At 71.8% G+C, this 57055-nt stretch carries 47 protein-coding genes (2 of these 47 running past the window's edge); 10 read left to right on the top strand and 37 right to left on the bottom strand.

The genetic code is table 11. The features are described 5' to 3' along the window. Nucleotides 1–629: the 3' portion of an enoyl-ACP reductase FabI gene (fabI, locus tag Tsedi_RS07140; protein WP_143895080.1), read on the top strand. The gene continues 178 nt to the left of window position 1, outside the view; 629 of the gene's 807 nt are visible here — the last part of the coding sequence; its start codon lies off the left edge, out of view; its stop codon occupies nucleotides 627–629. Nucleotides 630–734: 105 nt separating this feature from the next. Here fabI and Tsedi_RS07135 read toward each other — a convergent pair whose 3' ends face one another. The 4 genes from Tsedi_RS07135 to aceE form a co-directional block, all read right to left on the bottom strand. Further along, nucleotides 735–1361, bottom strand: a complete 627-nt coding sequence (locus Tsedi_RS07135; RefSeq protein ID WP_143895078.1) for a c-type cytochrome — start codon at nucleotides 1359–1361, stop codon at nucleotides 735–737. Nucleotides 1362–1523: 162 nt separating this feature from the next. Continuing rightward, complete coding sequence (lpdA, locus tag Tsedi_RS07130; protein ID WP_143895076.1) at nucleotides 1524–3362, bottom strand: dihydrolipoyl dehydrogenase; 1839 nt, start codon at nucleotides 3360–3362, stop codon at nucleotides 1524–1526. Between the two features lie 13 nt (nucleotides 3363–3375). Continuing rightward, nucleotides 3376–4770 carry a dihydrolipoyllysine-residue acetyltransferase gene (gene aceF / locus Tsedi_RS07125; protein ID WP_143895074.1) on the bottom strand — a complete coding sequence of 465 codons (1395 nt, stop codon included), beginning with the start codon at nucleotides 4768–4770 and terminating at the stop codon, nucleotides 3376–3378. Nucleotides 4771–4791: 21 nt separating this feature from the next. Continuing rightward, nucleotides 4792–7509, bottom strand: coding sequence for a pyruvate dehydrogenase (acetyl-transferring), homodimeric type (gene aceE / locus Tsedi_RS07120; protein ID WP_143895072.1), 2718 nt, complete (start codon nucleotides 7507–7509; stop codon nucleotides 4792–4794). Between the two features lie 173 nt (nucleotides 7510–7682). Here aceE and Tsedi_RS07115 point away from each other — a divergent pair, with 173 nt between their 5' ends. From Tsedi_RS07115 to folD, 3 genes are read left to right on the top strand one after another with little or no spacing between them, the layout of a single operon-like run. Next, complete coding sequence (locus Tsedi_RS07115) at nucleotides 7683–10226, top strand: PAS domain-containing sensor histidine kinase (RefSeq protein ID WP_143895070.1); 2544 nt, start codon at nucleotides 7683–7685, stop codon at nucleotides 10224–10226. A gap of 2 nt (nucleotides 10227–10228) precedes the next feature. After that, complete coding sequence (locus tag Tsedi_RS07110) at nucleotides 10229–10858, top strand: response regulator transcription factor (protein WP_143895068.1); 630 nt, start codon at nucleotides 10229–10231, stop codon at nucleotides 10856–10858. Between the two features lie 8 nt (nucleotides 10859–10866). After that, entirely contained in the window at nucleotides 10867–11721 is an 855-nt protein-coding gene (gene folD / locus Tsedi_RS07105) for a bifunctional methylenetetrahydrofolate dehydrogenase/methenyltetrahydrofolate cyclohydrolase FolD (protein ID WP_143895066.1), read from the top strand. A 29-nt stretch (nucleotides 11722–11750) separates the two neighbouring features. Here folD and Tsedi_RS07100 read toward each other — a convergent pair whose 3' ends face one another. The 5 genes from Tsedi_RS07100 to carA form a co-directional block, all read right to left on the bottom strand. Then, nucleotides 11751–12224 (bottom strand): DUF4149 domain-containing protein, encoded by a 474-nt coding sequence (locus tag Tsedi_RS07100; protein WP_143895064.1) that lies wholly within the window; start codon nucleotides 12222–12224, stop codon nucleotides 11751–11753. A gap of 11 nt (nucleotides 12225–12235) precedes the next feature. Continuing rightward, nucleotides 12236–12712, bottom strand: coding sequence for a transcription elongation factor GreA (gene greA / locus Tsedi_RS07095; RefSeq protein WP_143895061.1), 477 nt, complete (start codon nucleotides 12710–12712; stop codon nucleotides 12236–12238). A 144-nt stretch (nucleotides 12713–12856) separates the two neighbouring features. Continuing rightward, nucleotides 12857–16123, bottom strand: coding sequence for a carbamoyl-phosphate synthase large subunit (carB, locus tag Tsedi_RS07090; RefSeq protein WP_143895059.1), 3267 nt, complete (start codon nucleotides 16121–16123; stop codon nucleotides 12857–12859). Between the two features lie 28 nt (nucleotides 16124–16151). Next, the gene (gene leuE, locus Tsedi_RS07085; protein ID WP_143895057.1) at nucleotides 16152–16820 is read right to left on the bottom strand and encodes a leucine efflux protein LeuE; all 669 of its coding nucleotides are present in this window, start codon (nucleotides 16818–16820) and stop codon (nucleotides 16152–16154) included. 54 nt (nucleotides 16821–16874) lie between these two features. Beyond that, nucleotides 16875–18044 (bottom strand): glutamine-hydrolyzing carbamoyl-phosphate synthase small subunit, encoded by a 1170-nt coding sequence (gene carA, locus Tsedi_RS07080; RefSeq protein ID WP_246099208.1) that lies wholly within the window; start codon nucleotides 18042–18044, stop codon nucleotides 16875–16877. A 225-nt stretch (nucleotides 18045–18269) separates the two neighbouring features. Here carA and Tsedi_RS07075 point away from each other — a divergent pair, with 225 nt between their 5' ends. Continuing rightward, nucleotides 18270–19898: an ATP-binding protein gene (locus Tsedi_RS07075; protein WP_143895055.1), complete on the top strand. Its 1629-nt coding sequence runs from the start codon at nucleotides 18270–18272 to the stop codon at nucleotides 19896–19898. Nucleotides 19899–19910: 12 nt separating this feature from the next. On the opposite strand, the gene Tsedi_RS07070 is transcribed toward Tsedi_RS07075, so the two are convergent. The 16 genes from Tsedi_RS07070 to rpsB form a co-directional block, all read right to left on the bottom strand. Continuing rightward, nucleotides 19911–20711, bottom strand: a complete 801-nt coding sequence (locus Tsedi_RS07070; protein WP_143895053.1) for a TrmH family RNA methyltransferase — start codon at nucleotides 20709–20711, stop codon at nucleotides 19911–19913. Next, nucleotides 20708–21352: a ribonuclease HII gene (gene rnhB / locus Tsedi_RS07065; RefSeq protein WP_143895051.1), complete on the bottom strand. Its 645-nt coding sequence runs from the start codon at nucleotides 21350–21352 to the stop codon at nucleotides 20708–20710. Before rnhB ends, Tsedi_RS07070 begins: the two co-directional genes overlap by 4 nt. 53 nt (nucleotides 21353–21405) lie before the next feature. Next, nucleotides 21406–22602, bottom strand: coding sequence for a lipid-A-disaccharide synthase (gene lpxB, locus Tsedi_RS07060; protein WP_185970601.1), 1197 nt, complete (start codon nucleotides 22600–22602; stop codon nucleotides 21406–21408). Nucleotides 22603–22617: 15 nt separating this feature from the next. Then, a complete protein-coding gene (gene lpxA / locus Tsedi_RS07055; protein WP_143895049.1) occupies nucleotides 22618–23430 on the bottom strand; it encodes an acyl-ACP--UDP-N-acetylglucosamine O-acyltransferase in 813 nt (270 codons plus the stop codon). A 17-nt stretch (nucleotides 23431–23447) separates the two neighbouring features. Then, a complete protein-coding gene (gene fabZ / locus Tsedi_RS07050; protein ID WP_143895047.1) occupies nucleotides 23448–23891 on the bottom strand; it encodes a 3-hydroxyacyl-ACP dehydratase FabZ in 444 nt (147 codons plus the stop codon). Continuing rightward, complete coding sequence (lpxD, locus tag Tsedi_RS07045) at nucleotides 23888–24976, bottom strand: UDP-3-O-(3-hydroxymyristoyl)glucosamine N-acyltransferase (RefSeq protein ID WP_281280121.1); 1089 nt, start codon at nucleotides 24974–24976, stop codon at nucleotides 23888–23890. The genes fabZ and lpxD overlap by 4 nt, the downstream gene beginning before the upstream one ends. 52 nt (nucleotides 24977–25028) lie before the next feature. Then, nucleotides 25029–25547, bottom strand: a complete 519-nt coding sequence (locus Tsedi_RS07040) for an OmpH/Skp family outer membrane protein (protein WP_246099207.1) — start codon at nucleotides 25545–25547, stop codon at nucleotides 25029–25031. Beyond that, nucleotides 25547–27859, bottom strand: a complete 2313-nt coding sequence (bamA, locus tag Tsedi_RS07035) for an outer membrane protein assembly factor BamA (RefSeq protein ID WP_143895042.1) — start codon at nucleotides 27857–27859, stop codon at nucleotides 25547–25549. The genes Tsedi_RS07040 and bamA overlap by 1 nt, the downstream gene beginning before the upstream one ends. Before the next feature lie 28 nt (nucleotides 27860–27887). Further along, complete coding sequence (gene rseP / locus Tsedi_RS07030) at nucleotides 27888–29252, bottom strand: RIP metalloprotease RseP (RefSeq protein ID WP_143895040.1); 1365 nt, start codon at nucleotides 29250–29252, stop codon at nucleotides 27888–27890. 37 nt (nucleotides 29253–29289) lie between these two features. After that, nucleotides 29290–30480 carry a 1-deoxy-D-xylulose-5-phosphate reductoisomerase gene (locus Tsedi_RS07025; RefSeq protein WP_143895038.1) on the bottom strand — a complete coding sequence of 397 codons (1191 nt, stop codon included), beginning with the start codon at nucleotides 30478–30480 and terminating at the stop codon, nucleotides 29290–29292. Beyond that, nucleotides 30477–31331 carry a phosphatidate cytidylyltransferase gene (locus Tsedi_RS07020; RefSeq protein WP_143895036.1) on the bottom strand — a complete coding sequence of 285 codons (855 nt, stop codon included), beginning with the start codon at nucleotides 31329–31331 and terminating at the stop codon, nucleotides 30477–30479. Before Tsedi_RS07020 ends, Tsedi_RS07025 begins: the two co-directional genes overlap by 4 nt. 30 nt (nucleotides 31332–31361) lie before the next feature. Beyond that, nucleotides 31362–32093 (bottom strand): polyprenyl diphosphate synthase, encoded by a 732-nt coding sequence (uppS, locus tag Tsedi_RS07015; RefSeq protein WP_143895034.1) that lies wholly within the window; start codon nucleotides 32091–32093, stop codon nucleotides 31362–31364. Between the two features lie 22 nt (nucleotides 32094–32115). After that, entirely contained in the window at nucleotides 32116–32679 is a 564-nt protein-coding gene (gene frr / locus Tsedi_RS07010) for a ribosome recycling factor (protein ID WP_143895031.1), read from the bottom strand. A 29-nt stretch (nucleotides 32680–32708) separates the two neighbouring features. Continuing rightward, nucleotides 32709–33419, bottom strand: coding sequence for a UMP kinase (gene pyrH / locus Tsedi_RS07005; RefSeq protein WP_143895029.1), 711 nt, complete (start codon nucleotides 33417–33419; stop codon nucleotides 32709–32711). Nucleotides 33420–33532: 113 nt separating this feature from the next. After that, entirely contained in the window at nucleotides 33533–34429 is an 897-nt protein-coding gene (gene tsf, locus Tsedi_RS07000) for a translation elongation factor Ts (RefSeq protein ID WP_143895027.1), read from the bottom strand. A 160-nt stretch (nucleotides 34430–34589) separates the two neighbouring features. Next, complete coding sequence (gene rpsB / locus Tsedi_RS06995; RefSeq protein WP_143895025.1) at nucleotides 34590–35330, bottom strand: 30S ribosomal protein S2; 741 nt, start codon at nucleotides 35328–35330, stop codon at nucleotides 34590–34592. A gap of 206 nt (nucleotides 35331–35536) precedes the next feature. Between rpsB and Tsedi_RS06990 the strand changes: the two genes are divergently transcribed. Both Tsedi_RS06990 and Tsedi_RS06985 read left to right on the top strand, forming a co-directional pair. Beyond that, a complete protein-coding gene (locus tag Tsedi_RS06990; protein ID WP_143895023.1) occupies nucleotides 35537–37147 on the top strand; it encodes an NAD(P)H-hydrate epimerase in 1611 nt (536 codons plus the stop codon). Between the two features lie 61 nt (nucleotides 37148–37208). Beyond that, nucleotides 37209–38864, top strand: coding sequence for an acyl-CoA synthetase (locus Tsedi_RS06985; protein ID WP_143895021.1), 1656 nt, complete (start codon nucleotides 37209–37211; stop codon nucleotides 38862–38864). Here the strand turns inward: Tsedi_RS06985 and Tsedi_RS06980 are convergent. Together Tsedi_RS06980 and Tsedi_RS06975 are read right to left on the bottom strand one after the other, a co-directional pair. After that, nucleotides 38752–39405 carry a thermonuclease family protein gene (locus tag Tsedi_RS06980; RefSeq protein WP_143895019.1) on the bottom strand — a complete coding sequence of 218 codons (654 nt, stop codon included), beginning with the start codon at nucleotides 39403–39405 and terminating at the stop codon, nucleotides 38752–38754. The two genes, Tsedi_RS06985 and Tsedi_RS06980, sit on opposite strands and share 113 nt — an antisense overlap. 13 nt (nucleotides 39406–39418) lie before the next feature. Continuing rightward, nucleotides 39419–40264: an IclR family transcriptional regulator domain-containing protein gene (locus tag Tsedi_RS06975; protein WP_143895017.1), complete on the bottom strand. Its 846-nt coding sequence runs from the start codon at nucleotides 40262–40264 to the stop codon at nucleotides 39419–39421. 202 nt (nucleotides 40265–40466) lie between these two features. Between Tsedi_RS06975 and pobA the strand changes: the two genes are divergently transcribed. Continuing rightward, nucleotides 40467–41663, top strand: a complete 1197-nt coding sequence (gene pobA, locus Tsedi_RS06970; protein ID WP_143895015.1) for a 4-hydroxybenzoate 3-monooxygenase — start codon at nucleotides 40467–40469, stop codon at nucleotides 41661–41663. Here pobA and Tsedi_RS06965 read toward each other — a convergent pair. The 3 genes from Tsedi_RS06965 to Tsedi_RS06955 all read right to left on the bottom strand — a co-directional run bounded on the left by Tsedi_RS06965 (nucleotide 41618) and on the right by Tsedi_RS06955 (nucleotide 45673). Then, nucleotides 41618–43921, bottom strand: coding sequence for a YgiQ family radical SAM protein (locus Tsedi_RS06965; protein ID WP_143895012.1), 2304 nt, complete (start codon nucleotides 43919–43921; stop codon nucleotides 41618–41620). The two genes, pobA and Tsedi_RS06965, sit on opposite strands and share 46 nt — an antisense overlap. 152 nt (nucleotides 43922–44073) lie before the next feature. Further along, the gene (locus Tsedi_RS06960) at nucleotides 44074–44571 is read right to left on the bottom strand and encodes a MaoC family dehydratase (RefSeq protein WP_143895010.1); all 498 of its coding nucleotides are present in this window, start codon (nucleotides 44569–44571) and stop codon (nucleotides 44074–44076) included. Between the two features lie 136 nt (nucleotides 44572–44707). Next, complete coding sequence (locus tag Tsedi_RS06955; RefSeq protein ID WP_143895008.1) at nucleotides 44708–45673, bottom strand: alpha/beta hydrolase; 966 nt, start codon at nucleotides 45671–45673, stop codon at nucleotides 44708–44710. Between the two features lie 107 nt (nucleotides 45674–45780). On the opposite strand from Tsedi_RS06955, the gene Tsedi_RS06950 reads away from it, so the two are divergent. Then, a complete protein-coding gene (locus Tsedi_RS06950) occupies nucleotides 45781–46929 on the top strand; it encodes an iron-containing alcohol dehydrogenase (protein WP_143895006.1) in 1149 nt (382 codons plus the stop codon). A 76-nt stretch (nucleotides 46930–47005) separates the two neighbouring features. Here the strand turns inward: Tsedi_RS06950 and Tsedi_RS06945 are convergent, their stop codons facing one another. From Tsedi_RS06945 to Tsedi_RS06930, 4 genes are read right to left on the bottom strand one after another with little or no spacing between them, the layout of a single operon-like run. Then, nucleotides 47006–48094 carry a patatin-like phospholipase domain-containing protein gene (locus Tsedi_RS06945; protein ID WP_143895004.1) on the bottom strand — a complete coding sequence of 363 codons (1089 nt, stop codon included), beginning with the start codon at nucleotides 48092–48094 and terminating at the stop codon, nucleotides 47006–47008. Continuing rightward, nucleotides 48091–48900 carry an HDOD domain-containing protein gene (locus Tsedi_RS06940; RefSeq protein ID WP_143895002.1) on the bottom strand — a complete coding sequence of 270 codons (810 nt, stop codon included), beginning with the start codon at nucleotides 48898–48900 and terminating at the stop codon, nucleotides 48091–48093. Before Tsedi_RS06940 ends, Tsedi_RS06945 begins: the two co-directional genes overlap by 4 nt. A 13-nt stretch (nucleotides 48901–48913) precedes the next feature. Next, nucleotides 48914–49741 carry an HDOD domain-containing protein gene (locus Tsedi_RS06935; RefSeq protein WP_143895000.1) on the bottom strand — a complete coding sequence of 276 codons (828 nt, stop codon included), beginning with the start codon at nucleotides 49739–49741 and terminating at the stop codon, nucleotides 48914–48916. A gap of 25 nt (nucleotides 49742–49766) precedes the next feature. Then, nucleotides 49767–52109 carry a Tex family protein gene (locus Tsedi_RS06930; protein WP_246099206.1) on the bottom strand — a complete coding sequence of 781 codons (2343 nt, stop codon included), beginning with the start codon at nucleotides 52107–52109 and terminating at the stop codon, nucleotides 49767–49769. A 119-nt stretch (nucleotides 52110–52228) separates the two neighbouring features. Here Tsedi_RS06930 and Tsedi_RS06925 point away from each other — a divergent pair, with 119 nt between their 5' ends. Then, nucleotides 52229–54766, top strand: a complete 2538-nt coding sequence (locus Tsedi_RS06925; protein ID WP_143894995.1) for a chemotaxis protein CheW — start codon at nucleotides 52229–52231, stop codon at nucleotides 54764–54766. Here Tsedi_RS06925 and Tsedi_RS06920 read toward each other — a convergent pair. The 3 genes in view from Tsedi_RS06920 to Tsedi_RS06910 are tightly spaced (at most 39 nt apart) and all read right to left on the bottom strand, a layout consistent with a single transcriptional unit that may run on beyond the window. Then, on the bottom strand, nucleotides 54755–55663 hold the full coding sequence (locus tag Tsedi_RS06920; protein ID WP_143894993.1) for an SDR family oxidoreductase: 909 nt from the start codon (nucleotides 55661–55663) through the stop codon (nucleotides 54755–54757). The two genes, Tsedi_RS06925 and Tsedi_RS06920, sit on opposite strands and share 12 nt — an antisense overlap. Before the next feature lie 22 nt (nucleotides 55664–55685). Continuing rightward, nucleotides 55686–56705, bottom strand: coding sequence for an NADP-dependent oxidoreductase (locus Tsedi_RS06915; protein ID WP_143894991.1), 1020 nt, complete (start codon nucleotides 56703–56705; stop codon nucleotides 55686–55688). A gap of 39 nt (nucleotides 56706–56744) precedes the next feature. Then, a protein-coding gene (locus Tsedi_RS06910) for a PaaI family thioesterase (protein ID WP_143895122.1) crosses the window boundary here: on the bottom strand, nucleotides 56745–57055 show its 3' portion. It continues 130 nt past the right edge of the window; only the last 311 of its 441 coding nucleotides appear in the window; its start codon lies off the right edge, out of view; its stop codon occupies nucleotides 56745–56747.

Below are 57055 nucleotides of genomic sequence, written 5' to 3'. Positions count from 1 at the left end.
TGTTCGAGTGCGACGTCTCCGACGACGCCAACATCGAGCGGCTGTTCAAGGAACTGTCGGCGCACTGGCCGACCTTCGACGGCTTCGTGCACAGCATCGGCTACGCGCCGCGCGAGGCCATCGCCGGCGACTTCCTCGACGGCCTGTCGCGCGAGGCCTACCGCACCGCGCACGAGATCAGCGCCTACAGCTTTCCGGCCATGGCCAAGGCGGCGCTGCCGTATCTGAACGACGGCGCCGCGCTGCTGACGCTGACCTACCTCGGCAGCGAGCGCATGGTGCCGGCCTACAACACGATGGGGCTGGCCAAGGCCAGCCTGGAGGCCAGCGTGCGCTACCTGGCCGAATCGCTCGGCAGCCGCCGCCGCGGCTGGCGCGTCAATGCGATTTCCGCCGGGCCGATCAAGACGCTGGCCGCCAGCGGCATCAAGGGCTTCGGCAAGATTCTGAGCGTGGTGGAACACAACGCCCCGATCCGGCGCAACGTCACGATCGACGACGTCGGCCACACGGCGGCGTTCCTGCTCAGCGACCTGGCGGCCGGCATCAGCGCCGAGGTGATCTACGTCGACGGCGGCTTCAGCAAGGTGATGGGCGGCTTGGCCGCCAGCGACGGCGGCGAGGGTTGAGGTCCATCCCCGCCGCACCCCGCCCTGCCTGGCCACCGCCGTCCGGCCTGCGCTTGGCGGGCGCCGGCGGGCGCCCCGCTCCTGAGGCCGGCCCAAGGCCTCGATTCACTTCAGGTTGCCGAGGTAGGCGGCCACCGCCTCCAGCTCCAGGTCGTTCAGGCGGTGCGACATCACGCGCATGATCGCGCTGTCGCGGTTGCCGCTGCGCTCCTTGAAGGCCTGCACCTGGCGGATGATGTACTGTGGGTGCTGGCCCGCCAGGCGCGGCAGCTCGGTGGTGCCGGCCGCCCCCGCTCCGTGGCAGGTGGCGCACGGCGGCAGCCCGGTGTGGCGGTTGCCGCGCTCGTAGACGTAGCGTCCGACCGCCAGCAGCAGCTCGTCGCCGCTGGGGGTGTGGCCCGGCTTCTGGCGTGCGTAGTACTCGGCCACCGCCTCGATGTCGCTGGGGCTCAAGCCCTTGACCTTCTCGCTCATGGCGGTGTCCTTGCGCTCGCCGCGCGCGAACGCGTGCAGCTGGCGCGCCAGGTACTGGGCGTTTTGGCCGGCCAGGCGCGGAAAGTTCGGCGCCACGCTCTGCCCGCACGGCCCATGGCAGACCGCGCAGCGGTCGCGCGCGATGACCTCGCCGATCACCAGCGGATCGGTCGATTGGGCCTGCGCCCCCCAAGCCGCGATGCCCATGCCCAGCGCCACGATCGTGCGGCGCAGCGCCGTCTGCCAAGCCTTGCTCATGATGGGTTCCTCCGGGATGGATGCCAGGGTCGCCACCGACCCTCCCGCGCCATCCTAGGGAAACCCCGCAGGCCGACCTTGACGCGCGTCAACGTCGCTTCATCGGCATGCCACGATGCCCGGATGCGCGCCGGCCCACACCGGGGGCTGGCGCGCATCCCGTCAGCGCCGCGGCGGCGGCAGGTCGGTGCAGCTGCCGTGTGCGGCCTCCGCCGCCAGCCCGATCGTCTCGCCCAGCGTCGGGTGCGGGTGGATGGTGCGGCCGATGTCCACCGCGTCGGCCCCCATCTCGATGGCCAGCGCCACCTCGCCGATCATGTCGCCGGCATGCACGCCGACGATGCCACCGCCGACGAGGCGCCCGCTGGCCTCCTCGAACAGCAGCTTGGTGAAGCCCTCGTCGCGCCGGTTGGCGATCGCGCGGCCCGACGCCGACCACGGAAACAGGCCCTTGTGCACGGCGATCCCCTGCGCGCGGGCCTGATCCTCGGTCAGCCCCACCCAGGCGATCTCGGGGTCGGTGTAGGCCACGCTCGGGATCACGCGGGCGTCGAACGCGGTGCGCGCCAGCTTCTCGTCGCCGAGCAGCTCGCCGGCGCAGACCTCGGCGGCCACGTGGCCCTCGTGCACGGCCTTGTGCGCCAGCATCGGCTGGCCGACGATGTCGCCGATCGCGAACAGATGCGGCACCGCGGTGCGCATCTGCCGGTCCACGCGGATGAAGCCGCGCTCGTCGACCGGCAGCCCGGCCGCCTCGGCGCCGATCGCGCGGCCGTTCGGCACCCTCCCCACCGCCTGCAGCACGAGGTCGTACACCCCCTCGGCACGGGCCCCGTCGGCGCCCTCGAACGTCACGCGGATGCCGTCGGCGGCGGCCTCGGCGGCCACCGTGCGCGTGCGCAGCCGGATGGCGTCGAAGCGGTGCGCGTTGACCTTCTGCCAGACCTTGACGAGGTCGCGGTCGGCGCCGGGCATCAGGCCGTCGGCCATCTCGACCACCTCCAGCCGTGCGCCGAGCGTCGAATAGACCGTGGCCATCTCCAGCCCGATGATGCCGCCGCCGATCACCAGCATGCGCTGCGGCACGCGCGCCAGCTCCAGCGCGCCGGTGGAATCCACGACGCGCTCGTCCTGCGGCAGGAACGGCAGCCGCACCGGCTGCGAGCCGGCGGCCAGGATGGCGCGCCGGAACGCCACCACCTGCTGGCGCCCGGTGCGCTCCTTTCCAAGGCCGGTGGTCTCCTCCACCGCCAGGTGGTGCGGCCCGACGAGCCGCCCCACCCCGCGCAGCACGGTGACCTTGCGCATCTTGGCCATCGCCGCCAGACCGGCGGTGAGCCTGCCGATGACGGCCTGCTTGTGCGCGCGCAACTTCGCGAGGTCGACCTGTGGCGCACCGAACACCACGCCGATGTCGGCCAGATGGCGCGCCTCGTCGATCACCGCCGCCACGTTCAGCAGCGCCTTGCTCGGGATGCAGCCGACGTTGAGGCACACCCCCCCGAGCGTGCCGTAGCGCTCCACCAGCACGACCTTCAGGCCCAGATCGGCGGCACGGAACGCCGCCGAGTAACCGCCCGGCCCGCCGCCGAGCACCAGCAGGTCGCACTCGTGGTCGACCGCGCCGTGCCACGCGGCGGCCGGGGCCGCGGACACTCCTGCGCTGCCCCGCTCCACCGTCGCGGCCGGCGCCACCGGCCCCTCCGCCGTCGGGGTGGCTGCGGCGGACGCCGGGCCGGCCGGCGCAGCGGTTGCGGCATCCTCGGCCGCCTCCAGCAGTGCGATCACCGAGCCCTCCGACACCTTGTCGCCGAGCTTGACCTTGAGCTCCCGGATCACCCCCGCATGGCTCGACGGGATCTCCATCGACGCCTTGTCGCTCTCCACCGTGATCAGCGACTGGTCCACCGCCACCGCATCCCCCGGCTTGACCAGCACCTCGATCACCGCCACGTCCTTGAAGTCGCCGATGTCCGGCACCTTCACTTCGATCGTTGCCATGCGCACGGCCCCTTCACAGCAGGATGCGGCGGAAGTCCGCCAGCAGTTGGCCCAGATAGGCGTTGAAGCGCGCCGCCGCCGCGCCGTCGATGACGCGGTGATCCCAGGTCAGCGACAGCGGCAGCATCAGCCGCGGCACGAACGCCTTGCCGTCCCAAACCGGCTCCCAGCGCGCCTTGCACACGCCCAGGATCGCCACCTCGGGCGCGTTGATGATCGGCGTGAAGTAGCGCCCGCCGATGCCACCGAGGCTGGAGATGGTGAAGGTGGCTCCGCTCATGTCGGCGGGGCCGAGCTTGCCGTCGCGCGCCTTCCTGGCCAGTTCGGCGGTCTCGCGCGCGATCTGCAGCACGCCCTTGCGGTCGGCATCCTTCAGCACCGGCACCACCAACCCGTTGGGCGTGTCGGTGGCAAAGCCGATGTGCCAGTAGCGCTTCAGGATCAGCGCTTCGCCGCCGCCCTCCACGTCCAGCGAGCTGTTGAATTCCGGAAACTTCTGCAGCGCCGCCACGCACGCCTTGATCAGGAAGGCCAGCATCGTGACCTTGACGCCGTCGCGCTCGTGTTCCCTGTTGAGCTGCTGGCGGAACGCCTCCAGCTCGGTGACGTCGGCGTCGTCGTGGTTGGTCACCGCCGGGATCATCACCGCGTTGCGCATCAGGTTGGCGCCGCTGATGCGCTTGATGCGCGGCAGCTCCTGGCGCTCGATGGGGCCGAACCTGGCGAAGTCGACCTTCGGCCACGGCAGCAGGCCCAGCGCCGCGCCGTCGCCACCCGCCGCCGGCGCGGCCGGGATACGCGCTTTCTGCGCCTCGGTCTGCTGCTGGCCAAGCATCACCGCGCGGGTGAACGCCTGCACGTCCTCGATCGTGATGCGGCCCTTGGGCCCGCTGCCGCGCACCTCGGCCAGCGGCACGCCCAGCTCGCGCGCGAACTTGCGCACCGCCGGCGACGCATGCGGCAGCCCCACCGGCGGCCGCGTCGGCTCGTGCGGCTCGACCTGAGCCGCCACCGGCACCGGCGTGACGGACGTTGCCACGGGCGCGGTCGGTGTGGCCGCGGGCGCCACCGCCGCCGGGGCCGGCGCAGGGGCCACGACGGCTGGAGCGGCAGCCGGCGCGGTCGCCGGACCCTGCGCGGGGCTGGCGGGCGCGGCGGCGGCCGCGTCATCGGCCACCTCCAGCAGCGCGATCACCGAGCCCTCCGACACCTTGTCGCCGAGCTTGACCTTGACCTCCCGCACCACCCCCGCGTGGCTCGACGGGATCTCCATCGACGCCTTGTCGCTCTCCACCGTGATCAGCGACTGGTCCACCGCCACCGCATCCCCCGGCTTGACCAGCACCTCGATCACCGCCACGTCCTTGAAGTCGCCGATGTCCGGCACCTTGATTTCGACCACTGCCATGTCGTGTCTCCTCGGCCGGGCTCAGGCGAACATCGGGTTGACCTTGTCGGCGTCGATGCCGTACCGGGCGATCGCCTCGGCCACGCGGCTGGCCGGCACGGCGCCCTCCTCCGCCAGCCCCTTGAGCGCCGCCACCGTGATGTAGTGCCGGTCGACCTCGAAGTGGCGCCGCAGCCGCCAGCGGAAGTCACTGCGGCCGAAGCCGTCGGTGCCCAGCACCTTGTAGGTGCGGCCCTTCGGCAGGAACGGCCGGATCTGCTCGGCGTAGGCCTTGACGTAGTCGGTCGAGGCCACCACCGGGCCCGGATGCGCCGCCAGCTGCTGCGCCACGAACGGCTCGCGCGGCTCGGCGGTCGGGTGCAGCAGGTTCCAGCGCTCGCAGTCCTGTCCGTCGCGCGCCAGCTCGGTGAAGCTCGGGCAGCTCCAGACGTCGGCGGCCACCCCCCAGTCGCGTGCCAGCAGCGTCTGCGCCTCGATGGCCTCGCGCAGGATCGCGCCGCTGCCCAGCAGCTGCACGCGCAGCGGCAGATCGGGCCCCTCCAGCAGCCGGTACATGCCGCGGATGATCTGCTCCTCGGTGCCGGGCTTCAGCCCCGGGTGGGCGTAGTTTTCGTTCAGCAGCGTGACGTAGAAGAAGACGTTGTCCTGCTTCTCCACCATGCGCTTCAAGCCATGGTGCAGGATGACGGCCACCTCATGCGCAAACGTCGGGTCGTAGCTGACGCAGTTGGGGATGGTGGCCGCGATCATGTGGCTGTGGCCGTCCTGGTGCTGCAGCCCCTCGCCGTTGAGCGTGGTCCGCCCCGACGTGCCGCCGAGCAGGAAGCCGCGTGCCTGCATGTCGCCGGCGGCCCAGGCCAGGTCGCCGAAGCGCTGGAAGCCGAACATCGAGTAGTAGATGAAGAACGGGATCATGATGCGGTTGTTCGTCGAGTACGACGTCGCCGCGGCGATCCACGAGCTCATCCCGCCCGCCTCGTTGATGCCCTCCTGCAGGATCTGGCCGGCCTTGTCCTCCCGGTAGTACATCACCTGATCCTTGTCCACCGGGGTGTAGAGCTGGCCCTTGGGGTTGTAGATGCCGATCTGGCGGAACAGCCCCTCCATGCCGAAGGTGCGCGCCTCGTCCACCAGGATCGGCACCACGCGCGGCCCCAGCGCCTTGTCACGCAGCAGCTGAGTGAGGAACCGCACATACGCCTGCGTGGTGCTGATCTCGCGCCCAGCCGGAGTCGGCTCCAGCAGCGCCTGGAAGGTCTCCAGCGCCGGTACGGTGAACTGCTCGTCGCTCCTGGTGCGCCGCTTGGGCAGGTAGCCGCCCAGCGCCTTGCGCCGCTCGTGCAGGTATTTCATCTCCGGCGTGTCGTCCGCCGGCTTGTAGAACGGAATCTTTGGCAGCTCGCTGTCGGGAATCGGGATGTTGAAGCGGTCGCGGAAGTAGCGGATGTCCTCGTCGGTGAGCTTCTTGGTCTGGTGCGCGGTGTTCTTGCCTTCGCCGGCGCGGCCCATCCCGTAGCCCTTGACGGTCTTGACCAGGATCACCGTCGGCTGCCCCTTGTGGTGGTACGCGCGGTGAAACGCCGCGTACACCTTGTTGGCATCGTGGCCGCCGCGGCGCAGCGCCCAGATGTCCTCGTCGCTCATCTTGGCCACCAGCTCCAGCGCCTTCGGGTGGCGGCCGAAGAAGTGCTTGCGCACGTAGGCGCCGTCGTTGGCCTTGAACGCCTGGTAGTCGCCGTCGAGCGTCTCCATCATGATGCGGCGCAGCACGCCGTCCTTGTCGCGCGCCAGCAGCGGATCCCAGTTGCTGCCCCACAGCAGCTTGATGACGTTCCAGCCGGCGCCGCGGAAGTCACCCTCCAGCTCCTGGATGATCTTGCCGTTGCCGCGCACGGGGCCGTCGAGGCGCTGCAGGTTGCAGTTGACGACGAAGATCAGGTTGTCCAGCCCCTCGCGCGCGGCGAGTCCAATCGCGCCCATGCTCTCCGGCTCGTCCATCTCGCCGTCGCCGCAGAACACCCACACCTTGCGCCGGCTGGTGTCGGCAATCCCGCGCGCGTGCAGGTATTTCAGGAAGCGCGCCTGGTAGATGCCCATGATCGGGCCCAGCCCCATGCTGACGGTCGGAAACTGCCAGAACTCCGGCATCAGCTTGGGGTGGGGGTAGCTGGACAGCCCCTTGCCCTCCACCTCCTGGCGGAAGTTGAGCAGCTGCTCCTCGGTGATGCGCCCCTCCAGGAACGCGCGCGCGTAGATGCCCGGCGCACTGTGGCCCTGGATGTAGATCAGGTCGCCGCCGTGCGTGCCGCCCTGGTCGGTGTCATCCGCGTGCCAGAAGTGGTTGAACCCGCAGGCCAGCAGGTGCGCCAGCGACTGGAACGAGCTGATGTGCCCGCCCAGCTCGCTGCCATCGGGTGACTCCAGCCGGTTGGCCTTGACGACCATGGCCATCGCGTTCCAGCGCATGTAGGCGCGCAGCCGGCCCTCCAGTTCCAGGTTGCCGGGGCTGTGCTCCTCCTCGTCCGGTTCGATGGTGTTGACGTAGCCGGTGGTGGCGGAAAACGGCAGGTCGATGCTGTGCTCGCGCGCCTCCTCCAGCAGCTGCTCCAGCAGGAAGTGCGCGCGCTGCGGGCCTTCACGCTCGATGACCGCGTCCAGCGCCTCCAGCCACTCCCGCGTTTCCTGCGGGTCGGCGTCCGGGGCGATCAGCGGGGATTGCAGGGGCGGGGTGTCGGACATGGTGCAGTCTCCTCGGGTGGCAGGGAAAGCGTACGGCGCACGCGCCGGCTTGTCACGAAGTTTCGCACAAAAATGACCGTCTTCCAAACTGCGGTTTTGTTTTTCATAAAGTGAAATCTTGTCACATCCCCTCCGGAGTACTGTGCCTGCGGGTTTGCCCTAAACTAGCCGCGATGGGACGGCCCGCCCTTTCCGCTGCGCTCACCGTGCGGCCGCTGCAGGCTTGGCGGCGCTGGTGGAACGGCCTGCCCCCACAGCGGCAGGACCTGCTGGCCATGCTCGGGCCTCTGGTGTCGGTGCTGCTGTTCTTGAGCGCCATCCTGACGGCGCTGGTCTACTTCACGCGCGAGGACCAGGCGCGCGAGCGCGAGGCGGTCGCGCGCGACACCGAGTACGCCCAGCAGCGCCTGCGGCTGCGGCTGCTGGAACGCCAGGAGCAGGTCATGCGCCTGGCGCGCGACATCGCCAACCGCACGCTGGAGGAGACCGCCTTCGTCGCCCAGGCCGAGAGCCTGGTGCTGCAGCACCCGGAACTGCTCGGGGTGCACTGGATCGGCCCTTACCGCGAGGTGATCACCGGCTTCAACTCGCCGGTGGTGGAGCCGCGCGGTCAGCGCCGCAGCGGGCAGCGTCTGCCGCCCGGGCTGGCCGATGGCGCGTTCGAGCTGGCGCGTGACCTGCACCAGCCGGTCTACTCACGCCCGCTGCGCCGCGACGACGGCGGCTGGAGCGTGCTCATGTTCGTGCCGTTCGAGAACCAGCGCCGTTTCGGCGGCGCGGTGATGGCCGAGCTGGCGCTGGACAACCTGCTGCGCTATGGTGTGCCGCCGGAGGTGCTGGCGCGTTACGCCGTCACGCTGGAGGGCGAGGACGGCACGCTGCTGGCCGGCGAGGCGCTGGCGCCGGCGCCGCGCGGTCCACTGGGGCACCTGCCGTGGGCCGCGCGGCCGCAGAGCCATGCGCTGAGCCTTTCGCCCGTGGGCAACAGCGTGCTGGTGCGCGTGGAGGGGCTGCGCGCCGAACGTGACCGCACCGCCGAGGTGCTGTTCTGGCTGGTGGGGGCCATGAGCGTGGCCACCATCTGGATGCTGCTGGCCAACATGCGCCACAGCCGCCGCCGGTTGCAGGCGCAGCGCGCGCTGCTGGCCGAGACCAACTTCCGCCGCGCGATGGAAAACTCCATGCTGACCGGCATGCGCGTGCTGGACCTGGAGGGCCGCATCACCTACGTCAACCGCGCCTTCTGCGACATGACCGGCTGGAGCGAGGAGGAGCTGATCGGCGCCACCGCCCCCTTCCCCTACTGGCCCGAGTCCGAACATGAGCACCTGATGGCGCGCCTGCAGGACGAAATCTCCGGCCGCAACACCCCCGGCGGCTTCGAGGTGCCAGTCAAGCGCAAGAACGGCAGCATCTTCTACGCGCGCATGTACGTCTCGCCGTTGATCGACGCGCAGGGGCGACAGACCGGCTGGATGACGTCGATGACCGACATCACCGAGCCGCGGCGCATCCGCGAGGAACTGGCCGCTTCCTACGACCGCTTCGTCACGGTGCTGGACAGCCTGGACGAAGCCATCTCGGTGGCGCCGCTGCACAGCCACGAGTTGCTGTTCGCCAACCGCATGTACCGCAACTGGTTCGGCGAGGGCTCGGCCGGCCATGAACGGATGCTGGAGCTGTGCGCGGCGGTGCCGGTGCTGCCGGCGCAGGACGTGCAGGACCAGGTCGACAGCCTGATGGGCCTGCCGGCCGATGCGCTGGTGGAGGCCATCGCCGAGCACGCGCAGATCCACGTGCCGGAGCTGGGCAAATGGCTGGAGCTGCGCACCCGCTACCTGACGTGGGTGGACGGCCGGCTGGTGCAGATGTTGATCGCCACCGACATCACGGCGCGCCGCCAGGCCGAGGAACAGGCCAAGCTGCAGGCCGAGCGCGCCGCCACCGCCAGCCGCCTGATCACGATGGGGGAGATGGCCTCCAGCGTCGCGCACGAGCTCAATCAGCCGCTGACCGCCATCAGCAACTACGCCAGCGGCATGATCAGCCGCCTGCGGCAGGGACGCATCGAGACCGACGAGCTGCTCGGGGCGCTGGAGAAGACGGCGCGGCAGGCCCAGCGCGCCGGCTCCATCATCCAGCGCATCCGCGCCTTCGTGAAGAAGAGCGAACCGCACCCGACGCTGTCGGACGTCGGCCAGATGGTGGCCAACGCCACCGAACTGGCCGACATCGAGCTGCGGCGCCACCTCGTGCGGCTCAACGTCTACCTGGCCGAGCGGTTGCCGCCGCTGATGGTCGACCCGATCCTGATCGAGCAGGTGCTCATCAACCTGCTGAAGAACGCCGGCGAATCGATCCAGTGCGCCGGCCGCCCGCCCGGGCAGCGGCTGGTGGAACTCACCGTCACCCCGCGCCAGGTGGACGGCCGCGACGGCGTGGAGTTCGTCGTGCGCGACAACGGCTGCGGCATCCCGCCCGAACACCTCGAACGCATCTACGACGCCTTCTACAGCACCAAGACCGAAGGCATGGGCATCGGGCTGAAGCTGTGCCGCTCGATCGTCGAGTCGCACCACGGGCGGCTGACCGCCCGCAACCTCTACAATGGCGAGCAGGTGTCCGGCTGCGAATTCAGCGTCTGGCTGCCCGCCGCGGCCGCGCCAGCCAAGCCGGATGCCGGCAGCGACAAGACCTCCCTGCCCACCCTAGGATGACGATGAGCCTGATTCCCAAACGCGGAACCGTGTACGTGGTCGACGACGACGAAGCCGTGCGCGACTCGCTGCAATGGCTGCTGGAGGGCAAGGATTACCGCGTGCGATGCTTCGAGTCGGCCGAGGCCTTTCTGGCGCGCTACGATCCGCGCGAGGTCGCCTGCCTGATCGCCGACATCCGCATGGGCGGCATGAGCGGCATGGAACTGCAGGACCGGCTGCTGGAGCGCCACTCGCCGCTGCCGATCTGCTTCATCACCGGCCACGGCGACGTGCCGATGGCGGTGGAATCGATGAAGAAGGGCGCGGTGGACTTCATCCAGAAGCCGTTCGACGAGGCCAAGCTGGTGGCGCTGGTCGACCGCATGCTGGAACTGGCGCGCGAGGCGTTCGCCGTGCACCAGCAGGCCGCCACGCGCGAGGCGCTGCTGGCCAAGCTGACCACGCGCGAATCGCAGGTGCTGGAGCGCATCGTCGCCGGCCGGCTCAACAAGCAGATCGCCGACGACCTCGGCATCAGCATCAAGACGGTGGAGGCGCACCGCGCCAACATCATGGAAAAGCTCGGCGCCAACACCGTGGCCGACCTGCTCAAGATCGCGCTGGCGCCGATCCCCCCCTCCAAAGTCTGACCCTCCCCATGACCGCCCAACTGATCGACGGCGTGGCGCTGGCGCGCCACTGGCGCCAGCGCGTCGCCGAGCGTGCCGCCGCCTTGGCGGCGCGCGGCCACCGCCCGGGCCTTGCGGTGATCCTGGTCGGCGACGACCCCGCCAGCCAGGTCTACGTGCGCAACAAGGTCAAGGCCTGCGGCGAGGCCGGCATCCATTCGGTGCTGGAAGCCTACCCCGCCAGCCTCACCGAGGACGAGCTGCTGGCGCGCATCGCCGCGCTCAACGCCGACTCGGCCATCCACGGCATCCTGGTGCAGCTGCCGCTGCCTGCGCACCTGAACGCCCAGCGCGTCATCGAGGCCATCGCGCCGGAGAAGGACGTCGACGGCTTTCACGTCGCCAACGCCGGCGCGCTGCTGGTCGGCCAGCCGGCCTTCCGGCCCTGCACGCCGTACGGCTGCATGAAGATGCTGGAACACATCGGCCGCACCGATCTGCGCGGCCAGCACGCCGTCGTGGTGGGCCGCAGCAACATCGTCGGCAAGCCGATGGCGCTTCTGCTGCTGCAGGCCGGCGCCACCGTGACGATCTGCCACAGCGGCACCGCGGACCTGGCCCACCACACGCGCCAGGCGGACGTCCTGGTGGCGGCGGTCGGCAAGCCGCGCATGATCGGCGCCGACATGGTCAAGCCCGGCGCCGTCGTGCTCGACGTCGGCATCAACCGCCTGCCCGACGGCAAACTGTGCGGCGACGTGGACTTCGACGCCGTGCGCGAGGTGGCCGGCTGGATCACCCCGGTGCCCGGCGGCGTGGGGCCGATGACGATCGCGATGCTGCTGCTGAACACGGTCGAGGCGACAGAGCGCACGGCTGGCTGACCAACCGGCCCTCGCACCACGGTCTCGGCTCAGCGACCGTCCGCCTCGCCCGGGCGCGCTGTCCGCCCCGCCAGCCACCACAGGCTGCGCAGCGCGCACAGCCATTGCAGCGCCACCAGCAGCGTGCCCAGGCCGTGCCACAGCGGAAGGTTGGCGCCGGTCTGGCGGGCGGTGAGGATGCGCTGGGCCACCCCAAACTCCTGCACCAGACCCGCGAGCGCCCCGAGCAGCAGCCACGGCAGCAGCGCCCAGCTGGCGTCGCCTGCCTGGCCGCGGCCGCGCTGCGCGCGCCCCCACAGCAGCAGCGCCAAGGCGGCGGCCACGCTCACCCACGACTGCACCTGGAACAGCCGCGCGGCCATGCCGCCGGCCACCGCCGGGTTGTTGAAGTGCGCAAACAGCAGCGGCACGGCGACGAAGCTCCACGCCGTCACCGCGCCCCACCACAGCGCCGCCACCAGCAGCGGCCAGCGCTGCGCCCACGCTTGCCAGAGGGCCCGCACCGGCTGCCCCCTCACTCGTAGCGCACGGCCACGATCTCGTAGCGGCGCACGCCGTTGGGCGCCTGCACCTCGGCGACGTCGCCCTCTTCCTTGCCGATCAGCGCGCGCGCGATGGGACTCGAGACGTTGATCAGCCCGAGCTTCAGGTCGGCCTCGTCCTCGCCGACGATCTGGTAGGTGACGGTCTCGCCGGTGGCCTCGTCCTGCAGCTCGACGGTGGCGCCGAACACCACCTTGCCACCGGCGTCGAGCTGCGCCGGGTCGATGATCTGGGCCGCGGCGAGCTTGCCCTCGATCTCCTTGATGCGGCCTTCGATGAAGCCCTGGCGGTCCTTGGCGGCGTCGTACTCGGCGTTCTCGCTGAGGTCACCCTGCGCACGGGCCTCGGCGATGGCCTGGATGACGGCGGGGCGCTCGACGGTCTTCAGGCGGTGCAGCTCCTCCTTGAGCTTGTCGGCCCCGCGCTTGGTCAACGGAATGGTGGGCATCGGTGTCGTCCTCGTGGCACAAAAGCAAACCGCCGAGCGTTGCCGGTCGGCGGTCTGCGGTTCGATGGCGCGAATGATACCCCGGAAACGCCACGACGGCGGAATGCCGCGCCGCTGGCAGCCCCGCGGCGGTGCGGCGGCGCGTCAGGCCAGCTGCGCGTGCAGCTCGGCCAGCGCGTACACCGGCAGGTCGTCCATCACCTTCATCCCCTCCACCGCCGCCTCGGCGCCGAAGATCGTGGTGAACGTCGTCACGCGGTGCGCCAGCGACGCCACGCGGATGTAGCGCGAGTCGGCGATCGCGTTGCGGCGCTCCTCCACCGTGTTGATGACCATGGCGATCTCGCCGTTCTTGATCATGTCCACGATGTTCGGGCGGCCCTCGGTGACCTTGTTGACCACCGCGCACGGGATGCCTGCGGCCTGGATCGCCGCGGCGGTGCCGCGCGTGGCCACGAGCTCGAAGCCCATCGCCGCCAGATCGCGCGCGATCGGCACCACGCGCGCCTTGTCGCCGGGCTTGACCGACAGGAAGATCCTGCGCACCGCGTCCGTCGGATGCGGCAGGCGCACGCCGGCGCCGAGCTGGCTCTTGACGAACGCCTCGCCGAACGTGCGGCCCACGCCCATCACCTCGCCGGTGGACTTCATCTCCGGACCCAGGATGGTGTCCACGCCGGGGAACTTGACGAACGGGAACACCGCCTCCTTGACGCTGAAGTACGGCGGCGTGACCTCGCGCGTGACGCCCTGCTGCGCCAGCGTCCTGCCCGCCATGCAGCGCGCCGCCACCTTGGCGAGCGGGATGCCGGTGGCCTTGGAGACGAACGGCACGGTGCGGCTGGCGCGCGGGTTGACCTCCAGCACGTAGATGACGTCGCGCTTGGCGCCGTCCTCCTCCACTTCTTGAATGGCGAACTGCACGTTCATGAGACCCACGACCTGCAGCGCCTCGGCCAGCGCCGCGGTCTGGCGCTTGATCTCGGCCACCGTGGCCGCCGACAGGTAATACGGCGGCAGCGAGCAGGCCGAATCACCCGAGTGCACGCCCGCCTGCTCGATGTGCTCCATGACGCCGCCGATCAGCACCTGGCCGCTGGCGTCGCGGATGCAGTCGACGTCGCACTCGATGGCGTCGTTGAGAAAACGGTCCAGCAGCACCGGCGAGTCGTTGCTGACCTTGACCGCCTCGCGCATGTAGCGCTCCAGATCGCGCGGCTCGTGCACGATCTCCATCGCGCGCCCGCCCAGCACGTAGCTCGGCCGCACCACGAGCGGGTAGCCCAGCTCGGCGGCTTTCTCCATCGCCTCGGCCTCGGTGCGCGCGGTGGCGTTGGGCGGCTGCTTGAGTCCCAGCCGATGCAGCATCTGCTGGAAGCGCTCGCGGTCCTCGGCGGCGTCGATCATGTCGGGCGTCGTGCCGATGATCGGCACGCCGGCGCGCTCCAGCCCCAGCGCCAGCTTCAGCGGCGTCTGCCCGCCGTACTGGACGATGACGCCCTCGGGCTTCTCGACCGCGACGATCTCCAGCACGTCCTCCAGCGTCAGCGGCTCGAAGTAGAGCCGGTCGCTGGTGTCGTAGTCGGTGGAGACGGTCTCCGGGTTGCAGTTGACCATGATGGTCTCGAAGCCGTCCTCGCGCAGGGCCAGCGCCGCGTGCACGCAGCAGTAGTCGAACTCGATGCCCTGGCCGATGCGGTTGGGACCGCCGCCCAGCACGATGATCTTGCGCCGGTCGCTCGGCGCGGCCTCGCACTCCTGCTCGTAGGTGGAGTAGAGGTAGGCGGTATGGCTGGCGAACTCCGCCGCGCAGGTGTCGACGCGCTTGTAGACAGGGCGAATGCCCAAGGCATGACGGCGTGCGCGCACCGCCTCCTCGGAGGAGCCGAGCAGCTTGGCCAGCCGCCGGTCCGAAAAGCCCTTGCGCTTGAGCGTGCGCAGCGTGGCGGCGTCCAGCGCCTGCAGCGCCTGCGCGCCGTGCTGCGCCGTGTGGCGGTCCAGCGCCAGCTCGATCTGCACGATCTCCTGGATCTGCGCCAGGAACCACCGGTCGATCTTGGTGAGCTGGTGCACCTCCTCCAGCGACCAGCCGGCCGCGAAGGCGTCGCCCACATACCAGATGCGCTCCGGCCCGGGTTCGCCGAGCTCGCGCTCCAGCGTCTCGCGGTCCTGGGTCTTCTCGTTCATGCCGTCGACGCCGACCTCCAGCCCGCGCAGCGCCTTCTGGAAGCTTTCCTGGAACGTGCGGCCGATGGCCATCACCTCGCCGACCGACTTCATCTGCGTGGTCAGGCGGTCGTTGGCCTGCGGAAACTTCTCGAACGCGAAGCGCGGGATCTTGGTGACGACGTAGTCGATCGTCGGCTCGAACGACGCGGGTGTGGCCCCGCCGGTGATGTCGTTCCTCAGCTCATCCAGCGTGTAGCCCACCGCGAGCTTGGCCGCCACCTTGGCGATCGGGAATCCCGTGGCCTTGGACGCCAGGGCCGAGGAGCGGCTCACGCGCGGGTTCATCTCGATGACGATCATGCGCCCGTCGGCCGGGTTGATCGCGAACTGCACGTTGGAACCGCCGGTGTCCACGCCGATCTCGCGCAGCACGGCGATGGAGGCATCGCGCATGCGCTGGTATTCCTTGTCGGTCAGCGTCTGCGCCGGCGCCACGGTGATCGAGTCGCCGGTGTGCACGCCCATCGGGTCGAGGTTCTCGATCGAGCAGACGATGATGCAGTTGTCGGCCTTGTCGCGCACCACCTCCATCTCGAACTCTTTCCAGCCGACCAGCGACTCCTCGATGAGCAGCTCCGAGGTCGGCGAGGCCTCCAGGCCGCGCTTGCAGATGGTCTCAAACTCCTCCGGGTTGTAGGCGATGCCGCCGCCCGTGCCGCCGAGCGTGAAGCTGGGCCGGATCACGCACGGAAAGCCCACCGTGCGCTGCACCGCCCAGGCTTCCTCCATGCTGTGCGCGATGCCGGAGCGGGCCGACTCCAGCCCGATGCGCGTCATCGCCTCCTTGAACTTCTGGCGGTCCTCGGCCTTGTCGATCGCCTCGGGGCGCGCGCCGATCAGCTCGCAGCCGTAGCGTTCCAGCACGCCGTGGCGCCACAGATCCAGCGCGCAGTTCAGCGCCGTCTGGCCGCCCATGGTGGGCAGGATGGCGTCCGGGCGCTCCTTGGCGATGATCTTCTCGACCGTCTGCCAGGTGATCGGCTCGATGTAGACCGCATCCGCCGTGGCCGGGTCGGTCATGATCGTGGCCGGGTTGCTGTTGATCAGGATGACGCGGTAGCCCTCCTCGCGCAGCGCCTTGCACGCCTGCACGCCGGAGTAGTCGAATTCGCACGCCTGGCCGATGACGATCGGGCCGGCGCCGATGATGAGGATGCTGCGAAGGTCTTGACGCTTGGGCATGGTGTCGAGGATCGAGGGAGACGGCGTTTCAGGGCGCGGTGGCGCGTGCCAGCCGCAGGCCAAAGCCGATGAACAGGCCGCCGACCGCGGCGTTGAGTGCCGCGGCCAGGTGGCGCCGCGCGCGCAGGGCCTGCGCCAGCCGGTCACCGGCGAAGATCAGGGCGCTCAGGTACAGGGCGCTGAAGAACTGCACGATCACGCCCAGCGCCACGAAGCTCAACGCCGGCCAGGGATAGGCGGGATCGACGAACTGCACGAAGAACGAAATGAAGAAGAAGATCGCCTTGGGGTTGAGCAGACTGATCGACAGCGCGCGGTGAAACGGTCGGCTGCCCCCTGCCAGCGCGGGAGGCGATGGCGCCTCGGCGGAGGCGTCGAGCCGCTGCGCCGGCCCGCTGCGCCAGCCCCGCCACGCCGCGCGCAGCAGGTGCAGCCCGATCCAGGCCAGGTAGACCGCCCCGGCGTACTTGACGGCCATGAACAGCCAAGGGTGGGCCGCCAGCACCGAAGCCAGGCCCGCGGCCGACAGCGCCATCAGGATGGTGTCACCAACGAAGACGCCGCAGGCAGCCTGATAGCCACGCAGCACCCCCTCGCGCGAGGCCACCGACAACACGTACATCGAATTGGGCCCCGGCAGCAGCACGATGACGACCGTGCCGATGACGAAGGTGGTCAGGTCGGTGATGCCGAGCATGGTCGGGGGCTTGCGGCGGGGCGTCCTCGGGCGGAGCCGGCCGTGTCGGGCAGCTCAGCCGGCCTGCTCCATCAGGCCGACGAAGCGGTCGAACAGGTAGCCGATGTCGTGCGGACCGGGACTGGCCTCCGGGTGGCCCTGGAAGCCGAACGCGGGCCGATCGGTGCGCGCAATCCCCTGCAGCGTGCCATCGAACAGGCTCACGTGCGTGGCGCGCAGCGTCGCCGGCAGGCTCGCTTCGTCCACGGCGAAACCGTGGTTCTGGCTGGTGATGCTGACCCGTCCGGTGTCGAGATCCTTGACCGGGTGGTTGGCACCGTGGTGGCCGAATTTCATCTTGAAGGTGCGCGCGCCGCTGGCCAGTGCCATGATCTGGTGTCCGAGGCAGATGCCAAACGTCGGCACCCCGCGCTCGATGACGGTGGCCGCCGCCGAGATGGCGTAGTCGCAGGGCTCGGGATCGCCGGGACCGTTGGACAGGAACACGCCATCCGGCCGCATGGCCAGCACGTCCGCGGCCGGCGTGCGCGCCGGCACCACGGTGACGCGGCAGCCGCGCTCGGCCAGCATGCGCAGGATGTTGCGCTTGACGCCGAAGTCGTAGGCAACGACGTGGAAGCGCGGCTGCGCCAGGCGCCCGTAGCCGCGCGTGCCGTCCTCGCGCTGCAGCCGCCACTCGGTCTCGGTCCACTCGTACGGTTCGGCGGTGGTGACGGTCTGCGCCAGATCGAGCCCAGCCATGCTGGGGGCGGCGCGCGCCGCGGCCAAGGCTTCGGCGCGCAGGGCGTCCGTCGGCACCTCCCCCTGACGCAGCGCGACGATGGCACCGTTTTGCGCACCGTGCTCGCGCAGGCGACGCGTCAGCGCGCGCGTGTCCACCCCCGCGATGGCCACGATGCCTTGTCCGCGCAGGTAATCCGCCAGCGGCTGGCGGGCGCGGAAATTGCTCTGGAGCAAGGGCAGGTCCTTGATGATCAGGCCGGCGGCCTGGATGGCGCCGGATTCGACGTCCTCGTCGTTGACGCCGACGTTGCCGATGTGCGGGTAGGTCAGCGTGACGAGCTGCTGGCGGTAGCTCGGATCGGTGAGGATTTCCTGATAGCCGGTGATGGCGGTGTTGAAGACCACCTCGCCGGTGGTGCGACCGGGCGCACCGATCGACACCCCTTCAAGGACCGTGCCGTCTGCAAGCGCGAGGATGGCGGGTGCGGGGACGGAAAACACGGTGCGGGACTCCAGGAGGAGAGTGGGATCGCCCGCCTTGGCCCCGGCACCGGCCTGCGGCGCACTCGTGCGTGCCTTGGAGGGCGATTCGGACAAACTTTTGGATTGTAGCATCCGGGCCACCAAGGCTTTTGCATCGCAGCATCGCGAGCCGGCCCGCGCCGCCCCCCACGCCGCGCACGGCAGCAAGCCTGTCGGCCGTCCGCCTGCGTTACGATGCCGGGCATGAGCGTGGCCACCCGCCGCAAGCTGCCCATCGGCATCCAGACCTTCGCCAAGATCCGGCGCGAGGGGCATTACTACGTCGACAAGACGCCGCTGATCGCACGTCTGGCCGAGCAGGGCGGCGCCTACTTCCTCTCGCGCCCGCGCCGCTTCGGCAAGAGCCTGCTGCTGGACACCATCGCCTGCGCGTTCGAAGCCCGCCGCGAACTGTTCGACGCCCACGACGGCGCCGACGGCAGCGCCCCGCGCGAGAAACTGTTCCTCGCCGACCACTGGGACTGGACCAGGCCGCACCCGGTGATTCGCTTGAGCTTTGCCGAGGGACGGTTGGCCGAAGGCGCCAAGCTCGAAGCCCACATCCACCATCAGCTCGACACCAACGCCGCCCGGCTGGGGGTGACCCTTCCGCCGGCCCGTGAGGACCCGCACATCCGCTTCACCGAGTTGATCGGCCGCACCGCCGCAGCCCACGGCCGCCAGGCCGTGGTGCTGGTCGACGAATACGACAAGCCCATCCTCGACAACCTCGAGACCCCTGAGGTCGCCCGCGCCATGCGCGAGGGCCTGCGCAACCTCTACAGCGTCATCAAGGGCAGAGACGCCGACCTGCGCTTCGTGCTGCTGACCGGCGTGTCCAAGTTCAGCAAGGTCTCGATCTTCTCGGGCCTGAACAACCTGCGCGACATTACCCTTTCGCCCGAGTACGGCACGATCTGCGGCTACACGGATGAAGACATCGACACCGTCTTCGCGCCGGAACTGCAGGCCGCTGCCGAGGAAGGCCAGCCGCTGGACCGCGAGGAGATCCGCCGCTGGTACAACGGCTACCGCTGGGGGCCGGTGAGCGTCTACAACCCGTTCGACGTGCTGCTGCTGCTGGCCGAGCGGCAGTTCCGCGCGCACTGGTTCGAGACCGGCACGCCGACGTTTCTGGTGCACTGGCTGCGCGGCAAGGGGTTCTTCACCCCGCAGCTGGAGCGGCTCTACGCCAGCGAGCAGCTGCTCTCCGCCTTCGACGTGGAGCGCATCGAGCCCGAGGCGCTGCTGTGGCAGACCGGCTATCTCACCATCGACGGCCAGCAGCGCAAGGGCGCAGCCACCGTCTACACGCTGCGCGTGCCCAACCTGGAGGTGCGCAGCGCCCTCAACGAGGCGCTGCTGCTGGGGGGGTGGCTGCCGGGCGGCACGCCGCTGTCCCAGCTGACGATGCGGCTGTACGACCTGCTCACCGAAGGCGATGCCGAGGGCCTGCGCGCGCACTTCGAGCGCCTCTACGCCAGCATCCCGCACGACTGGGTGCGCGCCAACCCCATCGCCCGGTACGAGGGTTACTACGCCAGCGTGTTCTACAGCCATCTGGCGAGCCTGGGCCTGGACATCGTGCCGGAGGAAGTGTCCAACCCGGGCCAGTGCGACCTCGTCATCCGCCACGCCGGCCGCGCCTGGGTGATCGAGTTCAAGGTCATCGATGGCGACGCCCCCACCGGCGAAGCCATGCGGCAACTGAAGGCCCGCGACTACGCGGCCAAATACCGCGGCGCGCCGGGCATCACGGAAGTGATCGAGCTGGGCGTCGAGTTCAGCCGCGCCAAGCGCCAGATCGTGGGGTGGGAGGTGGGGCGCGGCTGAACCGGCTGCGCGTCAGTCCGTTGCGGACCGCGAGGCCGCGCTCGCGTGCAGGCAAATCGCTGCCGCGGCGGCGACGTTGAGCGATTCCTCGCCTCCCGGCTGGGCGATGCGCAGCGTGCGCGTGGCACGCGCCAGCAGCGCCGTCTGCACGCCCTGCCCTTCATGCCCGAACAGCCACGCGCACGGCCACGGGAGCCGGGCGCGGTGCAGCCACTCGCCCTGGTGCGAACTGGTGGCCAGCAGCGGCACGCGCAGGGCAGCCAGGTCGTCCGCTGCCAGCCCTTCCGACAGGTGCAGACCGAAGTGGGCCCCCATGCCGGCACGCAGCACCTTCGGCGACCACAGCGCCGCGGTGCCGCGCAGCGCCAGCACCTGGCGGAAGCCGAAGGCCGCCGCGCTGCGCAGGATGGAGCCGACGTTGCCCGGATCCTGCAAGCGATCCAGCACCACCGTCGGCGCCTCGGGCTCGGGGACGGCAGCGGGCGGCAGCGGCCACAGCGCCGCCAACGCTGCGGGGGAAGCCAGCTGGCTGAGTGCGCCCATGAGCGCCGGCGTCAGCCGCCACAGCGGCACCGCATCGGCCCCGAGGCCGGCGGCGGCGCGTATCTCGTGCCACAACGGCTCGGCCTGCGGCGTCAGCACCACCACGTGCGGCCGCTCACCGCGCGCCAGCAGCGCGCGCAGCAGATGGTCACCTTCGATCCAGACCAGTCCTTCACGCCGGTAGGCCGAGGCATCCTCCACCAGACGACGCAGGCGCTTGAAACGCGGGTTGTCGCGCGAGGCGATCGGCGCATCGTCGCCGTGCGTCATCGGCCTCCCCCCTCCCCCGCCGCCCGCAGCAGGCGCGCCACCGGTGCGAAGCTGCGCCGGTGCGCCGGCGTCGGCCCCAGCCGCACCAGCGCCTGCAGGTGCTGCGCGGTGCCGTAGCCGCGGTGGCGGTCGAAACCGTAGTCAGGATGGAGACGGTGCAGCTCGTCCATCAGGCGGTCGCGCGTGACCTTGGCCACGATGGAGGCGGCGGCAATGGCCGCCACCGACGCATCGCCACCGACGATCGCCTCGGCCGGCATCGGCAGCACCGGCACGCGGTTGCCGTCGACCAGAACCCGCGCTGGCCGCAACGGCAGGGCGTTCACCGCGCGCTGCATGGCCAGCAGCGTGGCCTGCAGGATGTTGAGGCGATCGATCTCCTCCACGCTGGCCAGACCCACCGCCACGGCCCGGGCGCGGGCGTGGATGGCGTCGTACAGCCGCTCGCGCCGGGCGGCGCTGAGCGCCTTCGAATCGGCCACGCCGTCGATCGAATCGTGCGGATCGAGGATGACCGCGGCGGCCACGACCGGCCCGGCCAGCGGCCCCCGCCCGGCCTCGTCCACGCCGGCCACCAAGTCCCCATCACCCCAGTCGAAGGCGTATTGCCGGGCCGCAGCCTGGGCGTGGGCCAGCGGCATGCGGGTGCGGCGGCCGGCACGGACCGATGGGGGACGCAACGTCGAGCCGGGCTTCACGGCGCCCCCCCGCGCTCGAGCAGCGGCGCGATCGCCTGCACCGCCAGCGCCGCCGTGTCGCGCCGCAGCTCGGCGTGCAGCGCCTCGAAGCGGGCCACCAGGCGCTCGCGCCGCGCGTGCGCTTGCGCGTCGTCGGCCAGCCACGCCAGCGTCGCCTCGGCCAGCGCCGCCGGGGTGGCCGCCTCCTGCAGCAGCTCCGGCACGACGAACGCGCCGCACAGGATGTTGGGCAGCCCGACCCACGGCTGGCGCATCTTGCGCCGCGTCAGCCACCACGACAGCGGGTGCATGTGGTAGGCGATCACCATCGGGCGCTTGAACAGCGCCGTCTCCAGCGTCGCCGTGCCGCTGGCCACGAGCGCCGCGTCGCAGGCGGCCAGCGCCGTGTGCGACTGCCCGCGCAGCACGGTGATGGCCGCAGCGTGGGGGCTCACGGCCACCCGGGCGCGGATGAGCCCCTCCAGCGCCGGCACCGCCGGCAGCACGAAGCGCAGTCCAGGCCGCTCGGCGCGCAGGATCGCCACCGCCGCGAGGAAGCGCGGCAGCAGGTGGTCGATCTCGGCGCGGCGGCTGCCGGGCAGCAGCGCCACCAGCGGCTGCGCGTCGTCGATACCGAGCGACGCGCGCGCGCCGGCGCGGTCCGGCCGCGGCGGGATGACGCCGGCCAGCGGGTGGCCGACGTAGGTGGCGGCGATCCCGTGTTCGGCCAGCAGCGCCGGCTCGAACGGGAAGATACACAGCACGTGGTCGCAGGCGCGGCGAATCAGCTCGACGCGCTCCGGCCGCCACGCCCAGATGGCCGGGGCGACGAAGTGCACCGTCGGGATGCCCGCCGCGCGCAGGTCGGCCTCCAACGCCAGGTTGAAGTCCGGCGCATCGACGCCGACGAACAGCGCCGGGCGCTCGCCCAGCAGCCGCGCGCGCAGGCGGCGGCGGATGCCGACGATCTCGCGGTAGTGGCGCAGCACCTCGACGTAGCCGCGCACGGCCAGCTTCTCGCTCGGCCACCAGGCCTCGAACCCCTGCGCCAGCAGCGCCGGCCCGCCGATGCCGGCGGCCTGCAGCCCGGGCCAGCGCGCGCGCAGCCCCTGCAGCAGTTGCGCGGCCAGCACGTCGCCCGAGGCCTCGCCGGCCACCAGCGCCAGCCGTGGCGCGGCGGCACCCGTTGCGGCATCCAGGGGCGGTTGGCTCATCCTGTCCGGCCGCCGTCAAGCCTCGCCACGGCGCGCGCGCACGATGCCGCGCTGCGCGTCGACACCGGCCAGGAAGTCGCGCATCAGCGCCACGTCCGCGGCGGCTTCGGGGTGCGTCCGCGCCAGCGCCTCGATGCGCTCCAGCGCCTGCGCAAGCGTCAGGCCCTCGCGGTAGAGCGCCTTGTGCATCGCCTTGACCGCGGCGATGCGCTGGGCGGAAAAGCCGCGGCGGCGCAACCCCTCGAAGTTCATCGAGCGCGCCTGCGCCGGCTGGCCCTGCGCCATCACGAACGGCGGCACGTCCGCAAACAGCAGCGCGCACATCGCCGTCATCGCATGCGCGCCGATGCGCACGAACTGGTGCACGACCGTGAAGCCACCCAGGATCGCCCAGTCGCCAACCTGCACGTGGCCAGCGAGCTGCGCGTTGTTGGCGAAGATCGTGTGGCTGCCCACCACGCAGTCGTGCGCCAGGTGGGTGTAGGCCATCATCCAGTTGTCGTCACCCAGGCGCGTCACGCCCCCGCCCTGCACCGTGCCGACGTGGTAGGTACTGTACTCGCGGATCGTGTTGCGGTCGCCGATGACGAGCTGGCACGGCTCGCCACGGTACTTCTTGTCCTGGTTCGGCAGGCCGAGGCTGACGAACGGGTAGATGCGGTTGTCGCGCCCGATCGTCGTGTGGCCGTCGAGCACGCAGTGCGCGCCCACCGTGGTGCCGGCGCCGATGCGCACGTGCGGGCCGACGAGGGTGTAGGGACCGATCTCGACGTCGGTGTCGAGCTCCGCCTTGGGGTCGACCAGCGCGGTCGGATGGATGCGGGCCATCGCGGGCGTGGTCGGCTTCAGCCGGCGATGCGGCGCATCGTGCACATCAGCTCGGCCTCGCAGGCCACCTCGTCGCCGACGCGCGCGGTGCCCTTGAACTTGAAGATGCCGGCCTTCATGCGCTCCAGCGTCACGTCCATCACGAGCTGATCGCCCGGCTCCACCGGGCGCTTGAAGCGCGCGCCGTCGATGCCGGCGAAGTAGTACACCGTCTGGTCGTCCGGCGTCACCTCCAGCGTGGCAAAGGCCAGCAGCGCCGCCGTCTGCGCCAGCGCCTCCAGCATCAGCACGCCCGGAAACACCGGGCGGTGCGGAAAGTGCCCGGTGAACACCGGCTCGTTGATCGTGACGTTCTTCAGCGCCCGGATCGAGGCGCCCTTGTGCAGCGCCAGCACCCGGTCCACCAGCAGGATCGGGTAGCGGTGCGGCAGTTGCTTGAGAATCTGGTGGATGTCCATCATGGGGTCGTGCGTCGTTCCAGGGCCTTGAGGCGCTCGCGCAGCGCGTGCAGCTGGCGCAGCGTCGCGGCGTTCTTCTCCCAGGCTCGATTGTCGTCGATCGGGAAGATGCCGCTGTACTGCCCCGGCTGCAGGATCGAGCGCATCACCACCGACGCGGCCGAGATGTGCACATGATCAGCCAGCTCCAGATGGCCGAGCACGATGGCACCGCCGCCCAGCGTGCAGAACGCCCCGATGCGCGCCGAGCCGGCGACGCCCACGCAGCCGGCCATCGCGGTGTGGCGCCCGACGTGCACGTTGTGGCCGATCTGGATCAGGTTGTCGAGCTTGACGCCGTCTTCCAGCACCGTGTCGCCGAGCGCGCCGCGGTCGATGCAGCAGTTGGCGCCGATCTCCACGTCGTCGCCGATGCGCACGGCGCCGAGCTGCTCGATCTTCTCCCACCGTCTGCCCTCGCCGCCGGGCAGCGGAACCGGCGCGAAGCCGAAGCCGTCGGCGCCGATCACCGTGCCGCCGTGCACCAGACCGCGCGCGCCGATGCGGCAGTCGTAGCCGAGCACGACGTGGGGCCCGAGCCGCGTGCCGGCGCCGACGTGCGCGCGCGCCTGCACCACCGCGTGCGCGCCGAGCTCGGCATCCTCCTCCACCACCGCGCCGTCCTCCACCACCGCGAAGGGGCCGAGCCGCGCCGTCGGATGCACGCGCGCGCCCGGCGCCACCCAGGCGGTCGGGTGCACCCCGACCGGCGCCGGGCGCGGCTGCACGTGCGCGCGCCACCAGCGCGTCAGCGCGGCGAACTGCGCGTAAGGGTCGGCCACGATCCAGGCCGCCCAGCCGCCCGGTGGCGGATCGGGGCGCTGCAGCGCCACGTCGGCCAGCTCCGGCGCGACGATGACGGCGCCGGCTCGGCTGCTCTGCAGCCGGGCGCGGTAACGGGGGTGGGCAACGAAGGCGACGCTGGTCTCGTCGGCGTCGGCCAGCGCGGCCAGCCGCCGCACCGCCAGCCCCATGTTGCCGCGCAACTCCCCCCCGAGGGCCACGACGACCCGCTCCAGCGGTACCGGCGCGGGCAGTTCGGACGGCACGGCAGCGTCAGGACGATCGGCCATCGAGGCGTGGCGGCCGCGGAGCGCGCCGTCAGCGGGCGTTGTTCAGGCCCTGGATCACCTTGTCGGTGATATCGTGCTTCGGCGCGATGTAGACCGCCTCCTGAAGGATCAGGTCGTACTTCTCGCTTTCGGCGATTTGCCGGATGACGCGGTTGGCGCGCTCGATGACCTGCTGCAGCTCCTCGTTGCGACGCTGGGCAAGATCCTCCTGGAACTCGCGGCGACGGCGCTGGAAGTCGCGCTCCAGCTCGGCGATCTGCCGCTGGCGCGCGGCGCGCTGGCTCTCCGAAAGCGTCGGCGCGTCCTTCTCGAACTTCTCGGTGGCCTGCCGCAGCTGGCTGCCCAGGTTCTCGATCTCGCGCTCGCGACGCCCGAACTCCTGCTCCAGCCGTGACTGGGCGGCCTTGGCGGCGTTGGAGTCGCGCAGGATGCGCTCGGTGCTGACGAAGCCGATCTTGAGATCCTGCGCCAGCGTGACGGCCGAGGCGGCGGCGAGCGCCGCGGCAGCGAGCCAGCGGGCGCCGCGGAAGCGGGTCATGAACGTCATCAGAATGCGGTACCGATCGAGAATTGCACGGTCTGGGTCTTGTCGCCGACCTGCTTGCGCACCGGCCGGGCGAACGCGATTCTAAGCGGGCCCACGGGGGAGATCCAGCTGATGCCGACGCCGGCCGAGGCACGCAGATCCGCCAGCGTGAACTTCTGCTGCGGCGCGTAGACGTTGCCGACGTCGAAAAAGCCGAACATGCGCAGCGTGCGGTCGTTGCCGGCGCCGGGGAACGGCGCAATCAGCTCGGTGTTGAGCAGCACCATCTTCGTGCCGCCGAGGTAGGCCTTGTCGGCGCTGCCGACGATGTCGCTGACGCCGCCGAGCGTGCCCTGCTCGAAGCCGCGCACCGACCCGAGGCCGCCGCCGTAGAAATGCTTGAACAGCGGCACCGGCTTGCCACCCAGCCCCTTGGCCCAGCCGGCCTCGGCGTTGAACGCCAGGGTGAATTTCTTGTTCAGCGGCAGGTACTGCTGAAGCTGGGCGCTGGCCTTGACGTAGCGCGTGTCGCCGGCGATGCCGAGCTCGCCGTTGACGCGACGCAGCGTGCCCTGCGTCGGCACCAGCGCGCTGTCGCGCTCGTCGCGCGCCCAGCCCACCGTCAGCGGCACCGACGTCGGCGAATCGCCGAAGCGGGCGATGAAGTCGTTGTAGGCGGTGGGCATGCGGTTGCCCGGCTCGATCTTGGTCTGCTCGATGCCGAGGCCGAAGTAGACGGTGTCGACTTCGGTGAACGGCACGCCGAAGCGGATGCTCACGCCGGGCGTGACGAGCCGGTAGTCGCCGTCCTGCGCGTCGAGCGGCCGCGTCGTGCGGTAGTACAGGTCGAAGCTGCGCGAGATGCCGTCGTCGGTGAAGTAGGGGTTGGTGGTCGACAGCACCAGCTGGCGGTTGAACTTGCTGGTGTTGAGGTTGAGACCCAGGTAGTTGCCGGTGCCGAAGACGTTTTCCTGCTGGATGCCGGCCAGCACCGAGAGCTTTTCGGCCTGCGAGTAGCCGGCGCCCAGCGTCAGGTTGCCGGTCGGCTTTTCGGCCACCTTGACGATCAGGTCCACCTGGTCGGGCGCGCCGGGCACCTCCTGGGTGTCGATCGTGACCTCGGTGAAGAAGCCGAGCCGGTCGACTCGGTCACGCGACAGGCGGATGCGGTCACTGTCGTACCACGCGGACTCGAGCTGGCGGAACTCGCGCCGGATCACCTCGTCGCGCGTACGGTTGTTGCCTTCGATCTGGATGCGCCGCACGTAGGCACGGCGTGACGGCTCGGCGCGCAGCGCCAGCGTGACGAGGTTGCGCTCACGGTCCAGCTCCGGCAATGCCTCCACGCGCGCGAAGGCGTAGCCGAACTGGCCGAAGTGATCGGTGAAGGCCTTGACGGTCTGCTCGACCTCCTCGACGTTGTACGGCTGGCCCGGGCGGATGCGCACCAGCGCCTTGAACTCGTCCTCGCGGCCGAGGTAATCCCCTTCCAGCCGCACGGCCGAGACGACGTAGCGCTGGCCCTCGGTGATGTGGATGGTCAGCGCCAGCGACGACTTGTCCGGCGACAGCGCCACCTGCGTCGAGTCGATCCGGAACTCGAGGAAACCGCGCGTCAGGTAGTACGAGCGCAGCGTTTCCAGATCGGCGTTGAGCTTGGCGCGCGAGTAGCGGTCGCTCTTGGTGTACCAGCTCAGCCACCCGCCGGTGTCCAGATCGAACAGATCCAGCAGCGCCTTTTCCGGGAAGGCCTGCGCGCCGACGATGCGGATCTCGCGGATCTTGGTGACGTCGCCTTCGACGACGTTGAAGTTGAGGTTGACGCGGTTGCGCTCGATCGGCGTGACGGTGGTGGTGACCTGCACCGCGTACATGCTGCGGTTGAGGTACTGGCGCTTGAGTTCCTGCTCGGCGCGGTCCGCCAACGCCCGGTCGAACGGCCGCCCCTCGGTCAGCCCGATGTCGCGCAGCGCCTTGCGCAGCACCTCGTTGTCGAACTCCTTGACGCCGGTGAAGCTGACGTCGGCCACCGTCGGGCGCTCCTCGACGATGACCACCAGCACGTCGCCGTCGACCTGCAGCCGCACGTCGGAGAACAACCCCAGCGCGAAGAGCGCGCGAATCGCCGCGGCGCCCTGCTCGTCGGTGTAGCGGTCGCCGACGCGGACCGGCAGCGACGCGAACACGGTACCGGGTTCGACACGCTGCAGACCCTCGACGCGGATGTCGCGCACGGTGAAGGGTTCGACAGCCCACGCGGGCAGGGCGGTCGCCAGGGTGGCCAGCCACAGGCCGGCGCGGGCGCGCCAGCGGCGCTCGGGGATAGGTTTCATGCGCTCGAATGGATGCGCTGCCCGGCGCTCAGCCGAACAGCCGGACCAGGTCGTTGACGAGGGCCAGCGACATCAGCGCGGCCAGCAGGCCGATCCCGGCACGCTGCAGCCGCTCCAGCCAGATTTCAGACGGCGGCCGACCGACCACCGCCTCCCAGAGATAATACATCAGGTGCCCCCCATCCAGGACGGGCAATGGCAGCAGGTTCAGCACGCCCAGGCTGACGCTGACCAGCGCGAGGAACGACACGAACGCCAGTGCCCCCATCGCGGCGGACTTGCCGGCGTAGTCGGCGATCGTCAGCGGCCCGCTGAGGTTGCGCAGCGAGGCCTCGCCGATCACCATGCGTCCGAGCATGCGCAGCGTCAGTGCCCCGACCTCCCACGTGCGCCGCACGCCTTCGGCGAGCGCTTCCGGAGGGTCGAGCGCGACGACCGTCAGCGCCGGCTCGGCGCCGATCATCGCCCCCACGCGACCGATCCAGCCGTCGCCATGGCGCTCGGCGCGCGGGGTGACCTCCAGCTCCACGAGGCCGCCGCCGCGCTCGACCACCCAGCGCTGCGGGCGCACGCGGCCATCCGCGTCCGCGGCGGCGCGGATCCAGGCGCGCAGCTGCGCGGCGTCCTCCACCGGGCGGCCGTCGACCGCGCGCACGCGGTCGCCCGCGCGCAGCCCGGCTGCCGCCGCCGCGCCGTCGGGCCGCACCTCGCCGATCACGGGCGCCGACCACGGCGCCACCACGCCGATGCGCGCCAGCAGCGCCGCGTCCACGTCGCGCGCCTGCAGGCCCGCCAGCGGCAGCGCCACGGCGCGCGGCGCCGGCGTATCCGGTTCGCCGACCAGCAGCGTGAGGTCACGCCGCTGCAGCGCCGCCTGCGCCAGCTGCCAGCGCAATTCATCGAACGAGCGCACCGGGCGCGGCGCGGCGTCGGCCTCCTCCTGCACTGCCAGCACGCGGTCGCCGGCGCGCAGACCGGCCGCCTCGGCCAGCGAGCCGCTGACCGGCGCACCCAGCACCGGCTGCGGCTGCTCCAACCCCCACCAGCCGACGAAGGCGTACAGCAGCACCGCCAGCAGCAGGTTGGCCGCCGGGCCGGCGGCCACGATGGCGGCGCGCTTGCGCAGCGGCTGCGCATCGAACGCCAGGTGACGGCGCGCGGGATCCACCGGGCCCTCGCGCCCGTCCAGCATCCGCACGTAGCCCCCGAGCGGCAGCGCGGCGACGACGAACTCGGTGCCGGCGCGGTTGCGCCAGCGCAGCAGCGGCCGCCCGAAACCGATCGAGAAGCGCAGCACCGGCACCCCGCAGGCCACGGCCATGCGGTAGTGCCCCCATTCGTGCACCGCGATCAGGATCGCGATGGCCACCAGGAAGGCGAAAACCGTCAGCATGGACCCTAGTGTGACACGCCGGCGTCCGCCGCGCCGGTCAACGCCCGTAGTGCCCGACCCAGCGCGCGGCCACGGCGCGCGCCTCGGCGTCGATGGCCAGCAGATCCTCCAGCCCGGCCGGCGGCGGTGGCACGAAGCTCTCCAGCGTCGCACGGTTGACGGCGTGGATCCGGTCGAAACGCAGCCGCCCGTCGAGGAAGGCCGCCACCGCGACCTCGTTGGCGGCGTTGAGCACCGCGGTGGTACCCGAGGGCGCGTGCAGCGCCTCCCACGCCAGTCCGAGGCCGGGGAAGCGGGCCGCATCCGGCGCCTCGAACGTCAACGCTCCCAGCCGCGTGAAGTCCAACGGTGCCGCACCCGAGGCGATGCGCTCGGGCCAGCTCAGGCCATAGGCGATGGGCACGCGCATGTCGGGCGTGCCCAGCTGCGCCACCACCGAGCCGTCGCGGTACTGCACCATCGAATGCACCACGCTCTGCGGGTGCACGACGACGTCGATGCGCTGCGGCTCCAGCCCGAACAGGTAGCGCGCCTCGATCACCTCCAGCGCCTTGTTCATCATCGTGGCCGAATCCACCGAGATCTTGCGCCCCATGACCCAGTTGGGGTGCGCGCAGGCCTGCTCGGGCGTGACCTCGGCGAAGGTCGCCGGATCGCGCGTGCGAAACGGCCCGCCGGAGGCCGTCAGCACGATCTTGTCGACGCGTTCGGGCCAGGTCGCCGGATCCTCGGGCAGCGCCTGAAACACCGCCGAGTGCTCGCTGTCGATCGGCAGGAGGGTCGCCCCACCCTCGCGCACCGCGCGCAGGAACACCTCGCCGCCGACCACCAGCGCCTCCTTGTTGGCCAGCAGCAGCCGCTTGCCGGCGCGCGCCGCCGCCAGGCACGGCGCCAGCCCGGCCGCGCCGACGATGGCGGCCATCACCGCGTCGACCTCGGGCGCGGCAGCCACCACCGGCAGCGCCGCCGGCCCCGCCAGCACCTCCACCCCGGTCACGCCACGCTGCGCCAGCGCCGCCTGCAGCGCCGGCGCCTGCGCCGCGCCGATCACCGCCCAGCGCGGGCGAAAACGCGCGCACAGCTCCGCCAGCGCTTCCGCCTGGCGCTGCGCGCTCAACGCCACCACCTCGAAGCGATCCGGGTGGCGCGCCACCACGTCGAGCGTGCTGCTGCCGATGGAACCGGTGGCCCCCAGGATGGCCAGCCGCAACCGCCTCCTCACCGTCATGCGCGGCCTCCCTGCCAAGCCAGCGCCGCCAGCACGGCCGGCAGCACCGGCAGCAGCGCGTCGATGCGGTCCAGCACGCCGCCGTGGCCCGGCAGCAGGCCGCTCGAATCCTTCACGCCGGCGCTGCGCTTGACCAGCGACTCGAACAGGTCGCCAGCCACGCTGAGCCCCGTCAGCAGCACCAGCCACGGCACGGCGGCCCACGCGCCGCCCGCCCACAGGCGCGGGAACAGCCCCTGCGCCCACCAGCCACCCAGCGCCCGCCCCAGCGCCACCCACCCGGCGGCCAGCGCCAGCACGGCCAGCCCGCCGCACAGCGCGCCCTCCCAGCTCTTGCCCGGGCTGATGCGCGGTGCCAGCTTGCGGCGCCCCCACGCACGGCCGCCGAAGTAGGCCGCGATGTCGGCCGCCCAGACCAGCAGCAACGCCCCGAGCAGCACGCCGGCCCCGAGGGCGTGCAACGTGATCAGCGCCCACCACGCCAGCGCCAGCGCCAGCCAGCCCACCCCGAGGCGCAGGCCGCGCGGCCACCTCCCCCAGGCCTCGATGCCGGTACGCAGCACCACCACCAGCCCGACGCCCCACGCCACCGTCGCGGCCGTCCACGCCCAGCCCGGCAGCGGCGCCCCGCCGGTCAGCCACCACAGGCCGCCCAGCACCAGCGCCCCCGGCACCGCCGTCCAGCGCGCCGCCGCCTCCCCCAGGCCCGCCAGGCGCCCCCACTCCCACGCCGCCGCTCCCATCAGCGGCAACGTCACGGCGGCGAACGGCGCGCTGGAGCCGGGATGGAACAGCGGCGGCAGCAGCAGCGCCAGCAGCACCACCGCCGTGATCACGCGCAACCGCAGCACACCCTGCTCCCGTGGCCCCGTGCCGTGGACTCAGGCCGCCGGCGCCGCCACCTGCTCCGGCGTACGGCCGAAGCGCCGCTGGCGCCGGGCGTAGGCGGCCAGCGCGCGGTCGAACTCGGCCTCGTCGAAAGCCGGCCACAGACAGTCGGTGAAGAACAGCTCGCTGTAGGCCAGCTGCCACAGCACGAAGTTGCTGATGCGCTGCTCGCCGCCCGTGCGGATGACCAGATCCGGATCCGGCACGTGCGCCAGCGCCAGCGCCTCGGCCAGCGTGCGCTCGGTGATCGGCGCTCCGGTCTCGGCGAGGCGCCGCGCCGCCTGAACGATGTCCCAGCGTCCGCCGTAGTTGAAGCAGACGTTGAGCGTGAGCGCCGTATTGGCCGCGGTGCGGCGCTCCGCTTCGGCGATGCCGTCCACCAGCGCCGGCTCCAGGCCCTCGCGCGCGCCGACGACGCGCAGCCGCACGCCAGCCTCGTGCAGGCGGGGCACCTCGTCGATCAGCGCCTGGCCCAGCAGGCGCAGGATCGCCGCCACCTCATCGGGCGGACGGGCCCAGTTCTCCGACGAGAAGGCAAACACCGTCAGCACGCGCACGCCGCGGCGCACCGCATGCGTCAGCGTGCGCCGCAGCGCCTCCATGCCGGCGCGGTGGCCCGCCACACGCGGCAGCAGCCGCTGGCGCGCCCAGCGGCCGTTGCCGTCCATCACGATGGCCACGTGGGCCGGCACGACGCCGGTGGCGGGCTGGTCGGTCGCGTTCACGTCGCGGAAGAGACAGACCGTCTCAGATCGACATGATGTCGGCCTCCTTGGCCGCCACCATCTTGTCGACCTCGGCGATCATGCGATCGGTCAGCTTCTGGATGTCGTCCTGCGCACGGCGCTCCTCGTCCTCGGAGGCGAGCTTGTCCTTGACCAGACGCTTGACGTGCTCGTTGGCATCGCGGCGCAGGTTGCGGATCGCCACCTTGGCATGCTCACCTTCGGCCTTGACGACCTTGACCAGCTCGCGGCGGCGCTCCTCGGTCATCGGCGGAATGGGCACGCGGATCAGGTCACCGTGCGAGGCCGGATTCAGGCCGAGGTCGGACTCGCGGATGGCCTTCTCGATCTTGGCGCCCATGCCCTTTTCCCATGGCGCCACGCCAATCGTGCGCGCGTCCAGCACCGACAGGTTGGCCACCTGGCTGATCGGCACCATCGCGCCGTAGTACTCCACCTGCACGGTGTCCAGCAGCGCCGGGTTGGCGCGGCCGGTGCGCACCTTGGCCAGGTTGGCGCGCAGCGCCTCCAGCGACTGCTGCATCTTCTGCTCGGCGGTTTTCTTGATCTCGGGGATGCTGCTCATCGGGACAGGCCTCTCGCAAACGTGGAACGTCAGACGTGCACCAGCGTGCCCTCGTCCTCACCCATGACCACGCGCTTGAGCGCGCCGGGCTTGAAGATCGAGAACACGCGCACCGGCAGGTTCTGGTCGCGGCACAGCGCAAACGCCGTCGCGTCCATGACCTGCAGCTGGCGCACCATGGCCTCGTCGAAGCTGATGCGCTGGTAGCGCCGCGCCTCGGGATCCTTCTTCGGGTCTGCGGTGTAGACCCCGTCGACCTTGGTGGCCTTCAGCACCAGCTGCGCGCCGATCTCGGCGCCGCGCAGCGCCGCGGCGGTGTCGGTGGTGAAGAACGGGTTGCCGGTGCCGGCCGCGAACACCACCACCTTGCCCTCCTCCAGGTACTGCAGCGCCTTGGGCCGCACGTACGGCTCGACCACCTGGTCGATGGCGATGGCCGACATCACGCGCGCGCGCACGCCGGCGCGCTCCAGGGTGTCACCCAGCGCCAGCGCGTTCATCACCGTGGCCAGCATGCCCATGTAGTCGGCGGTGGCACGGTCCATGCCGAAGGCGCCGCCGGCCACGCCGCGAAACAGGTTGCCGCCACCGATCACGATGGCGACCTGCACGCCCAGATGGGCGACGTCGGCCACCTCGGCGACGATGCGCTCCAGCGTGCCGCGGTGGATGCCGAACGCCTCGTCGCCCATCAGGGCTTCACCGGAAAGCTTCAGGAGGATGCGTTGCAGAGCGGGCATGGGATCGGTGGGTGCGGTTGGACGGCGATTGTACGGGCCGCGCCGGGGCGCGGGGCTGCGAAAAGGGCCGGCCTCCCACGACGGGAGCCGGCCCTCGGCGAGGGAGCGGCCGGTCAGGCTTTCTGCGCGGCGGCCACCTGCGCGGCCACCTCGGCCGCGAAGTCGTCCTGCTTCTTCTCGATGCCCTCGCCGACCACGAACAGCGTGAAGCCCTTGACGGTGGTGCCAGCCCCCTTCAGGTATTGGCCCACGGTCTGCTTGCCGTCGGCGGCCTTGACGAACACCTGGTCCAGCAGCGCGACCTCCTTGAGGTACTTCTGCACGGCGCCCTCGACCATCTTGGCGACGATCTCGGCGGGCTTGCCCGATTCGGCGGCCTTCTGTTCGGCGATCGAGCGCTCCTTGGCCACCAGCTCGGCCGGGACGTCGGCGGCCGACAGCGCCACCGGCTTCATCGCCGCGATGTGCATCGCCACGTCCTTGGCGGCAGTGGCGTCACCCTCGTACTCGACCATCACGCCGATGCGCACCCCGTGCAGGTAGACGGCCAGCTGGCCACCGCCGGCGTAGCGCTTGAAGCGGCGGATGGTCATGTTCTCGCCGATCTTGCCGATCAGACCCTTGCGCACGTCCTCCACCGTGGGGCCGAAGCCCTCCATCGCCAGCGGCAGCGCCGACAACGCCGCCACGTCGGCCGGGGCCTGCTCGGCCACCAGGCGCGCCAGCGCCTGACCGAAGTTGGCGAACAGCTCGTTCTTCGAGACGAAATCGGTCTCGCAGTTGACCTCGATCAGGGCGCCGGTGCTGCCGTCCACGTACGCGGCCACGATGCCCTCGGCGGTGATGCGGCTGGCGGCCTTGCCGGCCTTGTTGCCCAGCTTGACGCGCAGGATTTCCTCGGCCTTCTCCATGTTGCCGTCGGCCTCGGCAAGGGCCTTCTTGCACTCCATCATGGGGGCGTCGGTCTTGGCGCGGAGTTCCGCGACCATGCTGGCGGTGATAGCTGCCATCGTCTTGCTCCAATTGGGGGCGCTCAGGCCACCCGGAATCGTCTGCGTTGCGGATGTCGTTTCGGTGACGCCGCCAGGACGCGACCCCGGCGACGCCGGCAGATGCGAAAAAGGGGCTGCGAGGCCCCTTGGCGGTGCAGCGGCGCACGCCGGCGCCGGATCAGGCCTCCTGCACCTCGACGAACTCGTCGTCGGCGCCGGCAGCCTCCACCACCGCGCTCAGCGCGGCGTTGCGGCCCTCCAGCACGGCGTCCGCGATGCCGCGGGCGTAGATCGCCACGGCCTTGGCCGAGTCGTCGTTGCCGGGGATCACGTAGTCGATCCCTTCGGGCGAGTGGTTGGTATCGACCACGCCGATGACCGGGATGCCGAGCTTCTTCGCCTCGGCCACCGCGATCTTGTGGTAGCCGACGTCGATCACGAAGACGGCGTCGGGCAGGGTGTTCATGTCCTGGATGCCGCCGATGTCACGCTCGAGCTTTTCCAGCTCGCGGTTGAACAGCAGCTGCTCCTTCTTGGACATGTTCTCCAGACCGGCCTCACGCTGGGCCTGCATGTCCTTGAGGCGCTTGATCGAGGACTTGACGGTCTTGAAGTTGGTCAGCATGCCGCCCAGCCAGCGCTGCTCGACGTACGGCACGCCGGCACGCCGCGCCTCGGCGGCCACGATCTCGCGCGACTGCCGCTTGGTACCCACCATCAGCAGGGTGCCGCCGTTGGCGGTCAGCTGGCGCACGAACTTGCACGCCGCCTCGAACATCGGCACCGTCTTTTCGAGGTTGATGATGTGGATCTTGTTGCGATGGCCGAAGATGTAGGGAGCCATCTTCGGGTTCCAGAAGCGCGTCTGGTGCCCGAAGTGGACACCGGCTTCCAGCATTTCGCGCATGGACACGGGCATGATGCAGGGTTCTCCAAAGGTTGGGTCTGAAGCCGGCCCGCGATCGCGGCACCTCGCCGCGACACCCGGACAGGACCGGCTCGCGATTTCGTCCCGCGCCACCCCCCCTTGCAGGGACGGCGCAAAACTTCGGGATTGTAGCATCGACGCCCCGGGCACATCTCGGATCACCACCACGCCAGGCCCGTGCCTATACTGCGGACACGATGCTGAGACGCATCCTGCCCCTGCCTGACCTCGGCGCACCCGAGGACGGTGCCACGGCGCGCCCGTTGCCGCTGCACGGGGCGGCGGCCAGCCGCCGCCTGGAGCAGACGGCCGCCGCCACGCTGCCCCCGCACGCGCTGATGGAGCGCGCCGGCACCGCCGTGGCGCGGCTGGCGCGCGCCTGGCGGCCGCACGCGCGCCACGTGCAGGTGCTGGCCGGTGGCGGCAACAACGGCGGCGACGGTCTGCTGGCGGCGGCGCGGCTGTGCCAGGCCGGCTTTGGCGAGCGCGTCGAGGTCTGGTGGCTCGGCTGCGAAGAGCGGCTGCCGCCCGACGCCCGCTGGGCGCTGGCACAGGCGCGCGCGGCGGGCGTGGCGCTGATCGGCGAGCCCCCGGCAGCCGAACCCGATCTGGTGATCGACGCCCTGTTCGGCCTGGGGTTGGACCGCCCGCTGCAGGGCGCGGCACTGGCCGCGCTGCGCTGGCTGCAGGCGTGCCCGGCGCCGACGCTGTGCGTCGACCTGCCCAGCGGACTCGACGCCGACCATGGCCACTGGTGGGCCGACACGCCGCCGCAGCCGGCCGGGCCGCGCCTCACGCTGGCGCTGTTGACCCTCAAGCCCGGGCTGTTCACCGGCCTGGGCCGCGCCGCCGCCGGTGCAGCGATCTGGTTCGACGACCTCGGCGCGGACGCCGCGGCGGCCCCGCCGGATGCGTGGCTTGCCCTGCCGGGCGGCTGGCCGCACGCAGCCCGGCAGCGCGCCGACCACGCCAGCCACAAGGGGCGCCGCGGCGACGTGCTGGTGCTGGGCGGCGTGCCGCCCGCGGCGCACGAAGGCGTCGGCATGACCGGCGCGGCGCTGCTGGCCGGCCGGGCCGCGCTGCGGGCCGGGGCCGGACGGGTGTGGGTCGGGCTGCCGGCACCGGCGCACGCCATCCCGGCCGTCGACGCCGTCCAGCCGGCGCTGATGCTGCGCACCGCCGCGGCGGCACTCGACGGTGACTTGCCGCAACGCGCCGCGGTCGTGGCCGGCTGCGGCGGCGGGAAGGCGCTGGCACCGCTGCTGCCGGCGCTGCTGGCGCGCGCGCCGCGGCTGGTGCTGGACGCCGATGCGCTGGGTGCGCTCGGCGCGGTGGCCGCCGCGGACGACGGCACCGACTGGCGTGCACGGCTGCACGCACGCGCCGCACGCGGTTGGACGACCGTGCTGACGCCCCACCCGCTGGAAGCCGCGCGACTGCTCGGCGGCGACGTGGCGGCGGTGCAGCGGCGCCGGCTGGAGGCGGCGCAGGCGCTCGCCGAAGCCACACGCGCGATCGTCGTGCTCAAGGGCAGCGGCACGGTGGTGGCGGCGCCCGACGCCACGCCGCGCATCGTCGCCAGCGGCAGCGGCTGGCTGGCCACCGCCGGCAGCGGCGACGTGCTGGCCGGGCTGCTCGGCGCACGGCTGGCCACCTTGCCTGCCGATGCCGGCACCGAAGCGACCGTGACGGCCGTCACCGAGGCGGTGGCGGCCCACGGCGCGCTGCCGGCGGCGTGGCCCCACGGCGCGCTGCCGGCGGCGTGGCCCCACGGCTGGCTGCCGACCGCCTCGGATCTGCTGCCCTGACCCCGGGGCCCGCCCCAGGCGGGCCTGACGCCCCCCCAAGACAACGAGAGGAGACACCACGATGCCGATCGCCGACCACGACCTGCCGCGCTGCGCGGCCAACCACGCGCCGCTGACGCCGCTGGACTTCCTGCGGCGCGCCGCCGAGGTTCATCCCGAGCTGCCCGCGATCGCCTACGGCATCGGCGACGGCGCCCTGTGCCGCACGTGGGCGCAGACCGCCGAGCGCTGCCGGCGCCTGGCCAGCGCGCTGCGCGCCGCCGGCGTGCAGCGCGGTGACGTCGTGGCCGTGCTGCTGCCCAACACGCCGCCGATGGTGGAGGCGCACTTCGGTGTACCGCTGGCCGGCGCGGTCCTCAACGCCCTCAACACGCGGCTGGAGCCGGCCGCCATCGCCTGGATGCTGGACCACGGCGAGGCGCGCGCCGTCATCGTCGACCCCGAGTTCAGCGCGCTGCTGGCGCAGGCGCTGCCGCTGCGCGCCCGGCGCGAGCCGCTGCTGCTGATCCAGACGCGCGACGACGCCTTCGGCGCGCCGACCGCCGCGCTCGACGCCGTCGACTACGAGACGTTCCTGGCCGGCGGCGACCCGCTGCATCCCTGGGATCCTCCGGGGGACGAGTGGGACGCGATCGCGCTCAATTACACGAGCGGCACCACCGGCCTGCCCAAGGGCGTGGTCTACCACCACCGCGGCGCCGCGCTCAACGCCATCTCCAACATCCTCGAGTGGGACATGCCGCGTCACCCGGTCTACCTGTGGACGCTGCCGATGTTCCACTGCAACGGCTGGTGCTTTCCGTGGACGCTGGCGGCGCGCGCCGGCCTCAACGTCTGCCTGCGCAAGGTGGAGGCCGGCGCCGTGCTGCAGGCCATGCGCCACTGGGGCGTGACGCACTACTGCGGCGCGCCGATCGTGCATGCGATGCTGGCGCAGGCGCCGCAGGAGCTCAAGCACGGGCTGCCGCGCGGCATCCGCGGCATGGTGGCCGCTTCGGCGCCACCGGCGGCGCTGCTGGAGGCGATGGCGGCCATGGGCATCGAGCTGACGCACGTCTACGGCCTGACCGAGGTCTATGGCCCGGCCACCGTCTGCGCGCCACAGCCCGAGTGGGCGGCCCTGCCGCTGGAAGCGCGCGCGCGGCTGCAGGCGCGCCAGGGCGTGCGCTACCACCTGCAACAGGACGCGCGCGTGCTCGACCCCGAGACGCTGCAGCCGGTGCCGTGGGACGGCCGGACGATGGGCGAGGTGATGTTCCGCGGCAACATCGTGATGAAGGGCTACCTGAAGAACCCGGAGGCCACGGCGGCGGCCTTCGCCGGCGGCTGGTTCCACACCGGCGACCTGGCGGTGCAGCACCCCGACGGCTACATCAAGATCAAGGATCGCAGCAAGGACATCATCATTTCCGGCGGCGAGAACATCTCCTCGATCGAGATCGAGGACGTGCTGTACCGCCACCCCGCCGTGCAGGCCGCGGCGGTGGTGGCCAAGCCCGACCCGCGCTGGGGCGAAACCCCGTGCGCCTTCATCGAGCTCAAGCCCGGTGCGCAGGCCAGCGCACAGGAGATCATCGAGCACTGCCGCCGGCACCTGGCCGGCTTCAAGGTGCCGCGCGCGGTCGAGTTCGGCGAGCTGCCCAAGACCAGCACGGGCAAGATCCAGAAGTTCGAGCTGCGCCGGCGCGCCGGCTCGGTGCAGGCGATCGACGTTTGAGCCGGCGCCACTCCCAGGGCGGGATGGCGTCCGGATCGGCCCACAGGCCGCGGCCGGCGCGGCGCGCGGCCAGCTCCGCAGCGGCGTAGCGCCAGCGCTCCGCCAGCGGCTGCTCATCGGCATGGGCGCGGTAGTGCCAAGCCCAGCCCTGCTGCAGCAACGCGAGGTTGAGCTCCAGCGCGCTGCCGTCGTCCTGCAGCCGCCACACCACCGCCAGTCGCCGCCCGTGACGGTCGTCACCGCGCTCCTGCAGCGTCACCGCACGGCCCAGCGTCCAGCCCTGCAGCGCCGCCTGCGCCTGCGCGCCGCCGGGTTGATCGAGCTCGGGCGCGTCGATGGCCGCCAGCCGGACGGTGCGCACGCGCCCGTGTGCGTCGCGCACGCGCAGGGTGTCGCCGTCATGCACGGCCACGACCACCGGCGCGTCGGCCGGCGCGGTCGCCTGCAGCGGCGGCGCCGGCCCGCCGCAGGCGGCCAGCCCGCCGGCCAGCAGCAGCGCCAGCAGCCAGCGGCCGCGTGGCCTCCCGTTCGCACGTCCCATCGTGGCCTCCCCGTCACAACAGCGGCCGCAGCTCGGCCGCGGCCTGCTGCAGCAGCGGCAGCAGCTCGCGCTGCACCGCGCCCGCCTGCAGCCGCTCCTGCGACAGCACGGCGTTGAGTGCGGCCACCGTGCGGCCCCGCGCATCGCGCAGCGGCACCGCCACCGCGTGCACGCCCAGCTCGTGCTCCTCGCTGCACAGGCAGTGGTCCTGCTGCCGCACCTGACGCAGCACGCGCCGCAGCACCGCCGGCTCGGTCACCGTGTAGGGCGTCAGGCGCGGCAGGCGCCCGTCCGGCCCCGCGTGCGCCGCCAGCCACTGGCGCAGCTGCGCCGCCGGCAACGCCGCCAGCAGCACGCGTCCGGTGGACGTGGCATGCGCCGGCAGGCGCGCACCCAGGTGCAGCCCGTAGGCCAGCCAGCGGCTGCGCCCGCGCGCCGCGGCAGGATCGCCGAGCGAGCCACCCAGCACGTCGTCGCCCGCCCAGGCCGGCACGACCGGCACGCTGCGCGCCACGACCACGACCGCCTCGTCGTCGAGCACCGCCACCGAGAACGGCTCGCTTGCGCGCGCGGCCAGCCGGTCCAGCACCGGCTGCACGGTGCGCGGCAGGCGGGCGCTGGCCAGGTAGCGACCGGCCAGCCGCAGCACCTTCGGTGCCAGCCAGTAGTCGTGGCCGTCGGTCTCCAGGTAGCCCAGGTGCGCCAGCGTCAGCAGATGGCGCCGCGCCGCCGCCCGCGACAGGCCCGCGCGCTGCGCCGCCAACGTGGCGTTGAGGCGCTGGCGCTCGGTGTCGAAGCTCTCCAGCACGGCCAGCCCCTTGATCAGGCCGGCGATGGTGTCGGCGGCGGCAAGCGTCATGGCGCAACGATACCGCATGCCGCCCCGATCGCGACGGCGCACCGGACATCTGCGCGCTGATCGCACACCGTGCGCGATGATCGCGCAAAAAGGAGGGCACGGCCGACGCTGCCGAGCCGCTGCGTCCTAGCATGGGACAGGGCGTCGCGCCCGGCTTCGTTCAGCAACGCGCGACACGCCCCACCCTGCCAGGAGGAGTCCCATGCGCACCCAAGTCGCCATCATCGGCGCCGGCCCCAGCGGCTTGCTGCTCGGCCAGCTGCTGCACAACGCCGGCATCGACAACGTCATCCTCGAGCGCCAGAGTGCCGACTACGTGCTCGGGCGCATCCGCGCCGGCGTGCTGGAGCAGGTCACGGTGGACGTGCTGGACGAGGCCGGCGTGGGCGAGCGCATGCACCGCGAGGGCCTGGTGCACGAGGGTTTCGACCTGCTGTGGCAAGGTCGGCGTCATCGCATCGATCTCAAGGGCCTGACCGGCGGCAAGTCGGTGCTGGTCTACGGTCAGACCGAGGTCACGCGCGACCTGATGGCGGCGCGCCAGCGCAGCGGCCGCACCAGCGTCTACGAGGCACGCAACGTCGCCATCCATGACTTCGACGGCGCGCGCCCCTGGGTCAGCTACGAGAAGGATGGCGTGGCGCAGCGGCTGGAGGCGGACTTCATCGCCGGCTGCGACGGCTTCCACGGCGTCAGCCGCGCCAGCGTACCGCGCAGCGCCATCACGGAGTACGAGCGCGTCTATCCGTTCGGCTGGCTGGGCCTGCTGGCCGACACCCCGCCGGTGCACGAGGAGCTGATCTACGTCAACAGCCCGCGCGGCTTTGCCCTGTGCTCGATGCGCAGCCGCACGCGCAGCCGCTACTACCTGCAGGTGCCGCTGTCGGACACGGTGGAGGGCTGGAGCGACCAGGCGTTCTGGGACGAGCTGCGCCGCCGGCTCGACCCCGCCGCGGCCGAAGCGCTGGTCACCGGCCCCTCGATCGAGAAGAGCATCGCTCCGCTGCGCAGCTTCGTCGCCGAGCCGATGCGCTTCGGCCGCCTGTTCCTCGCGGGCGATGCCGCGCACATCGTGCCGCCCACCGGCGCCAAGGGGCTCAACCTCGCCGCCACGGATGTGAAATACCTGGCCGACGCGCTCATCGAGCATTACCTCGAGCGCAGCGACGCCGGACTGGACCACTACAGCGAGCGCTGCCTGCGCCGCGTCTGGCGCGCCGAGCGCTTCTCGTGGTGGTTCACGAGCCTGATGCACCGCTTCCCCGGCGAGGGGGAGATCGCGCAGAAATTCCAGGAGGCCGAACTCGACTACCTGGTGCACAGCGAAGCCGGCGCGCGCACCCTGGCCGAGAACTACGTCGGCCTGCCGCTGGACTTCGGCCTGGCGCCGGGCCGCTGAGTCGCGCCGGGCCGCGGCGGCAGCCCGGTGTGCTGCGTCAGGATGCGGCCCTTGGGCGGCGTGGCCGGAGCGGCGGCGCGCGCCGGCGGCTTGCCCCCCGGCGGGGTGGAGTTGGCGCGCCGCGGCGCGCGGTAGCCGCCGTCGGTGACGGGCTGGAACGCCGGCACGAGGTGATGCTTGCCATTGCCGATCAGGTCGGCGCGGCCCATGCGCTTGAGCGCTTCGCGCAGCAGCGGCCAGTTGTTCGGGTCGTGGTAGCGCAGGAAGGCCTTGTGCAGACGGCGCCGGCGCTCGCCCTTGACCACGTCGACGCGCTCGGTGCGCTCGTCGCGGTGGATGCCCTTGAGCGGGTTGAGCCCCGTGTGGTACATCGCGGTGGCGGTGGCCATCGGGCTCGGGTAGAAGGTCTGCACCTGGTCGGCGCGAAAGCCGTTCTTCTTCAGCCACAGCGCGAGGTTGAGCATGTCCTCGTCGCTCGTGCCGGGGTGGGCGGCGATGAAGTAGGGAATCAGGTACTGTTCCTTGCCGGCCTCGCGCGAGTAGCGGTCGAACATCGCCTTGAAGCGGTCGTAGGTGCCGATGCCGGGCTTCATCATCTTGGACAGCGGCCCGGGCTCGGTGTGTTCCGGCGCGATCTTGAGGTAGCCTCCGACGTGGTGCTGCACCAGCTCCTTGACGTACTCGGGGCTGAGCACCGCCAGGTCGTAGCGCAGACCCGAGCCGATCAGCACCTTCTTGATGCCGGGCAGCGCGCGCGCCCGGCGGTAGAGCTGCACCAGCGGCCCGTGGTCGGTGCGCAGGTTCGGGCAGATGCCGGGGTAGACGCAGCTCGGCTTGCGGCACGCGGCCTCGATCTCGGGGCTTTTGCAGCCCAGGCGCCACATGTTGGCGGTGGGCCCGCCCAGGTCCGAGATGACCCCGGTGAAGCCGCTGACCTTGTCGCGGATCTCCTCGATCTCGCGGATGATGGAGTCCTCGGAGCGGCTCTGGATGATGCGCCCCTCGTGCTCGGTGATCGAGCAGAACGTGCAGCCGCCGAAGCAGCCGCGCATGATGTTGACCGAGAAGCGGATCATCTCCCAGGCCGGGATCCTGGTGGCGCCATCGTGGCGCCCGCGCTCGTCGGCGTAGGCCGGGTGCGGGCTGCGCGCGTACGGCAGGCCGAACACCCAGTCCATCTCCTCGGTGGTCAGCGGCAGCGGCGGCGGGTTGACCCAGACGTCCTGCGCGGCGGCGCCGTGGCCGTGACGCTGCACCAGCGCACGCGCGTTGTAGGGGTTGGTCTCCAGGTGCAGCACGCGGCTGGCATGGGCGTAGAGCACCGGATCGGTCTTGACCTGCTCGTAGCTCGGCAGACGGATCACGGTGCGCTCGCGCGGCGCGCGCAGCGCCGCGGCGCGCGGCATCAGGCGTACCGGCTGGACCTCCCCCGTCCCGCTTGCTTCCGCGCAGGCGGCGCCCCCTTCCTCCTGCGGCATCGCGTAGGGGTTGGGGTGCGGCTCCACGCGCCCGGGACGATCCACGTCGGTGGAGTCGATTTCCCACCAGCCGTCGGGCACGCCGCGGCGCACGAAGACGGTGCCGCGCACGTCGGTGATCGACTCGATCGGCTCGCGCCGCGCCAGCCGGTGCGCCACCTCCACCAGCGCGCGCTCGGCGTTGCCATACAGCAGCAGGTCGGCCTTGGCGTCCAGCAGGATCGAGCGGCGCACCGTGTCGCTCCAGTAGTCGTAGTGCGCCAGCCGCCGCAGCGATGCCTCGATGCCGCCGAGGATGATCGGCACCTCCTTGTACGCCTCGCGGCAGCGCTGGGCGTAGACGATGCAGGCACGGTCGGGCCGCCTGCCGGCCACACCACCCGGCGTGTAGGCGTCATCCGAGCGGATCTTGCGGTCGGCCGTGTAGCGGTTGATCATCGAGTCCATGTTGCCCGCCGTCACGCCCCAGAACAGGTTCGGGCGGCCCAGCACCTTGAACGCCTCGGCGCTGTGCCAGTCCGGCTGGGCGATGATGCCGACGCGAAAGCCCTGCGCCTCCAGCACGCGGCCGATCACCGCCATGCCGAAGCTCGGGTGATCGACGTAGGCGTCGCCGGTGACGAGGATGACGTCGCACGAATCCCAGCCGAGCGCCTCCATCTCGGCGCGGCTCATCGGCAGGAACGGCGCCACGCCGAAGCGCTTGGCCCAGTAGGGCCTGTAGCGCATCAGCGGCTTGGGCGGCGGCACCAGGTGGGCCGGGGTGGCGGGGGCGTTCATGGGCGTCAGGGGGGCGGCGGAACCGGCCGCGGGGCATCGCAGGGGCGGCGATTGTAGGCCGCCGCGCGCGTGCGTGCACGCCGCCGCCGGCATCCCCCGCCGTGCCGGGGGTGGTCGGCCCTCGCCGCTTGCGGCCGGTGCGCCACCGCGGCTCAGGCGCCTGCGGTCCCGGCGGGCTCGCGACGGCGGAACATCCCCCAACCCTCCATGCGCAGCACCGGCTGGCCGTGCTGGTTGGTCATCTCCCACAGCGTGCGCACCAGACCGACGTCGGGCCGGCTGGCCATCGGGCGCTTGTCGAGGATGGTATGGCGCAGGCTCAGCGTGTCGCCGGGCAGCACCGGCCGCAGCCACTTCAGGCTCTCCAGCCCCGGGGAGCCCAGGCTGGCGGTCTCGTGCAGGAAGTTCGTCACCATCAGCCGCATCGCCAGCGCGCAGGTGTGCCAGCCACTGGCGCACAAGGCGCCGAACACGGAGCGGCGCCCCGCCTCGTGGTCGAGGTGGAACGGCTGCGGATCGAACTGACGGGCGAACGCGACAATCTCCTCCTCGGTCACGGTCAGGCTGCCCAGGTCGCGCGATTCGCCGACGGCGAGGTCTTCCCACCAGATGCGGATGGGCGGGCTGGATACGGGGTCGATGGCGGTCATGGCGTGTCCTCCTGCCGACACCCTAGCCGCACGGGCCGGTGCCGGCGGTCACGGATCGGACAGCACGAAGGCCCCCCGGTTCGGCCCAGCGCCGAAGGCCGCCCAAGACGGCGTCCCTCGACATGGCGTGGAGCGGTCATGCGGCCTGCAGAGCCCGCCGCAGCGCCCGCGCCGCGTCCTGGTGCGCGCGCAGCGCCTCCGGGATCGCGCGGCCCATCTTGATGAACTCGTGCGTCACGCCGCGGTAGATCTCCAGGTCCACCGCGACGCCGGCCATGCGCAGGGCATCGGCGAGCAGAATGCCTTCGTCGACCAGGGGATCGCACTCCGCCAGGCCGATCCAGCCCGGCGCGACGCCGTCGAAGTCCGGCGCCAGCAGCGGGGCGAAGCGCCAGTCCTCGCGCTGGCTGTCGTCGAGGTAGTGGCGGAAGAACCACTGGATGGTCTCGGCCTCCAGCAAAAAGCCGTGCCCGAAGCGGCGGTGCGACGGCGTGTCCTGCCAGGCCGAGCACCCGGGGTAGAACAGCAGTTGCAGGGCCAGCGGCCAGCCGGCGTCGCGCGCCTGCAGGGCCGTCACCACCGCCAGGGTGCCGCCGGCGCTGTCGCCGCCGACGGCGATGCGCGCCGGATCCAGCCCGAGCCCGGCGGCGGCGCCGCGCAGCCACGCCAGCGCATCGAAGGCGTCGTGCACCGCGGTGGGGAAGCGGTGCTCCGGCGCCAGACGGTAGTCCAGCGACAGCACGGCGCAGCCGGCCAGATGCGCCAGGTGCCGGCACAGCGCGGCGTGCGTGCGCACGCTGCCGACGACGAAGCCGCCGCCGTGAAAATACAGCAGCACGCCCGGCGCCGCGCGGTGCGGCGGACGGTGCGGCACCACCAGCTCGGCCACCAGCGGGGCACCGTCGCGGGCCGGGATGGTCAGCGCCTCCACCCGCGCCATGCGGTGCGGCGGCAGGTCCAGCACGTTGGCGCCGGCCTCGTAGAAGGCCCGCGCCTGCGCGGGCGTCAGCGCGTGCAGCGGGGGCCGGCCGGCGCGCGCCATGCGCTCCAGCACTCCGCGCATGGCCGGGGTCAGCAGCGCGCGCGGATGGGAATGGCTCATGGTCGCATGGTAGCGCGGCGAAGCCGCCGGCTGGCGGACTGACGCCGAGGCGGCAGCGCGGCCTGGCCACGGTCGCTACAGTGCGCACACCCCGAGGAGACGACACCATGGCCGAGATCCGCTACCTGACGACGATCCAGATCGAGCACGGCGCCGTGCGCCTGCTGCGCGCCGAATGCAGCCGCGTGGGCATCACCCGACCGCTGATCGTGACCGACGCCGGCGTGCGCGCCGCCGGGCTGCTGCAGCGCGCGCTGGATGCGCTGGCCGAGGGCGGCCCCGCCCTGCCCTGCGCGATCTTCGATGGCACGCCCTCCAACCCCACCGAGGCGGCGGTGCGCGCTGCCGCCGCCCTCTACCACGAGGCCGGCTGCGACGGGCTGATCGCGCTGGGCGGCGGCAGCGCGATCGACTGCGCCAAGGGCGTGGCGATCGTGAGCACCCACGACGGCCCGCTGAAAGCGTATGCGACCATCGAGGGCGGCTCGCCGCGCATCACCGACCGGGTACCACCGCTGATCGCGGTGCCGACCACCGCCGGCACCGGCAGCGAGGTCGCACGCGGCGCCATCCTGATCGTGGAGGATGGGCGCAAGCTGGGTTTCCACAGCTGGCACCTGCTGCCGAAGGCGGCGATCCTCGATCCGGAGCTCACGCTGGGTCTGCCGCCGCGGCTGACCGCCGCCACCGGCATGGACGCGATCGCGCACTGCATCGAGACCTTCCTGGCCCCGGCGTTCAACCCGCCCGCGGACGGCATCGCCCTGGACGGGCTGGAGCGTGGCTGGGCGCACATCGAGCGCGCCACGCGCGACGGGCAGGACCGGGAGGCCCGCCTGCAGATGATGTGCGCCAGCATGCAGGGGGCGATGGCGTTCCAGAAGGGGCTGGGTTGCGTGCACTCGCTCAGCCACAGCCTGGGCGGCCTCGACCCCACCCTGCATCACGGCACGCTCAACGCCATCTTCCTGCCCGCGGTGGTCACCTTCAACGCCGCGGCCGACAGCGTGCGCCGCGAGCGCCGGCTGCAGCGCCTGGCGCACGCGATGGGGCTGGACAGTCCCGACGAGGTGGCCCCGGCGATCCGGGCGATGAGCGCGCGGCTCGGGCTGCCCACCGGCCTGGGGGAGCTGGGCGTGACGCGGGCGATGTTCGACCGCATCATCGACGGGGCGCTGGCCGACCACTGCCACAAGACCAATCCGCGGCTGGCCACCCGGGACGACTACCGCGCGATGCTCGAAGCCTCGCTGTGAGCGAGCCCCGCAGCCGAGGCGGCCAGCCCGGCCGGCAACCGGGGCAGCGCGGCGACCGCGTACGGGCGGCGACGGATCAAAGCGGCTCGACGCGCGCCGGATCGGGACGCTCGAGCCAGGCGGCGAACTCGTCGGCCAGCCGTTGCGCCTCGCGCACCGCGGTCTGCCAGGCGCGCATGCGCGCCGGCAGGTCACGCCCGTAGCGTTCGAAGTCGCGGCGGTCGGGCAGCTTGCCGTCGGGCAGGCGCCGCACCCATTCGGGGTCGGGCGCCAGCAGCAACGTGTGCGCCAGCGCGGCACTGGGGCGGTGGCGCCAGCGCAGCGCCTTGTCCAGCCAGCCCGGCACCACCTGCCGCTGGAAGTGCGGGTACAGCACCAGCCCGAGCTCGCGCCGCCAGCGCAGGTGCAGGTGGTAGTCGGTGATGCCGCCGTCCCAGTAGGCACCGGGGGGCGCGCCGGGGATGTCGTGCACGGCCTGCAGCACGAACGGGATCGAGCAGCTGGCCTGCAGCGCCGGCATGAAGTTGGCCTCGCCCAGCGCCACGTGGCGCGTCGGCAGGTCGCGCGCGTCAAAGGGCAGCCCCGCCGGCGTGCCATCGGGCTGCGGGGTGCTGAAGACCACCCGCTGCAGCCAGCCCCCCAGCGCGCGCCGGTGCACCAGGTTGGCGGCCACCGCCCCGAGGTAGCCCAGCGGCGTGCGCCAGCGCCCCTCGCGCGCCAGCACGTGCCGTCCGCGCGACGTGACGACGTGCACGCGCCAGCGCGGATGCCGCAGCACCTCGTGCACGCGTCCGCCGAAGAACGCCTTGAGCTCGCGCGCGAACGCCTCGCTGACCTGGCGCGGGTGCGGGCGACGCCGTCCCGGCTCGGGCTCGTAGTCCTGCGCGATGTAGTCCTGTTCCAGCCGGGCAAACGCGGCCACGCAGTCGTCCAGGCAGGCCGTGGCCATGCGCCAGGCGCCGATCGAGGCCCCCACGAGGTGCACCTCGCGCCGGCCGCGCGGCAGCCACTGGCCGAACAGAAAACGATCCAGCGGCCCCAGGATGAGCCCCTTGGGCCCGCCCGCGGCCCCGGGCACGACCCCGACGTCCTCCGGCTGCAGGCCGTGCTCGCGCAGGTGGCGCAGCGCCGCCGGGCCGGCATACAGGCGCAGCGCCTGGCTCATCCGCCCTCCGCGACCTCGATGATGTCCGGATCGACCAGCAGGTCCGGGTCGAGCTGCAGCAGTTCGCCCACCGTGTCCGGGTAGGCATGGATCAGGGTGTCACGGTCATTGCCCTGGCACCAGACGCGCGCCCGCCATGCCACCATGTGGACCACCGCCGCCAGGGGGTCGGGCGGGTCGCTGCGCAGCGGGTGCAGGTGAGCGGCGATGGCCTGCACCAGCGTGGCCGGCAGCCGCCAGTGGCCGGCCAGCGCCGCGCCGGCCTCGGCGTAGGTCCAGCCCAGCGCCGCCTCCTCGGCCTGCGGCCGCTGCAGCGTCCACCAGGGGGTCTGCGCCTCGATCGGCAGCATGCGCTGCGGCATGGCCTGATGCATCACCAGCTCGCCCACCGCGTGCAGCAACGCCGCGGTGTAGGCCACCGCCTCGTCCAGGCGGCGCGGCAGGCACACCGTGCGCGCCAGCGACGCCGCGGCAAAGCTGTAGGCCCAGAAGCGCTCCAGTTCGATGCCCGGCGGGGCCGGAAAGCGGCTCTGCACCGCGGCAGCCAGCACCAGCGCGCGCAACCGCGTCAGCCCCAGCACCCAGGCCGCGTCGCGTACGCTGTGCACCGGCCGCAGGCGGCGGAAGAACGCCGAGTTGGCCTGCTGCAGCACGCGTGCGGCCAGCACCGGGTCGCGCTCCAGGTCGTGCGCCACGTCGTTGAGGTCGACGTCGTCGCGGCCGAAGGTGTCGATCAGCCGCGCCGCCACCTCCGGCACCACCGGCAGAGCCTCGGGTCGCTGCAGCAGCTCGCTCAAGCCGGTCATCGCCGCACCGCCGTCAGTGCAGGAAGGCCGCCAGCTCGCCGGCGGAGGTCCACTGCTCCGGATCCTTGTCGAGCACCGTCTCCAGGCTCAGACCGAGCAGCATCGCCACCACGTCGGGGAACGTGGCACGCATCGCCTCGCGATCCAGGTTCATCTCCTGCGCGCGGGCGCGCCAGGAGGCCATGTGCACGACGCCGGCCAGCGGCTCGTAGATGTCGCCCTCGAACGGCACCAGCTGGTGCTTGAGCGCGCGCACGATCGCGTCGGGAAAGTCCCAGCGCTGCGCGAAGGCGGCGCTGACGTCGGCGTAGGTGTAGCCGAGCACCGAGCGCTCGACCTCGGCACGGCCGAGATCGAACGGCGAGACGCGCCAGTCGATCTTGGCCACCACGTCCGGCATGCCGATGTGCATGACGAGGTCGCCCACGGCGTGCACCAGCCCGGCGGTGAAGGCCGCCCCCTCCGGCAGGCGCAGGCTGCGCGCCAGCGGGCGGCAGATCTTGGCGGTGTTGACGCTGTAGCGCCAGAACTGCTCCAGGTTGACGCCCGGCACGGTCTTGAAGCTCGCCCCCAGCGCCACCGCCTGCACCAGCGTGCGCAGGTGGTTGAAGCCGAGCACCGCGATGGCCTCGCCCACCGAGTCGATCTGGCGCGTCAGGCCGAAGAACGCCGAGTTGGCCAGCTTCAGGATGCGCGCCGTCAGCCCGGGGTCGGAGGCGATGAGCTCGGTGAGCCGATGCGTGTCGGGGTCGTCGCGGTCGAGCTCGGTCAACACCTCCGAGACGACCCGCGGGATGCTCGGGATGGCCTTGGCCTGTTGCAGCAGTTCGTCCAGCGTCATGGCAGCCCGGATTATCGCCGGCGCCTCAGCGCCGGCCGGCCTGCTGCAGGCGGGCGAACGCGGCGGCCATCGCGGTGGGCGCCGGCGCCGCGGCGGCCCGCGCGCTGCCCCCACGGCGCGCTGCAGCCGCGCCCCGCGCGCCCGGCTCGACCGGCGCGGCGGCCTCGTCCAGCCGCAGCGACAGCGCGATCCGCCGCCGCGCCTGGTCCACCTCCAGCACCTTGACGCGCACCACGTCGCCGACCTTGACGACGCTGCGCGCATCGGCCACGTAGTGACGCGCCAGCTGGCTGACGTGCACCAGCCCGTCCTGGTGCACGCCGATGTCGACGAAGGCGCCGAACTGCGCCACGTTGGTCACCGTGCCCTCCAGCACCATGCCGGGGCGCAGGTCGGCCAGATCCTGCACCGCGTCGTCGAAGCGCGCGACGCGGAACGCCGGACGCGGGTCACGGCCGGGCTTTTCCAGCTCCGCCAGAATGTCGCGCACGGTCGGCTCGCCGAAGCGCTCGTCGATGAAGCGGCGCGGGTCCAGGCCGCGCAGCCGCTCGCGCTGACCCAGCAGCGCCTCGATCGGCTGGCCGGCGGCGGCCAGAATCCGCTGCACCACCGGATAGGCCTCCGGGTGCACGCCGGTCATGTCCAGCGGCTCATCACCCCCGCGGATGCGCAGGAAGCCCGCGCACTGCTCGAAGGTCTTCGGTCCGATGCCGCTGACTTCCAGCAGCTGGCGCCGGTTGCGGAAGGCCCCGTGCGCGTCGCGCCAGCGCACCACGGCGCGCGCGGTGGCTGCCGACAGGCCCGAGACGCGCGCCAGCAGCGCGGGGCTGGCGGTGTTGAGGTCGACGCCCACCGCGTTGACGCAGTCCTCCACCACCGCCTCCAGCGTGCGCGCCAGCTGAGCCTGATCGACGTCGTGCTGGTACTGACCGACGCCGATGCTCTTGGGATCGATCTTGACCAGCTCCGCGAGCGGATCCTGCAGCCGGCGCGCGATGCTGACCGCCCCGCGCAGGCTCACGTCCAGATCGGGCAGCTCCTGCGCCGCCAGTTCGCTGGCACTGTAGACCGAGGCGCCGGCCTCGCTGACGACCACCTTCTGCGGCAGGGGGCCGGCCCCGCCCTGGCGCAGGCGCTGCAGCAGCTCGCCCACCAGCCGGTCGGTCTCGCGGCTGGCGGTGCCGTTGCCGATGGCGATCAGCTCCACGCCGTGGCGCCGCACCAGCGCGGCCAGCGTCGCCAGCGCCCCTTCGACATCGCGCCGCGGCTCGAACGGATGGACCGTGGCGGTGTCGACCACCTTGCCGGTGGCGTCCACCACGGCCACCTTGACGCCGGTGCGGATGCCGGGGTCCAGCCCCATCGTCGGGCGCGCGCCGGCCGGGGCGGCCAGCAGCAGGTCACGCAGGTTGGCGCCGAACACCTGGATCGCCACCGCCTCGGCCTGCTCGCGCAGGCGCGCGAACAGGTCGCGCTCGATCGACAGGCTCAGCTTGACACGCCAGGTCCAGGCCACGCAGCGGCGCAGCAGGTCGTCGGCGGCGCGGCCCTGGTGGCTCCAGCCCAGCAGCCGCGCCAGCCGGACTTCGGCCTCCGAGGGCTGGCCAGCCGGCGCCTCCTGCGGCTGCGCCAGGCGCAGGTCCAGCACCTCCTGCGCGCGGCCGCGCAGCATCGCCAGCGCCCGATGCGAGGGCACGCGCGCGATCGGCTCGTCGTGCTCGAAATAGTCGCGGAACTTGGCAACCTCCGGGTCGTCCGGGTTGCGCGCCTCGATGCGCCGGCTGCGCAGCAGCCCCTCGGCCCACAGCCACTCGCGCAGCGGCTGCACGATCGCGGCGTCCTCGGCCCAGCGCTCGCTCAGAATGTCGCGCACGCCGTCCAGCACCGCGGCCACGGTGGTGAAGTCGCTGCCGTCCTCACCCCTGGCGTCCTTCACGTAGGGCTGGGCGGCCGCTTGCGGATCCAGCGTCGGGTCGGCCCACAAGGCATAGGCCAGCGGCTCCAGTCCCGCCTCGCGCGCGATCTGCCCCTTGGTGCGGCGCTTGGGCCTGTAGGGCAGGTAGAGGTCTTCCAGATCCTGCTTGGTCGCGGCAGCCTCCAGCGCCGCGCGCAGCTCGGGGGTGAGCTTGCCCTGCTCCTCGATGCTGCGCAGGATGGCGGCGCGGCGCTCCTCCATCTCGCGCAGGTAGGTCAGGCGCTGCTCGAGCTGGCGCAGCTGGGTGTCGGTCAGGCCCCCGGTGGCCTCCTTGCGGTAACGGGCGATGAAGGGGACGGTGGCGCCGCCGTCCAGCAGGTCCACGGCGGCCTGCACCTGGGCGGCGCGCACGCCGAGCTCGTCGGCGAGGCGGGCAACGATCGTCGTGCTCACGGTCGGGCGTCGATGCGGGGTGGTCGGATCGGAAAGCGCGCAAGTTTGCCACGCCCCGACCCCGGCACACGGCTTGCTAGGCTGTCCGGCGTGATCGATCGATACCCCCATCCCCTCCCATGAGCCTGCCCGCCCTCGCCGTCGACAACTACCTGCCCTACATGCCCGACGTCACCCGCTGCGAGACGTCGCTGCGCGAACTCAACCTGATGTGGCGCCTCATCGAGTCCACCGCGCGCATGGTCTGCCCCCAGGAGGCGCAGGCCATCCTGCCGACCATCGCCGCCACGCGCGCCGGCTTCGACCGGCTGGAAAGCGAGCTGGTGCGCAGCCTCGTGGCCGAAAAGATCGACCACGTGATGGCGGGGCTGGACACGCGCGCCGGCTACGTGATCGACATCGTCGTGCGCAACCTGTATGAGCGCACGGCCGACGTCGGCTTCCTTGCCACCGACCGCGTGCTGTGCGAGTTCGTCGCCGGGCTGGCGCGCGACGTCGAGGCGGTGCGCGCGCGGCTGCTGTCGTACCGGCGCAAGTACACGGTCTACGACGAGATCCTGCTGCTGGACCCGGAAGGCAACGTGCTGGTGCAGACCGACCCGGCGCACGCGGTGGAGGGCACGCAGGACCCGCTGCTCGAGCAGGCGCTGGCCAGCGACGGCTACGTGCAGATCTTTCGCCCGACCGACCTGCGCCCGGGGCTCGGCGCCAGCCTGATTTACGCCCAGCGCATGCTGCACCCGACGACGCGCCAGCCGGTGGGCGTGCTGTGCCTGGTGTTCGGCTTCGAGGCCGAGATGGCCGGGATCTTCCGCTCGCACGGCGACCCGGCCGGCCGCTCGATCATGCTGCTGCTCGACGGCCAGGCGCGCGTCATCGCCAGCTCCGACGAGCACTGGATCGCGCGCGGCGCGCAGGTGCCGGTCAATCCCGACCGTGCGCCGCGCCTGCTGCTGCACGCCGGGCGCGAGTACCTGGTCTGCACGCGCCGCGCCGAGGGCTACCAGGGCTACCTCGGCCCCGAAGGCTGGCAGGGGCAGGTCATGGTGCCGGTGGACCTGGCTTTCGCGCGTGACGAGGGCAGCGCGCTGGAGGCGCTGGAGCCCAACACCGTGGCCGGTCTGCTGTCGCACGCGCGCAGCTTCAGCCCGCCGCTGTACGAGGTGATCCGCGCCACCGAGTCGATCCGCCGCGTGGTCTGGAACGGCCAGGTCGTCACCGCCGGCGGCGACGTCGACCGCCAGCGCCTCAAGACCATCCTCGACCAGATCAGCGAAACCGGCGCGCGCAGCAACACGCTGTTCGCGCAGTCGGTGCGCGATCTCTACGACACCGTGCTGGCCTCGGGCCTGCAGCGCGTCGGCTTCGTCGCCCACCTGGCGGTGGATCTGCTGGACCGCAACCTGTACGAGCGCGCCGACGACTGCCGCTGGTGGGCGATGACACCGGAGCTGCGCACCATTCTGGCGCAGGACACGCCCCAACCCAGTGCCGTGGAGACGATCACCGGCATCCTGCGCTACATCCACTCGCTCTACACGGTCTACACGCGGCTGTTCGTCTACGACCGCAGCGGCCGCATCGTCGCGCACTCGCACGACGGGGGCGACGACGGGCTGGTGGGCCGCCGCGTCGACGACGCCACGCTGCAGGCGGTGCTGGCGCTGCCGGACGAGCAGCACTACCACGTCTCGCCGTTCCAGGTGGAGCCGTGGACCGACGGGCGGCCGACCTACACCTACCACGCGGCGATCCGCCACCCGGAGGACGACCGCGTCGTCGGCGGCATCGGCATCGTCTTCCACGCCGAGCGCGAGCTGCTGGCGATGCTGCGCGGCGCCATCGGCCAGCGGCCGGACGCGCGCGCCTACCTGACCGACCGGCAGGGCCGCGTGATCGCCAGCACCGACCCGGCCACGCCGGTGGGTGCGGTGCTGGCGGCTGCCGGCCCATGGCTGGCGCTGCCCAACGGCGCCACCGCCAGCCGCGTCATCGAGCACGAGGGGCACTATGCCCTGCTGGGCGTCTCGGCCTCGGCCGGTTACCGCGAGTTCAAGACCAGCGACGGCTACCGCGACGACGTGCTGGCCTTCGTGATCGAGACGCTGGGCCCGGTGCGGCGCGCCTGCACGCGCGCCGGCGCCACCGCGCGCGACGGCTGGGGCCACGCCGCCGCCCGGGGCGGGCGCGAGTACGCCACCTTCTACCTCGGCGACGACCTGCTGGCGCTGGATGCGGCCTGCGTGCGCGAGGCCGTGCCGGCCGAGCGCATGACCGCCTCGCCGCCGCAGGGGCATCCGGCCCTGGTCGGGTTGCTGCCGCCCACCGACAACACCGCCGTGCGGCACTTCATCTGGGTGTACGACCTCGGGCGGCTGCTGGGGCTCCACCTGCCGCCCGAGAGTGCGCTGCAGGGCCGCCAGATCATCCTGATCGAACACGACGGCCAGACCGCCGGCCTGCTCGTGGACGAGCTGCACGCGGTGCCGGAGTTCGGTGCCGACGAGATCATCCCGGCGCCGTTCGGCGGCGCCGCGCGGCGCCTGATCGAGCAGCTCATCCGCGCCCGTGGTGGCGAGCTGCTGATCCCGGTGGTGGACACGCAGCGGCTGTTCGCCGCCTTGCGCCGCGACGCACCGGCCGTCTCAGCCGCCTGAGCGCAGCGCCGCGCGCAGCTGAGCGCCGACCTCCGGCCGCTCGGCGAACGGGTCGGGCGGGTTGCGGCCCTCGACGATGGCCTGCAGCCGCTGCGCCACCGCCGCCAGCGCGTGCGGGTGGCTGTAGACGTAGAAACGGTCCTGCTCGACGGCCTCGAAGACCTTCTGCGCCACCTCGGCCGCGGTCACCTTGCCGCTGCTGACCGCCTTCTCGCTCATGGCCTGGCCGATCAGCTGGCTGCGCGTCGCAGCGCCGGCCGCCAGCGCCGCCGGGCGGTTGCGCTCGCTGCGGGCGATGCCGGTGGGCACGAAATACGGGCACAGGACGCTGGCGCCGATCTGGTCCGTGACCAGGCGCAGGTCCTGATACAGGGTCTCGGTCAGCGCCACCACCGCGTGCTTGCTGACGTTGTAGACTCCCATGTTGGGCGGCGTCAGCAGCCCGGCCATGCTGGCGGTGTTGACGACGTGGCCGCGCCAGGCGGGGTCGGCCTGCGCGGCCGCCAGCATCCGCGGCACGAACAGCCGCACGCCGTGGATCACGCCCCACAGGTTGACGCCCAGCACCCACTGCCAGTCGGCGACCGTGTTTTCCCACACCAGCCCGCCGGCGGCCACGCCGGCGTTGTTGAACACGAAGTGCGGCGCACCGAAGCGGACCTGCACGGCCTCGGCCAGCGCCTCCATCTGGGCCACGTCGGCCACATCGACGCGCCGCGCCAGCACGGCCACGCCGGCCGCCTCGGCCTCGGCGCGGGTGCGCTCCAGCGCGTCGGCCTGGACATCCACCAGCACCAGGTTCATGCCGCGCTGCATCGCGATGCGCGCCACCTCCAGCCCGAAGCCGGAGCCGGCCCCGGTGATGACGGCCGTGCGGCCGGCAAAATCGGTCAGCATCGGTGGGCCCCCGTGTGAACGGTCAGTCGACCAGCTTGACGAGCTGCTTGCCGAAGTTGCGGCCCTTCAGCAGCCCGAGAAACGCCTGCGGCGCCGAGGCGAGCCCATGGGCGATCGATTCCCGCGGCCGGAAGCGTCCGCTGGCCACCAGATCGCCGAGCTCCGCCAGTGCCTGCGGCCACACCTCCATGTGCTCGCTGACGATGAAGCCCTCGATGCGCATGCGGTTGATGAGGATCAGCGACGGGTTGAGCATCGGCAGCGGCTGGCCGTCGTAGCCGGCGATCATGCCGCACAGGGCCACGCGCGCAAAGGCGTTGGCGCGCAGCATCACCGCGTCCAGCACGGTGCCACCGACATTCTCGAAGTGACCGTCGATACCGTCCGGGCAGGCCGTCTTGAGCGCGGCGGCCAGGCTGCGCAGGTCCGGATGCTGACGGTAATCGACACACTCGTCGAAGCCCAGCTCGTCGCGCACGTAGGCGCATTTTTCAGGACCACCGGCGATGCCCACCACGCGGCAGCCGCGCTGCTTGGCCAGCACCCCCACCGCGCTGCCCACCGCGCCGGCCGCCGCACTGACCGTGATCGTCTGGCCGGCCTTCGGCTCCAGGATCTTGACCAGGCCATACCACGCCGTGACCCCCGGCATGCCGACCGCCCCGAGATAGTGGCTCGGCGGGATGCGCGAGACGTCGATCTTGCGCAGCACGCCGGGCTGCTCGGCGTCGACCACGCCGTAGAGCTGCCAGCCGCCCATGCCGACCACCCAGTCGCCGGGGGCGTAGCGCGGGTGTCGGCTTGCCTCCACCTGCCCGACGGTGCCGCCGATCATGACCTCACCCAGCGGCTGCGGCGCGGCGTAGCTCTTGCCCTCGTTCATGCGGCCGCGCATGTAAGGGTCCAGGCTCAGGTAGTGATGGCGCACGAGCACCTGGCCATCGCGCAACGGCGGGGTCTCGGTTTCGACCAGGCGGAAGTTGTCCAGCGTCGCCTCGCCCTGCGGGCGGCTGACGAGCAGGATCTGCTGGTTGCGTGGCATGGATGGCTCCTCGGCAGAAAAAGGGGGCTCGGCCCCGGTTCACTCGGTGCCCGGGGCGCCGGGCGGCACGCGCAGATCGTGCACCGCGCGCCCGGGCGCGGGCAGACGGCGCACGTAGCGGAACGTGCCGCTGGCGTGGGCGCACAGCCGCCCGGCGGCGTCGCGCACTTCGCCATCGGTGAAGGCCAGCGTCGCGGTGCGGTGCAGCAGGCGCGCGCGCGCCACCAGCGGCCCTTGCGCGGCCTGCAGAAAGCTCGTCTTCATCTCGATCGTGACGACCCCCATGTCGCGCTGCACGCTGCGCGCCGCGTGCGCCATCGCCACGTCCAGCAGCGTCATGCTCGCCCCGC

It is taken from the genome of Tepidimonas sediminis (genome assembly GCF_007556605.1).
GTDB lineage: Bacteria > Pseudomonadota > Gammaproteobacteria > Burkholderiales > Burkholderiaceae_C > Tepidimonas > Tepidimonas sediminis.
This window is presented reverse-complemented; position numbering and strand designations above follow the sequence as displayed.

Bases quoted from the DNA above. Each gene is read 5' to 3' on its own strand.
- Tsedi_RS07070 (WP_143895053.1), bottom strand. From the start codon at position 20,711: ATGACGCACGGCGACGATGCGCCGATCGCCTCGCGCGACAACCCGCGT.
- Tsedi_RS06945 (WP_143895004.1), bottom strand. From the start codon at position 48,094: ATGAGCCAGGCGCTGCGCCTGTATGCCGGCCCGGCGGCGCTGCGCCAC.
- bamA (WP_143895042.1), bottom strand. From the start codon at position 27,859: ATGAAACCTATCCCCGAGCGCCGCTGGCGCGCCCGCGCCGGCCTGTGG.
- rpsB (WP_143895025.1), bottom strand. From the start codon at position 35,330: ATGCCCGTGTCCATGCGCGAAATGCTGGAAGCCGGTGTCCACTTCGGG.
- rnhB (WP_143895051.1), bottom strand. From the start codon at position 21,352: ATGCCGCTGGCCCACGCCCAGGCTGCGGCCCGGCAATACGCCTTCGAC.
- frr (WP_143895031.1), bottom strand. From the start codon at position 32,679: ATGAGCAGCATCCCCGAGATCAAGAAAACCGCCGAGCAGAAGATGCAG.
- Tsedi_RS07115 (WP_143895070.1), top strand. From the start codon at position 7,683: ATGGGACGGCCCGCCCTTTCCGCTGCGCTCACCGTGCGGCCGCTGCAG.
- Tsedi_RS06985 (WP_143895021.1), top strand. From the start codon at position 37,209: ATGCCGATCGCCGACCACGACCTGCCGCGCTGCGCGGCCAACCACGCG.
- Tsedi_RS06935 (WP_143895000.1), bottom strand. From the start codon at position 49,741: ATGACGCTGGACGAACTGCTGCAACAGGCCAAGGCCATCCCGAGCATC.
- Tsedi_RS06990 (WP_143895023.1), top strand. From the start codon at position 35,537: ATGCTGAGACGCATCCTGCCCCTGCCTGACCTCGGCGCACCCGAGGAC.
- Tsedi_RS06960 (WP_143895010.1), bottom strand. From the start codon at position 44,571: ATGACCGCCATCGACCCCGTATCCAGCCCGCCCATCCGCATCTGGTGG.
- lpxA (WP_143895049.1), bottom strand. From the start codon at position 23,430: ATGGCCCGCATCCATCCGACCGCGCTGGTCGACCCCAAGGCGGAGCTC.
- aceF (WP_143895074.1), bottom strand. From the start codon at position 4,770: ATGGCAGTGGTCGAAATCAAGGTGCCGGACATCGGCGACTTCAAGGAC.
- lpdA (WP_143895076.1), bottom strand. From the start codon at position 3,362: ATGGCAACGATCGAAGTGAAGGTGCCGGACATCGGCGACTTCAAGGAC.
- Tsedi_RS07075 (WP_143895055.1), top strand. From the start codon at position 18,270: ATGAGCGTGGCCACCCGCCGCAAGCTGCCCATCGGCATCCAGACCTTC.
- Tsedi_RS07025 (WP_143895038.1), bottom strand. From the start codon at position 30,480: ATGACGGTGAGGAGGCGGTTGCGGCTGGCCATCCTGGGGGCCACCGGT.
- Tsedi_RS06955 (WP_143895008.1), bottom strand. From the start codon at position 45,673: ATGAGCCATTCCCATCCGCGCGCGCTGCTGACCCCGGCCATGCGCGGA.
- Tsedi_RS06980 (WP_143895019.1), bottom strand. From the start codon at position 39,405: ATGGGACGTGCGAACGGGAGGCCACGCGGCCGCTGGCTGCTGGCGCTG.
- pyrH (WP_143895029.1), bottom strand. From the start codon at position 33,419: ATGCCCGCTCTGCAACGCATCCTCCTGAAGCTTTCCGGTGAAGCCCTG.
- Tsedi_RS06940 (WP_143895002.1), bottom strand. From the start codon at position 48,900: ATGACCGGCTTGAGCGAGCTGCTGCAGCGACCCGAGGCTCTGCCGGTG.
- aceE (WP_143895072.1), bottom strand. From the start codon at position 7,509: ATGTCCGACACCCCGCCCCTGCAATCCCCGCTGATCGCCCCGGACGCC.
- Tsedi_RS06950 (WP_143895006.1), top strand. From the start codon at position 45,781: ATGGCCGAGATCCGCTACCTGACGACGATCCAGATCGAGCACGGCGCC.
- fabZ (WP_143895047.1), bottom strand. From the start codon at position 23,891: ATGATGGACATCCACCAGATTCTCAAGCAACTGCCGCACCGCTACCCG.
- Tsedi_RS07135 (WP_143895078.1), bottom strand. From the start codon at position 1,361: ATGAGCAAGGCTTGGCAGACGGCGCTGCGCCGCACGATCGTGGCGCTG.
- rseP (WP_143895040.1), bottom strand. From the start codon at position 29,252: ATGCTGACGGTTTTCGCCTTCCTGGTGGCCATCGCGATCCTGATCGCG.
- Tsedi_RS06975 (WP_143895017.1), bottom strand. From the start codon at position 40,264: ATGACGCTTGCCGCCGCCGACACCATCGCCGGCCTGATCAAGGGGCTG.
- Tsedi_RS06965 (WP_143895012.1), bottom strand. From the start codon at position 43,921: ATGAACGCCCCCGCCACCCCGGCCCACCTGGTGCCGCCGCCCAAGCCG.
- Tsedi_RS06915 (WP_143894991.1), bottom strand. From the start codon at position 56,705: ATGCCACGCAACCAGCAGATCCTGCTCGTCAGCCGCCCGCAGGGCGAG.
- lpxB (WP_185970601.1), bottom strand. From the start codon at position 22,602: ATGAGCCAACCGCCCCTGGATGCCGCAACGGGTGCCGCCGCGCCACGG.
- greA (WP_143895061.1), bottom strand. From the start codon at position 12,712: ATGCCCACCATTCCGTTGACCAAGCGCGGGGCCGACAAGCTCAAGGAG.
- carB (WP_143895059.1), bottom strand. From the start codon at position 16,123: ATGCCCAAGCGTCAAGACCTTCGCAGCATCCTCATCATCGGCGCCGGC.
- Tsedi_RS06925 (WP_143894995.1), top strand. From the start codon at position 52,229: ATGAGCCTGCCCGCCCTCGCCGTCGACAACTACCTGCCCTACATGCCC.
- tsf (WP_143895027.1), bottom strand. From the start codon at position 34,429: ATGGCAGCTATCACCGCCAGCATGGTCGCGGAACTCCGCGCCAAGACC.
- leuE (WP_143895057.1), bottom strand. From the start codon at position 16,820: ATGCTCGGCATCACCGACCTGACCACCTTCGTCATCGGCACGGTCGTC.
- pobA (WP_143895015.1), top strand. From the start codon at position 40,467: ATGCGCACCCAAGTCGCCATCATCGGCGCCGGCCCCAGCGGCTTGCTG.
- Tsedi_RS07040 (WP_246099207.1), bottom strand. From the start codon at position 25,547: ATGACGTTCATGACCCGCTTCCGCGGCGCCCGCTGGCTCGCTGCCGCG.
- Tsedi_RS07110 (WP_143895068.1), top strand. From the start codon at position 10,229: ATGAGCCTGATTCCCAAACGCGGAACCGTGTACGTGGTCGACGACGAC.
- Tsedi_RS06920 (WP_143894993.1), bottom strand. From the start codon at position 55,663: ATGCTGACCGATTTTGCCGGCCGCACGGCCGTCATCACCGGGGCCGGC.
- folD (WP_143895066.1), top strand. From the start codon at position 10,867: ATGACCGCCCAACTGATCGACGGCGTGGCGCTGGCGCGCCACTGGCGC.